The organism is Ilyomonas limi (assembly GCF_005233845.1).
GTDB lineage: Bacteria > Bacteroidota > Bacteroidia > Chitinophagales > Chitinophagaceae > Ilyomonas > Ilyomonas limi.
In genome coordinates this window covers 57672-105520 of record NZ_SZQL01000019.1, presented here as the reverse complement: position 1 = coordinate 105520, position 47849 = coordinate 57672, and the positions used below count along the sequence as shown (strand labels likewise).

46 protein-coding genes (1 of these 46 only partly in view) are annotated in these 47849 nt (G+C 42.0%); 21 read left to right on the top strand and 25 right to left on the bottom strand.

Annotated elements, in window-relative coordinates:
• The first annotated feature begins 479 nt into the window (after window positions 1-479).
• A complete protein-coding gene (locus FC093_RS19545; RefSeq protein ID WP_137263496.1) occupies window positions 480-2768 on the top strand; it encodes a DUF7133 domain-containing protein in 2289 nt (762 codons plus the stop codon).
• A gap of 178 nt (window positions 2769-2946) precedes the next feature.
• On the opposite strand, the gene FC093_RS19540 is transcribed toward FC093_RS19545, so the two are convergent.
• A complete protein-coding gene (locus FC093_RS19540) occupies window positions 2947-3330 on the bottom strand; it encodes a SnoaL-like domain-containing protein (protein ID WP_137263495.1) in 384 nt (127 codons plus the stop codon).
• Window positions 3331-3365: 35 nt separating this feature from the next.
• On the bottom strand, window positions 3366-3839 hold the full coding sequence (locus FC093_RS19535) for an SRPBCC family protein (protein WP_137263494.1): 474 nt from the start codon (window positions 3837-3839) through the stop codon (window positions 3366-3368).
• Between the two features lie 142 nt (window positions 3840-3981).
• Here FC093_RS19535 and FC093_RS19530 point away from each other — a divergent pair, with 142 nt between their 5' ends.
• Together FC093_RS19530 and FC093_RS19525 are read left to right on the top strand one after the other, a co-directional pair.
• Complete coding sequence (locus FC093_RS19530) at window positions 3982-4962, top strand: GlxA family transcriptional regulator (RefSeq protein ID WP_137263493.1); 981 nt, start codon at window positions 3982-3984, stop codon at window positions 4960-4962.
• Window positions 4963-5215: 253 nt separating this feature from the next.
• Window positions 5216-5434 carry a hypothetical protein gene (locus FC093_RS19525; protein ID WP_137263492.1) on the top strand — a complete coding sequence of 73 codons (219 nt, stop codon included), beginning with the start codon at window positions 5216-5218 and terminating at the stop codon, window positions 5432-5434.
• A 656-nt stretch (window positions 5435-6090) separates the two neighbouring features.
• Here FC093_RS19525 and FC093_RS19520 read toward each other — a convergent pair.
• A complete protein-coding gene (locus FC093_RS19520; protein WP_137263491.1) occupies window positions 6091-6429 on the bottom strand; it encodes a hypothetical protein in 339 nt (112 codons plus the stop codon).
• Window positions 6430-6543: 114 nt separating this feature from the next.
• On the bottom strand, window positions 6544-6750 hold the full coding sequence (locus FC093_RS19515) for a hypothetical protein (RefSeq protein ID WP_137263490.1): 207 nt from the start codon (window positions 6748-6750) through the stop codon (window positions 6544-6546).
• 2 nt (window positions 6751-6752) lie between these two features.
• On the opposite strand from FC093_RS19515, the gene FC093_RS19510 reads away from it, so the two are divergent.
• Window positions 6753-7265 (top strand): transposase, encoded by a 513-nt coding sequence (locus FC093_RS19510; RefSeq protein WP_137263489.1) that lies wholly within the window; start codon window positions 6753-6755, stop codon window positions 7263-7265.
• Window positions 7266-7324: 59 nt separating this feature from the next.
• Here FC093_RS19510 and FC093_RS19505 read toward each other — a convergent pair whose 3' ends face one another.
• Both FC093_RS19505 and FC093_RS19500 read right to left on the bottom strand, forming a co-directional pair.
• The gene (locus tag FC093_RS19505; protein ID WP_137263488.1) at window positions 7325-8041 is read right to left on the bottom strand and encodes a hypothetical protein; all 717 of its coding nucleotides are present in this window, start codon (window positions 8039-8041) and stop codon (window positions 7325-7327) included.
• A gap of 73 nt (window positions 8042-8114) precedes the next feature.
• Window positions 8115-8510, bottom strand: a complete 396-nt coding sequence (locus tag FC093_RS19500) for a hypothetical protein (RefSeq protein ID WP_137263487.1) — start codon at window positions 8508-8510, stop codon at window positions 8115-8117.
• 339 nt (window positions 8511-8849) lie between these two features.
• Here FC093_RS19500 and uvrA point away from each other — a divergent pair, with 339 nt between their 5' ends.
• Window positions 8850-11723 (top strand): excinuclease ABC subunit UvrA, encoded by a 2874-nt coding sequence (gene uvrA, locus FC093_RS19495; RefSeq protein ID WP_137263486.1) that lies wholly within the window; start codon window positions 8850-8852, stop codon window positions 11721-11723.
• Between the two features lie 119 nt (window positions 11724-11842).
• Here uvrA and FC093_RS19490 read toward each other — a convergent pair whose 3' ends face one another.
• Both FC093_RS19490 and FC093_RS19485 read right to left on the bottom strand, forming a co-directional pair.
• Window positions 11843-12298, bottom strand: a complete 456-nt coding sequence (locus tag FC093_RS19490) for a GNAT family N-acetyltransferase (RefSeq protein ID WP_137263485.1) — start codon at window positions 12296-12298, stop codon at window positions 11843-11845.
• A gap of 41 nt (window positions 12299-12339) precedes the next feature.
• Entirely contained in the window at window positions 12340-13620 is a 1281-nt protein-coding gene (locus FC093_RS19485) for an alpha-amylase family glycosyl hydrolase (protein ID WP_137263484.1), read from the bottom strand.
• Window positions 13621-13682: 62 nt separating this feature from the next.
• Here FC093_RS19485 and FC093_RS19480 point away from each other — a divergent pair, with 62 nt between their 5' ends.
• Window positions 13683-15062 carry an APC family permease gene (locus tag FC093_RS19480; protein WP_137263483.1) on the top strand — a complete coding sequence of 460 codons (1380 nt, stop codon included), beginning with the start codon at window positions 13683-13685 and terminating at the stop codon, window positions 15060-15062.
• On the opposite strand, the gene FC093_RS19475 is transcribed toward FC093_RS19480, so the two are convergent.
• Window positions 15042-15299 carry a hypothetical protein gene (locus FC093_RS19475; protein WP_137263482.1) on the bottom strand — a complete coding sequence of 86 codons (258 nt, stop codon included), beginning with the start codon at window positions 15297-15299 and terminating at the stop codon, window positions 15042-15044. The genes FC093_RS19480 and FC093_RS19475 overlap by 21 nt on opposite strands.
• Window positions 15300-15767: 468 nt before the next feature.
• Here FC093_RS19475 and FC093_RS19470 point away from each other — a divergent pair, with 468 nt between their 5' ends.
• The gene (locus tag FC093_RS19470; protein WP_137263481.1) at window positions 15768-16499 is read left to right on the top strand and encodes an OmpA family protein; all 732 of its coding nucleotides are present in this window, start codon (window positions 15768-15770) and stop codon (window positions 16497-16499) included.
• Window positions 16500-16668: 169 nt separating this feature from the next.
• On the opposite strand, the gene FC093_RS19465 is transcribed toward FC093_RS19470, so the two are convergent.
• The 4 genes from FC093_RS19465 to FC093_RS19450 form a co-directional block, all read right to left on the bottom strand.
• On the bottom strand, window positions 16669-16968 hold the full coding sequence (locus tag FC093_RS19465) for a rhodanese-like domain-containing protein (protein ID WP_137263480.1): 300 nt from the start codon (window positions 16966-16968) through the stop codon (window positions 16669-16671).
• A gap of 11 nt (window positions 16969-16979) precedes the next feature.
• Entirely contained in the window at window positions 16980-17801 is an 822-nt protein-coding gene (locus tag FC093_RS19460; protein WP_137263479.1) for a PASTA domain-containing protein, read from the bottom strand.
• Between the two features lie 38 nt (window positions 17802-17839).
• Window positions 17840-18829: a D-alanine--D-alanine ligase gene (locus FC093_RS19455; protein WP_137263478.1), complete on the bottom strand. Its 990-nt coding sequence runs from the start codon at window positions 18827-18829 to the stop codon at window positions 17840-17842.
• A gap of 384 nt (window positions 18830-19213) precedes the next feature.
• The gene (locus tag FC093_RS19450; RefSeq protein WP_137263477.1) at window positions 19214-19561 is read right to left on the bottom strand and encodes a 4Fe-4S dicluster domain-containing protein; all 348 of its coding nucleotides are present in this window, start codon (window positions 19559-19561) and stop codon (window positions 19214-19216) included.
• 64 nt (window positions 19562-19625) lie between these two features.
• Here FC093_RS19450 and FC093_RS19445 point away from each other — a divergent pair, with 64 nt between their 5' ends.
• On the top strand, window positions 19626-20642 hold the full coding sequence (locus FC093_RS19445) for an acyl-CoA reductase (protein ID WP_137263476.1): 1017 nt from the start codon (window positions 19626-19628) through the stop codon (window positions 20640-20642).
• A 133-nt stretch (window positions 20643-20775) separates the two neighbouring features.
• On the opposite strand, the gene hemW is transcribed toward FC093_RS19445, so the two are convergent.
• Window positions 20776-21897: a radical SAM family heme chaperone HemW gene (hemW, locus tag FC093_RS19440; RefSeq protein WP_137263475.1), complete on the bottom strand. Its 1122-nt coding sequence runs from the start codon at window positions 21895-21897 to the stop codon at window positions 20776-20778.
• Between the two features lie 36 nt (window positions 21898-21933).
• Here hemW and FC093_RS19435 point away from each other — a divergent pair, with 36 nt between their 5' ends.
• The 8 genes from FC093_RS19435 (at window position 21934) to porN (ending at window position 32999) form a co-directional block, all read left to right on the top strand.
• Window positions 21934-23736: a POTRA domain-containing protein gene (locus tag FC093_RS19435; RefSeq protein ID WP_137263474.1), complete on the top strand. Its 1803-nt coding sequence runs from the start codon at window positions 21934-21936 to the stop codon at window positions 23734-23736.
• Window positions 23737-23901: 165 nt separating this feature from the next.
• Window positions 23902-24795, top strand: a complete 894-nt coding sequence (locus tag FC093_RS19430) for a DUF4271 domain-containing protein (protein WP_137263473.1) — start codon at window positions 23902-23904, stop codon at window positions 24793-24795.
• The gene (locus FC093_RS19425; RefSeq protein WP_240743373.1) at window positions 24792-25643 is read left to right on the top strand and encodes a uroporphyrinogen-III synthase; all 852 of its coding nucleotides are present in this window, start codon (window positions 24792-24794) and stop codon (window positions 25641-25643) included. Before FC093_RS19430 ends, FC093_RS19425 begins: the two co-directional genes overlap by 4 nt.
• Window positions 25644-25752: 109 nt before the next feature.
• Window positions 25753-27780 carry a thioredoxin domain-containing protein gene (locus FC093_RS19420; RefSeq protein ID WP_137263472.1) on the top strand — a complete coding sequence of 676 codons (2028 nt, stop codon included), beginning with the start codon at window positions 25753-25755 and terminating at the stop codon, window positions 27778-27780.
• Window positions 27781-28116: 336 nt separating this feature from the next.
• Window positions 28117-29394 carry a T9SS ring complex lipoprotein PorK/GldK gene (gene porK / locus FC093_RS19415; RefSeq protein ID WP_137263471.1) on the top strand — a complete coding sequence of 426 codons (1278 nt, stop codon included), beginning with the start codon at window positions 28117-28119 and terminating at the stop codon, window positions 29392-29394.
• A gap of 104 nt (window positions 29395-29498) precedes the next feature.
• Complete coding sequence (porL, locus tag FC093_RS19410) at window positions 29499-30269, top strand: type IX secretion system motor protein PorL/GldL (protein ID WP_137263470.1); 771 nt, start codon at window positions 29499-29501, stop codon at window positions 30267-30269.
• A 101-nt stretch (window positions 30270-30370) separates the two neighbouring features.
• A complete protein-coding gene (gene porM, locus FC093_RS19405; RefSeq protein ID WP_240743372.1) occupies window positions 30371-31888 on the top strand; it encodes a type IX secretion system motor protein PorM/GldM in 1518 nt (505 codons plus the stop codon).
• A gap of 10 nt (window positions 31889-31898) precedes the next feature.
• Window positions 31899-32999, top strand: a complete 1101-nt coding sequence (gene porN / locus FC093_RS19400; protein WP_170971159.1) for a type IX secretion system ring subunit PorN/GldN — start codon at window positions 31899-31901, stop codon at window positions 32997-32999.
• A gap of 153 nt (window positions 33000-33152) precedes the next feature.
• On the opposite strand, the gene FC093_RS19395 is transcribed toward porN, so the two are convergent.
• The 8 genes from FC093_RS19395 to tgt form a co-directional block, all read right to left on the bottom strand.
• Window positions 33153-34463, bottom strand: a complete 1311-nt coding sequence (locus FC093_RS19395) for a radical SAM protein (RefSeq protein ID WP_137263468.1) — start codon at window positions 34461-34463, stop codon at window positions 33153-33155.
• 11 nt (window positions 34464-34474) lie between these two features.
• Window positions 34475-35065 (bottom strand): hypothetical protein, encoded by a 591-nt coding sequence (locus tag FC093_RS19390; protein WP_137263467.1) that lies wholly within the window; start codon window positions 35063-35065, stop codon window positions 34475-34477.
• Between the two features lie 179 nt (window positions 35066-35244).
• The gene (locus tag FC093_RS19385) at window positions 35245-36297 is read right to left on the bottom strand and encodes an agmatinase family protein (RefSeq protein ID WP_137263466.1); all 1053 of its coding nucleotides are present in this window, start codon (window positions 36295-36297) and stop codon (window positions 35245-35247) included.
• A 184-nt stretch (window positions 36298-36481) separates the two neighbouring features.
• Window positions 36482-37231, bottom strand: coding sequence for a T9SS type A sorting domain-containing protein (locus FC093_RS19380; RefSeq protein ID WP_170971160.1), 750 nt, complete (start codon window positions 37229-37231; stop codon window positions 36482-36484).
• A gap of 123 nt (window positions 37232-37354) precedes the next feature.
• The gene (locus tag FC093_RS19375) at window positions 37355-38152 is read right to left on the bottom strand and encodes a leucine-rich repeat domain-containing protein (RefSeq protein ID WP_137263464.1); all 798 of its coding nucleotides are present in this window, start codon (window positions 38150-38152) and stop codon (window positions 37355-37357) included.
• 96 nt (window positions 38153-38248) lie between these two features.
• On the bottom strand, window positions 38249-39919 hold the full coding sequence (locus tag FC093_RS19370) for a T9SS type A sorting domain-containing protein (protein ID WP_137263463.1): 1671 nt from the start codon (window positions 39917-39919) through the stop codon (window positions 38249-38251).
• A gap of 544 nt (window positions 39920-40463) precedes the next feature.
• A complete protein-coding gene (locus FC093_RS19365; RefSeq protein WP_137263462.1) occupies window positions 40464-41558 on the bottom strand; it encodes an LptF/LptG family permease in 1095 nt (364 codons plus the stop codon).
• A 201-nt stretch (window positions 41559-41759) separates the two neighbouring features.
• The gene (tgt, locus tag FC093_RS19360) at window positions 41760-42899 is read right to left on the bottom strand and encodes a tRNA guanosine(34) transglycosylase Tgt (protein ID WP_137263461.1); all 1140 of its coding nucleotides are present in this window, start codon (window positions 42897-42899) and stop codon (window positions 41760-41762) included.
• A 111-nt stretch (window positions 42900-43010) separates the two neighbouring features.
• Between tgt and FC093_RS19355 the strand changes: the two genes are divergently transcribed.
• Both FC093_RS19355 and FC093_RS19350 read left to right on the top strand, forming a co-directional pair.
• Window positions 43011-43262 carry a hypothetical protein gene (locus tag FC093_RS19355; protein ID WP_137263460.1) on the top strand — a complete coding sequence of 84 codons (252 nt, stop codon included), beginning with the start codon at window positions 43011-43013 and terminating at the stop codon, window positions 43260-43262.
• On the top strand, window positions 43259-43558 hold the full coding sequence (locus tag FC093_RS19350; protein WP_137263459.1) for a type II toxin-antitoxin system RelE/ParE family toxin: 300 nt from the start codon (window positions 43259-43261) through the stop codon (window positions 43556-43558). Before FC093_RS19355 ends, FC093_RS19350 begins: the two co-directional genes overlap by 4 nt.
• Window positions 43559-43562: 4 nt before the next feature.
• Here FC093_RS19350 and ypfJ read toward each other — a convergent pair whose 3' ends face one another.
• From ypfJ to FC093_RS19335, 3 genes are all read right to left on the bottom strand, one after another.
• Entirely contained in the window at window positions 43563-44423 is an 861-nt protein-coding gene (ypfJ, locus tag FC093_RS19345; protein ID WP_137263458.1) for a KPN_02809 family neutral zinc metallopeptidase, read from the bottom strand.
• Window positions 44424-44527: 104 nt separating this feature from the next.
• Window positions 44528-44815, bottom strand: a complete 288-nt coding sequence (locus FC093_RS19340) for a hypothetical protein (protein ID WP_137263457.1) — start codon at window positions 44813-44815, stop codon at window positions 44528-44530.
• Between the two features lie 181 nt (window positions 44816-44996).
• Window positions 44997-45770, bottom strand: coding sequence for an AMP nucleosidase (locus FC093_RS19335; RefSeq protein ID WP_137263456.1), 774 nt, complete (start codon window positions 45768-45770; stop codon window positions 44997-44999).
• 248 nt (window positions 45771-46018) lie between these two features.
• Here FC093_RS19335 and FC093_RS19330 point away from each other — a divergent pair, with 248 nt between their 5' ends.
• The 3 genes from FC093_RS19330 to FC093_RS19320 all read left to right on the top strand — a co-directional run.
• Window positions 46019-46450, top strand: coding sequence for a type I restriction enzyme HsdR N-terminal domain-containing protein (locus FC093_RS19330; protein ID WP_137263455.1), 432 nt, complete (start codon window positions 46019-46021; stop codon window positions 46448-46450).
• Between the two features lie 70 nt (window positions 46451-46520).
• Window positions 46521-47360 carry a ThuA domain-containing protein gene (locus FC093_RS19325; protein WP_137263454.1) on the top strand — a complete coding sequence of 280 codons (840 nt, stop codon included), beginning with the start codon at window positions 46521-46523 and terminating at the stop codon, window positions 47358-47360.
• A gap of 185 nt (window positions 47361-47545) precedes the next feature.
• Window positions 47546-47849: the 5' portion of a DUF1573 domain-containing protein gene (locus FC093_RS19320; protein ID WP_137263453.1), read on the top strand. 173 nt of this gene lie beyond the right edge of the window; only the first 304 of its 477 coding nucleotides appear in the window; it begins with the start codon at window positions 47546-47548; its stop codon lies off the right edge, out of view.

Below are 47849 nucleotides of genomic sequence, written 5' to 3'. Positions count from 1 at the left end.
GCTACAACCTTTAAAATCAACCGCTTATCATACCGTGAAAGGCGGTTAGGACGAACACTAAATTGTTCAACTTCTTTAGACATATACACCTGATTTTGCGTATAGCCATTTCAGGACAAGACAATATTGAAAAAGTTGCCGTTGTGACATTTACTGAGGTTGGTTTTTCCTTGCAACAGAGTTTATCGAGGTGGTAGCGCCAGTGTAGCTCGAAGCGTAGATGAAAATGACTTTTCAAAATGATCCGCATAAGATTTCGTTAGAAAAACAAGCTAATCCTGTATAATCATACCCTTTTAAATGGGATGCATATCAGGGGAGTATGTTTTTATCTTTTACTTAGCCGTGCAATGGTGCAAACTCCTCTATGAGCAAAGATTAATTTATAAACAATCCAATAGAATATTTACATAAGTGTCTTTTTATGAAGTAGCTTAAGCCCGGATTTATTTACTTACATCAACTAACGATTTTGCAATATGAAAAAAACATTGCTGAAAGGCTTTATGGTGGCTGTACTGCCATTGCTTATTATTTCTTGTAAGAATTCTTCTACTACAGAACAGGAAAATGCAGGGGAGGCAGAGGGCTTCGCCTCTCCACGCAAGGTAATAGACAATCCTTCGCCTGTTCATTTGTCACCGGAGGAAAGCCTGAAAACTTTTCGTCTGCCCAAGGGCTACCATTTGGAAGTAGTAGCCAGTGAACCAATGATAAAAGAACCTGTGGCTATTGCATGGGATGGCAACGCCAAAATGTATGTGGCGCAAATGGAAACTTACATGCAGGATGTAAATGCGACCGGCGAGCAGGATTCCATTAGCCGTATTATGCTGTTGGAAGATACCAATGGCGATGGCAAAATGGATAAAAGCTCGGTATTTATTAATAAATTGAGACTGCCCCGTATGATTTTGTGTGTTGGTAAAGAACTGCTGGTAAATGAGACAAATACTTATACCATCAATGCTTATAAAGATACCAATGGTGATGGAATAGCCGACCAGAAAAGAGTGGTTTATAAAAGTGATGCGGTAGATACTAAAAACCTGGAGCACCAGCGTAGTGGGTTGGATTGGAATATTGATAACTGGATTTACGTAACAGTAGATCCGGTACGTTTCCGCTATAAGAATGGCATGCTGCAGGCCGATTCGTTGGTGAGCGGCTCCAATGGTCAGTGGGGCTTAACCCATGATAATTACGGACGGCTCTTCTTTAGCCGAGGTGGTGCAGAAAATGCAGGCTCGGGTTTTCAGATTAATCCGGCTTACGGGCAACTGGAATTTGCAGATGCCTATGATGATTCCACCTTTGGAGCCGTATGGCCCATTATCAAAACACCTGATGTGCAAGGCGGGGCAAAGAGGCTACGTCCGGATAGTACCCTGAATCACTTTACGGCTGGCAACGGGCAATCTATTTTCCGGGGTGACCGGCTGCCAAAAAGTTTACAGGGAGATTACCTCATTGATGAGCCGGTAGGCCGTATTATCCGGAGAGCTAAAGTGCATGATAAAGATGGAAAAATAACCCTTACAAATGCTTACAATGGAGAAGAATTCATTTCCTCTTCAGATATGAACTTCCGCCCGACCAACACCTACACAGGACCGGATGGTTGCCTGTATATAGTAGATATGAACAGGGGTATTATACAGGAAGGTGAGTGGACGAAAGAAGGCAGTTACCTGCGTCCTCAGATACAACGCCTTGGATTAGATAAAAACAAGGGATACGGGCGTATTTACCGCCTGGTGTATGATGGTATGCAGCCCGGTCCCAAACCACATATGCTGGATGAACCTACCAGTCAGTTAGTTACTTACTTAGAGCATCCCAACGGATGGTGGCGGGATAATGCGCAAAAAGAAATTGTGCTAAGGGGCGATCAGTCGGTAGTGCCCCTATTAAAACAGATTGCATTAGGAGAACAAGGTCCTCTGAAAGAAAAGCCCTCTGCCCTGGGGCAGATACATGCTTTATGGACATTGGATGGCTTAGGTGCCACTGATAAATCTGTTTTATTGAAAGCTATGGATGATGAAGATGCACAGGTACGCAAAGCAGCTATTTGGATCAGCGAGCCTTACCTTAGGAACGGAGATGAAGAGGTTATTAATAAACTGGAAAAGATGGAAGGCGATGATAGCTATGATGTACGTACCCAACTGCTGCTGTCGCTGAATTATGCTAAAGGAGATAAAGCAAAAACGATTGTGAAGAATGTATTAGCAAAGAATCCGGAGGTGGAAATGTTTGCTGCTGTGGAGCGTACCCTGGAAAAAAATGAAGCCGTCAAAACATTTGGAAAGCGGTTAGGCAGCCTGGAAGTAGCTGATAGAAAAAGAGTGATGGACGGGGCAAATATTTTCCGGTCGCTTTGCGCCAGTTGCCATGGTACAGATGGTAAAGGGCTGCCCACCAAGATAGCACCATCGCTCGTTGACAGCGGCAGGCTTGCTTTTATGGGTTCAAAGGATACCATCATCAATATTGTACTGCACGGCTTAACCGGTCCACTGAACGGTCAAAAATATCCGGTAGATATGCCGCCTATGGAATCTAATAATGATGAGTGGGTTGCATCGGTACTCAGCTATGTACGGTACAATTTAGGAGTGCCGGAAAAATATGCCGGTATGATACCACCGCAATATCAATCGCAAATATTGGTACGTCCGGAGGAAGTAAAAACGGTAAGAGCAGCAACTGCGGGAAGAAACAAACCGTGGACAATGGAGGAGTTGAAAAAAGGAGGGAAGTAGTTTTTACCGATGTTTTGCTGGTGCAAGCATCCGCTCACTTACTTTTAAAGAGCATTCAGCAAGGAAGCGGATGCTTTGGAATTGGAGGCGGGTATTTTGGGAGATATACTTTTGTCTTATACTTCGAGGTGCGCTGGCACTAACACCTAGAAGTAAAGGAAAACAATGAAAAGATTACTCAATAAAAGAATTGCTCTGATATAATCTGTCCGTCTTTTACTTCATACAGCATTATTTCATTGGTTTGTATTCTTCCCAAGTCCAGTACGGTAATATCCATTTCCCTTCCTACTGCAAAATGATTGCTGCCTATTATAGGTTCAGTTGTATGTAATCGGTGGACTGCCGTTACCTTTTTTACCCAATCTTCTCCTTTTTTACGAACAGCAGATTTGCCTTCCGTATTTTTTAGATGAGGAGCATTAGCAGGTTCAATACTCTTTACGCCATCTGCAAATAATTCGTCCTGTATGTCAAACCATTTTTCCTGCTGTGCAAGTTCGTTGAAGCGTGCTGCAACTTCTCTGGTTGTAAGTGCGGTTATGTAGGTTATTGTTTCCATAAATATTGGTTGTTATAATTTGAATGATATATAATTTAGTGCTGTAACGATGGCTGGTGTACCGCTTCCTTTACTACATGGGGAGTCCCTTTGCCGGTAGTGATGAGGTTTGATAAACTACGCAAATAATAGCTCCAGCCATTGGAACAGGCACCGAAGCATTCAATTAGGGGAACTAAGCCCAGATGCGTAAAAAGGATCTTTGTTTTATCACCTTCCCTGGAAATTTCAAAAATATTTTTGGTGCCATTCCATTCGGTTTTATTGGTAAGGAAATTTAATTGGCTGTCGGTAACCAGCCAAACAACTTTTTTGTTGCGTATGACCTCTATCAATTTATGCCGGGAATAATGCACGTCGCCAAAGCGAACTTCAAATTCATCATTAAGACCTTGTGAACTGCCTTTAACATCTTCCGACCACCACCCGTACACATCATTAATAGCATTGAATACTTCTTCCGGAGTTTGGTGTACCAGAAATGTAAAAGTGAAATGTTGATCTTGCATGGTTATACTTTTTATTTTTTGATTATTATAAATATCTAAAGCAAACCTATTGTCTAAAAGCGACTTAAGCAGGGCGTAAAATGGACTTTGTAGCGGGTTGATTTGGACAAAGTAAATATTCATCTTTGCCAAAAGCATCACCATGAAACATCTTACCATCATTGTTCCTGACGGAGAGAATAATTTAAGCAGCATTGTAGGTGCTTACAAGATATTTACAAGAGCCAACGAGTACCGGAAGGAAAGTGGCAAAAAAGAAGTATTCGCTATTCAACTGGCAGGTATTTCAAAAGAAGTGGACTTTCATAATGGTTTGTTTACCGTAAAGCCACATACGCATATTTCAGCTATTACCAAAACAGATCTGATTATTATTCCGTCCTTAAACCATAATTATCAGCAAGCGATAAAAAAGAACAGTTTGCTGATTGACTGGATAGCACAACATTATAAAGAAGGCGCTGAAATTGCCAGTATCTGTACCGGCGCATTTCTGCTTGCCGCATCCGGCTTAATGGATGGGAAAACCTGCTCTACCCATTGGGCAGTGGGGGATATTTTCAGAACCCAGTTTCCAAAAGTGCATTTGCAAACGGATAAACTGATTACGGATGAAGGAGGCATTTATACTAATGGTGGTGCGTATTCTTTCCTTAACCTCCTTATTTACCTGGTAGAAAAATATTACGACCGGCAAACAGCCATTTTTTGTTCCAAAGTATTCCAGATTGAAATAGACCGGCAAAGCCAATCCCTTTTTACCATATTTACAGGGCAAAAGCTGCACGGTGATGACGTGGTGCAACAAGCGCAAGCCTATATTGAAAGCAAACTGCACGAGAAAATATCGGTGGAAGAATTATCTACCCGGTTTGCGGTAGGCAGGCGAAACTTTGACCGGCGGTTTATTAAAGCCACCGGCAATACGCCTGTGGAATACGCGCAAAGAGTAAAAATGGAAGCCGCCAAGAAAGCGTTTGAAACGAGCCGCAAAACAGTTAATGAAGTAATGTATGAAGTGGGCTATTCGGATGCGAAAGCGTTCAGGGAAGTATTTAGAAAAATAACCGGCATGTCGCCATTGGAATACAGAGGTAAATATAATAAGGAGGCAGCGGTTTGATACTGAAAGCGCTGGCTTGTATTTTGCCATTATTGGTGTTCGTCCTTCTTCATTCCACTGGCGCAAGCGTCTGCTTGCGCCAGTGGAGGGGTAAGCTTCAGCGCATCTCGAAGAACGGAACTTTTCTTCGGCGTTGCTTCTGATATTGCATCTTCTAAGATATGTCAATCAGCGCGGACGGCACTAACTGGACGGAGATGTAATGGGTAAAAATTTGCATTCAGCTAATTCTGCTTTTCTTTATATTTGAAATATGAGCGATACTATTTATACTATAAAGATAAAAAAGGAATACGCATCGGCTATTATTGAAGATTTAAAACAAGTGGATGCCATTGAAATTGTGGAAAATCCGATTGCTGATTGGCAACAAACAGAAACGCTGAAGCGCCTTGTAGAAATGAAGGGTACTCCTTCTTCTACCTTATCAGAAGAAGCTTTTTTCAAAGCTTTAGACAATGAAAGTAAATAATGCGGTTTGCAATCATTTTTTCCCGCGGAGCATTGAACGATTTAGAGGAGGCTCGTTCCTGGTACAACCTTCAACAAAAAGGTTTAGGAAAAAGGTTAATTGCCGATGTAAAAAAATAATTGCTGCTATCAAACAAAATCCATATTATGCTTCCATAAAGTTTAAAAACATCAGAACTGCTGCCTGCAAAACCTTTCCTTACGCTGTTCATTATGAAATTGATGAGGCAAATAACATCATCCGTGTTATTTCTATATTTCATTTTAGCAGACGACCATACTGGTTAGATAAATAAGATCGTCTGGTGTTTCTGATACTCATGAAGTTGTAGATAAAGAACATTGCGGGAGTACGAAGGTGTAAGGCAGATTTCATTTTCTACCACACCGCAACGTCACATGACTCACGCGCAATGAGCTATGGATGGAGACATTGCGGGAAAAGAAGCAAAATCATTCCGCCATTGCTGGTGTTGTTCACCAGCAATGAATGTTGGCAATGCTATCATCGCGGTTAGCGAAGACACGAACCGCTCACTACCTTCCGTTACCTTCACCGTATTCCATGTTCTTCAGACTGTTAGCGCCAGCGCACCCTTGTTTGCCACACTCCTGTATTGTATGAGTTAATAAGCGGACGCCCGCGGTAGTGCAAGGTTATTCAGACAGCGGATTTTTACGGGTAGGTATTACCATAGATTCGTCGTCGCTCAGAAACACCCAGAAATCGTATAGCTCAAAGATGTCGCCGGGTATTTTAGAACCGTTCTCTGTGTTTCGCTGATAAGAGCCTAATAGTTGCCCGTTATATCGTAGTTCTTGCAGTTTCTCGTTGTGACCCATTCCTTTGAAGGCATCTATGTCCATAGTAGATTCAATTATTTGTTTGCAATAATAGTCCGTTTTTTCCAGCTTAATTCGGCAAATCTGCTGCCAGGCTTTGCGCGGTGCTTTTATTTTGGGCAAAGCGGCTTTCACCCCGGTCCGTGTCTTCACGAACCGCTTACAGCCTCAGGTTACATCCATAATATGGGTGAGAAAGACAAAGGCATCTACTTCCGTTTCGTAATATGTTGCAGATGAATAATAGTAATCAACAGGGGTGTTGCACTACTGCCAGTGTGCAGCCAATGGATTGTTATGGATATACTCCGGTTTTTGCAAGGCAGTACTTCTTCTAGTGAGTTCAAAAGCTAAGGAATCTCTTTGCCAGAATTCATATTGTTTGTTAGTCGCTTTCACTTCCCGCCGTTGTTGGTGTTCTTCACCAACAACTGGCTTTTGGTTGTACTTCAGCGTAAAATGTATTATTTTCATTTATGCTGATTCGCGATCATCCTTACTTTTTTACCGCTACAATACTGGAATGGAAAGCTTTACTCAAGCCGGATAAGTTTAAGGACATCATCATTCGCAGTCTGGAATTTCTGGTGCGGGAAAAACGAGTATTGATATATGGCTTTGTGATTATGAATAATCATATACATCTTATCTGGCAGATGCTGGACGAGCATTTACCTACAGATGTGCAGCATTCTTTTATGAAGTACACCGCACAGATGATGCTCAAAGCGTTAAAAGACAATCACCCTAAGGTGCTCTCTTTGTTTAGGGTAGATGCAAAAGACAGAAAGTACCAGGTATGGGAACGAAATCCACTGAGCGTAGCCTTATACAGTAGAAGTGTATTTATACAAAAGCTGGAATACATTCACTTGAACCCGATGCGGGCAGGCTTGGTAGCTGTACCTGAAGCATACGGGTATTCTTCAGCCGCCTATTATTATACAGGTAAAAGTGAGTGGGAGTTCCTGTCGCATTATAATGGTTGATTTGGCATCACTCGTTGTTGGTGAAGAACACCAACAACGGCGGCAAAACGCAAAAGCTATTAACTGGATATTTTCAAATTGTTATGTGAATACTCCGCAATTTCACAAATAAACTCTATAATTATTTTGCAATAGTCAACAACAAATTGCAAGGAGGTAATCTCAAACTCAACTTTATCTACACTTAAAATTTTGATATGCTGAATTTTATTTTGATTAATAAGTGAAACAATTGAATGAAAGTATTCTCCAATTGGTTTGTTATGAGCAAACGAATTTCTAATATAGTTATAATCAAAGAGTAGCTGATATTTTTTTATAATATCATCAATAAAGATTTTTATTCTCCCCTTTCTTTCTTCTGTATTAATTGTTTCAAAATACTTGTTGTTTAAAGCAGGAATAAAAGTTTTTGAGAAATACAATCTATATAGATCACAGATGTCTGTCCAAACATTCTCAAATGCTGAGTGTACTGCAATAAAATACGCTGATCTTAATGCGGGTAAAAGTGGAAATGCTCTCGTCTCGTGTTCAGGATCTTGATAATACATAAGGCTTTCTTGTTCATTTTCTGGATCCTCAAAGTACTCATTCAAATATTTTCTTGATTCTTCTATCAAACTTCTTTCTGCCTGACAAAATGTTATTTCGTATTGCAGGAACTTATACTCAAGTCCTTCGCCCATATGAAGGTCTCCTACTAATTCTATAATTTTTTGCTCAAATGAATTTTCATCAAAATTGTAAGATCTTCGTTGGTTACCTTTGATCATAAGTATTTTCAGATTTGTACCGTATTTAGGTGTCTCACTAAATGTTCTTAGTAGCTCATAATCTATAACAACATTATTGCAAAACGTAAGTGAGAAAGGGGAAAACGCCTCCTGATGTATAGGTTTGTTGATTTATCACTTTGCCATTAACATAGATTTTAGCAGTCATTACATCAGTACCTATGTAAGGTTCAACGTCACCTACAGCTAATGATAAAGAACGTGCCTGCATTAATCCAGGATCTTTTGACCAAGTATTATTATAAGACCAAGGAAGTTGTTGATAGTTATCAATACTACCGGCTTCTGCTACACCTCCAGTTTGATCTCTATAAACAACTATCACTTTGATATTGGGATTAGTACAAGTAATTTCATATTTAACATTCCAAGAATTGGTAGGGCTATCCTTCTTGCAAGAAAATATGATTACAACAATTATAAGGAATAGGGGGAAGTATTTTCTCATTTAATTTTGAAATTAAAGGTTTTAGTTTGGCTTGTTATTTATGATAGCAATATACATTAAAGCTTATTTATTCACCAACAATAGTTTGATAAATCGGAAGTGCTAATGTATAGTTCTCTTTTACTCCAATTAATATTTCCGCCTCTGTTGGTGTTCTTCACCAACAGATTTATTTCCCATCAGAGCTAAACAAAATAAAAGTAGCACCGTAATCAGTTGTTGGTGAAGAACACCGGCAACGGCAGCTTTCCTTTCAGACATTTCCTTTCCCCATCCCCTCCCCCAAAATTATTTTAACGCCATTTCGCTAAAAGGATTAGTATTTTTGCGCCCTAATTTATGGCAAAGCAACAGCAAGGTTCTAATGGCATTGCACTGGATGGCGAACTCATAGAAGTATCCGGCGCACGCGAGCACAACCTGAAAAACATAGACATCAGCATTCCCAAAAATAAACTCGTGGTATTTACCGGCGTAAGCGGCAGTGGCAAGTCGTCGCTGGCATTTGATACCATTTACAACGAAGGGCAGCGCCGCTACATGGAGAGCTTCAGCGCGTATGCCCGGCAGTTTATCGGCGATATGGAGCGCCCCGATGTGGACAAGATTACCGGCTTAAGCCCGGTGATTTCCATTGAACAAAAGACCACCGGCAAAAACCCGCGCTCTACCGTAGGCACTATTACCGAAGTGTACGATTTTATGCGCCTGCTCTTTGCCCGTATTGGCGAAGCCTACAGCTACAACACCGGCAAAAAAATGGTGAAATTTAGCGAAGAAGAAATTGTAGAGAATATTTATCAGCGTTTTGAAGGCAAAAAAATATCGCTGCTGGCACCACTCGTGCGCGGTCGTAAAGGACACTACCGCGAGCTGTTTGAAGACATCCGCAAGAAAGGCTTTTTGAAAGTGCGGGTAGATGGCGAAGTAAAAGACATCACGCCCAAAATGCAGGTAGACCGCTATAAGATTCACGACATAGAAGTAGTGATAGACCGCCTGGCAGTAACGCCCGACATGAAAGTGCGCCTGAGTCAAAGCGTACAACAAACGCTGCGCACCGGCAAAGACCTGATGTTTGTATTGGTAAATGACGAGGACAAAGTTATTCAATACAGCAAGCAACTGATGTGCGAAGACACGGGCATTTCTTACGAAGAACCTTCGCCCAATGCGTTCTCGTTCAACTCGCCGTATGGCGCTTGTCCTACCTGCAAAGGATTGGGTTCTATTTATACGGTTAGTACCGAAGCAATTTTCCCCGATAAAAATAAAACCATCAAAGATGGCGGTATTGCGCCGCTTGGCGAAGAGCGCGAAGCGTATATGTATCGCACCACTGCACAGATATTAAGGCGCAAAAAAATAGGCGTTGATAAACCCATCAAAGACCTGCCCGAAACGGCTATCAACTTTATCTTATATGGTAATGAGGAAGGCGTTATTGGCGAACTGGATTACTCGCAACCGTTTGATGTGTACTCCGGCGATTTTGAAGGTATTGTGCCGATGCTCAACCGTTGGTTCAACAGCAGTACCAGCACCGATCATATGCGCGAATGGGTAGAGCAGTTTATGGAGTTGAAAATGTGTCCGACTTGTTTAGGTACAAGGCTGAAAAAGGAGAGTGTTTGGTTTAGGGTTGATAACCGGAATATTGCGGAACTGAGCGATTGGAATTTGGATAAATTGGCGCACTGGTTTGCAGGCATTGAAGACCGCTTAAGCAAAAAACAAAACCTTATTGCTAAAGATATTCTGAAAGAAATACGTGAGCGGTTGCAGTTTTTATTAGATGTTGGCCTGACTTATCTTACACTTAACCGTTCTTCCAAAACCTTAAGCGGTGGCGAAGCGCAACGTATTCGCCTGGCAACGCAAATTGGTTCGCAACTGCAAGGCATTACCTACATTTTGGATGAACCTTCCATTGGCTTGCACCAGCGTGATAACCATCGCCTGATTACGGCATTGAAGAACCTGCGTGATATTGGCAACAGCGTATTGGTAGTAGAGCATGATAAAGATATTATGCTGGCTGCCGATCATTTGGTAGATATTGGTCCGCGTGCAGGCAAATATGGTGGCGAAGTAGTTGCTGCCGGCACGCCTAAGGCTGTCTTAAAATCTGGTTCCGACACCTCCAAATATTTAAGTGGCGAAAAGAAGATTGAAGTGCCCAAAGAACACCGCAAAGGCAATGGAAAATTTTTAACCATTAAAGGTGCGAGAGGCAATAATTTAAAAAATGTGGATGTTGAATTTCCGCTGGGAAAATTCATTGTAGTAACCGGCGTAAGTGGCAGTGGAAAATCTACGTTGATCAATGAAACTTTATATCCATTACTTTCCAAACATTGCTACAACAGCAAGATGACAGCGCTGGATTATGATACGATTGAAGGGCTGGAACATATTGATAAAGTCATTGAAATTGACCAGTCACCTATAGGCCGCACGCCCCGCAGCAACCCGGCTACGTATTGCGGTTTTTTTACGGATATCAGAACGTTGTTTGCTGCTGTTCCCGAAGCTAAAATTCGTGGTTACAATGCCGGTCGTTTTTCCTTTAATGTAAAAGGCGGCAGGTGCGATGTATGCGAAGGCGGTGGTATGCGCGTGATAGAAATGAACTTTTTGCCCGATGTATATGTGCATTGTGAAAAATGTAATGGCAAGCGTTATAACCGCGAAACATTAGAGATTCGTTACAAAGGCAAGTCCATTGCCGATGTATTGAATATGACCGTAGATGAAGCCGTAGATTTCTTTCAGGCAGTGCCGTATTTATACAGGAAAACAAAGGTGTTGCAGGATGTGGGTTTAGGATATATTACCCTTGGACAAAGTGCAGTAACCCTCAGCGGCGGCGAAGCGCAACGTGTAAAGCTCGCTACCGAACTCGCTAAAAAAGACACCGGCAAAACGTTTTATATTTTAGATGAACCTACTACCGGTTTGCACTTCCAGGATATTCAGCATCTCTTAGATGTGTTGTATAAACTGGCAGACAGAGGCAATACGGTGCTGGTAATAGAGCATAATTTAGATGTAATAAAAGTAGCCGATTATATCATAGATCTTGGTCCCGAAGGCGGTGACGGCGGCGGTAAAATTTTATTTGAAGGTGCACCCGAACAAATGATAAATAATAAAGAAAGCCATACGGCTAAGTTTTTAAAACAGGAATTGGAAGGTCAGGCGTTAAATTAATTTTTACAGGATAATTAAAGGCAATTATTCTGCTGAAAAAGCCAGTTATGTTTACTATTCTTACATAACTGGCTTTTCTCTTTTAAATCATTATAATGATTATGAATTATGCAAACAGGTTAGCCCTGCGGCATCCGTTGCATGTGTATATGAGGAATGTTATCTTCCAGGTACACCCCGCCGATAGCCTCAAACCCAAACTGCTCATAAAATTTTTTAAGATACAGCTGCGCACCAATTTTGATGGGCACATTGCCAAATAACTGAATGCAATGAGCTATGGATTGGTGCATCAGTTCTTTTCCAATGCTTTTGCCACGGTAAGCACGGGCACTGGCAACACGTCCTATAGAAGCATATTCGTAAGTAATGCCCGGCGCAATAAGGCGGGTATAAGCAGCCAACATATTGCCATCGTAACCGCTTAGGTGAAAGCATTGTTTATCCACCCCATCTGCATCCTGAAAAACGCAGTTTTGCTCTACAACAAATACATCGTTTCTCAGTTGGATAATATCGTATAATTCTGCTGGTGTAAGGTCATCAAAAAAGCGGCAGCGCCATTCAATGTTCATCAGTATAAAAAATAGTTTTGATTGAATATGTAAGCAATAATTTATTCTCCCGTTCTTTCATACACAAAATACTGCCAGGGCTGCATTTCAAACTCAACCGTACTATCAAATTGAAAAGAAAGCTCCGAAAAAACGTTGCGGAAAGTACCTTTCAACCTTTCGTGGTGAATGCTGAATTTTATTCTTCCGGCATTAGAAAAGTTAAATAATAACAGCGCCAGCTTATCATTATTGCAACATATATACGCCACTACTTTGTCTTCCGCACCGGTAGTGAGCCGTATTAATTCTGCACCACAATCAAACACGGGGCAGCGCTTTCTAAAGTATAATAAAGTTTTATAGAAATGGTGCAATGCAGGTTGCTGTTCTGTCCAGGCAATTTCATCTTTATCAAAAAATAATAGCCGTTTGTGGTTAGGCAATTCCTGCCCGCTGTAGATCAATGGAATGCCCTGCCAGGTAGCGGCAAACACTGCAAACGTTTTTGCCGTAATGCCATATTTCTCATACTCGGTACCATTCCAGCTATTCTCGTCATGGTTGGTAGTAAACAATAGTTTTTGTGCATGAATGGTGCATTGGCTGGCATATTTTACCAATACATTCATCATTTTTTCAGGCGTCATTTGGTGCTGCACCAACTCTGTGCTTACTGCCATCCATTCCCACGCATACGATGCATCAAATACCTGCAAATAATCGGCTTCATCACTTTCTGCCAGCCAGTACAGCGGCTTGATAGCATCGCATTGCGTACGCGCTTCCTTCCAAAAATCCAATGGTACCAGGTGCGCCATATCGCAGCGAAAGCCATCAATATCGCACGTAACTACCCAATGCTGCAAAGCGGCGATCATTGCCTGGCGCATGTCTTTATTGGTATAGTCCAAATCAATCACATCTACCCAACCGTGGGCCTCGGTAAAGTTGCCGTTAGCATCCTTCTTATACCATTCCGGATACTGTTTTGCCCAGGCGCTATCCGGGCTTGTATGATTGGCTACCCAGTCTATAATCACCTTCATACCCATTGCATGAGCTTGCTGTACCAATGCTTTAAAATCGTCCATCGTACCAAACTCCCGGTTAACAGCGGTATAGTCGGCTACGGCATAATAACTGCCCAGAGAGCCTTGTCTTTTTTCGAGACCAATAGGCGTAATGGGCATAAACCACAATATCTCCACACCCATATCTTTTAACCGGGGTAAATGTTGTGCAAAAGCATTGAACGTGCCCTCTTTGGTGTATTGCCTCGTGTTTACTTCATAAATATTACTATCCTCTGCCCAGTCCACAGTTTTAAATAAAAGGCTCATTATGTATTTTTTGTTTGGTAAAGCAAAGAAACACTATTATTGTGCCTAATCGCTAACAAACTATGCCCGAACAACACTTGCAAAAAAGAATAAGTCTGCTGCAGGCAACCGCCATTAATATGACCGATATGGTAGGCATTGGTCCTTTCATTGTGTTAAGTGCGGTGGCTGTGGTAATGGATGGCGGCTGGTTTTTATATGCATGGATAGCCGGCGCGTTGCTGTCTTTTACCGATGCCTGTATCTGGAGCGAACTGGGCGCCGCCTATCCCTTAGCTGGCGGCAGTTACAACTTTTTAAAAGTAGGCTTTGGTCCAAAATGGGGCAAACTGATGAGTTTTTTGTTCGTATGGCAAACGATGATACAGGCCCCGTTGGTCATTACTTCGGCTTCGCTGGGCTTTGCCAAATACTTTGCTTTTATTGTGCCGCTCAATGTGGTAGAAAGTAAAATGGTAAGCGGCGGATTGGTGGTGTTGATAATGATTTTATTGTACAGAAAAATAGAAACGATTGGCAAAATAAGCGTGTTGCTTTGGATAGGTGTGTTGCTCACCATTGCCATTGTAATTGGTGCTGGTGTAATGTATGGCAATTTTTTACAGCCTATTGAGCGTATAAATGAAGGCGCCGATTTCAGCTTTGCTGCGTTGGCTGCTTTGGGCACTGCCAGCGTAAGCTCGGTGTATAGTTATTTGGGATATTATAACGTGTGTCATTTAGGCGGCGAGATTATTAATCCGCAAAAAAATATACCACGCAGCATGTTTATTTCTATTGCGGGTATTGCTGTTTTGTATCTGCTAATGAATATCAGTGTGGCATCGGTGCTGCCGATGGAAGCGATTAAAAAAAGCGACTTTGTAGTGAGCGAATTTATTCATGTGCTGGCGGGTGCGGGTGCTGCTACTGTAGTAACCGTGCTGATATTGTGGGTGGCGTTTGCTTCTGTGTTTTCGGCTACGCTGGGCTACAGCCGCATACCGTATGCCGCTGCGCAGGATGGTGCGTTTTTCCGCATATTTGCAAAGCTGCATCCTACCAAAAACTTTCCGTATGTGTCTTTGCTGTCGTTGGGTTGTATTGCTTTTATTTTTAGTATGCTGTTCGATAGCGTGGCAAGTGTGGTAAAAGCTATTTTAGCCATGCGGATACTGGTGCAGTTTATTGGTCAGGCAATTGGATTGTTGTTGTTGCATAAGAAAGGCAGGCAGCATTTCCCCTGGCGCATGCCGCTGTTTCCCATTCCTGTTGTGTTGGCTATATTGATATGGGTGGGTATTTTTTACTCCACCGGCGAATTGATGTTGTATGGTTTAGGGGTAATAGCAGCCGGTATTATTGTTTATTTTATAAAAGCTTATCTTACTAAAGATTGGCCGTTCTATGATACACAAAAGAAAGAAGCGCAAATAGAACAGTTACTCAGCGATAATCCATAAATACACCACTACAAACAGCAGTACTATTTCCATTATCCATATCCAAAGTAGCTTCCATTTAAGGCTTTTCTTTATAATATAGTCTGCTATCAGGGAGCCACCAATAATGGGCAGCGCAATAAAAGCGATATTGCTTTTTACTTCGGTTGCATCATTGCCCAGCATATACTTTATCAGTATAACGATAAAGACAATTGCGGTAATGAATAGTGGTGTAATGTGTTTTAAATACTTCATATGCATTTTAAAAACCTGATAAAAGTAAGGCTATCCGCCATTTTGTAAAGACCATTAATGCCAACAGGAACTAATAATTTCTTGTAACCAATGGCGGTTTTATGCGGAACCTACCGGCAGGCAGGTGAATGGTAATAAATCAAATTGAAATTTCAATAAACGTATCAAGTCGTTAGCTTGTAGTAAGTAATCAGCAAACCAGCAGATTCTGTACAAAGCCGCCGCTGATTTGCTTTTAATAATATTTTCTTACCGGCGGCATTTACGGAATAACGCATTGGCATTATACACCTTGTTTTAAAAGCTATTGAAGCCATTTTACTTCAATTGCGCTGCATCTTTTACCACAAAGTACAACTTTACTATTTGCGCAGATTTCGTTATAAACTAATTGGTTTATAAAAGCATAAATATAACTGTTGTGTACAATGGCATAATAATTGGCTAAACGGCAATAAAAGCTTTTATATGAAAAGAATACAATCTTATTTTTTAGTAGTAGCCACTGCTGTATTGATGCTTAATACATCGTGCAGCAATATGAATAAAAGCCAGAAAGGCGCTGTAATAGGTGCCGGCGGTGGCGCAGTCGTAGGTGGGGCTATAGGCAAAGCCACCGGCAATACGGCTTTGGGTGCCATTATTGGTGCGGCAGTAGGTGGTACTGCCGGTGCAGTAATTGGTAAAAAGATGGATAAACAGGCTGAAGAAATTAAGAAAACAGTGCCATCGGCTAAGGTGGAAAGAGTGGGAGAAGGCATCACTGTTGAATTTAGTAACAATGTGATGTTTGCTTTTAATAGTTATGCATTAACACCCACTGCAGACAGCACATTGGAACAACTGATTACTATTTTAAACAAATATCCAAATACCAATATTGAGGTACAGGGGCATACCGATAGCACCGGTACACATGAGTACAATCAAACATTATCGGAAAGCCGTGCACATGCTGCAGCCCAATACCTGAGAGATCATGGCATTGCAGATTCGCGGATTACAGAAAAAGGCTATGGCGAAACTGCACCAAAGTATCCTAATGCTACTGCAGAAGGCCGTGCACAAAACCGCAGGGTGGAGTTTGTGATAAGTGCTAATGAACAAATGAAAAACGAAGCGCAGCAGGAATCAAATCAAAATGACGGAACTCAGCAGCAATTAAGACGCGGCAAGAAAAACCGGAATCAAAATCAATAGCAGGTTTTATTTCAATACAATGCTGTTGAAGACAGGAGATGCCGGAACTATACAGCATCTCCTGTCTTTAGCGATATGAACAGGAATAAAGAAAATACATTTATTATAGGCTACAGCTTAAATCTTAGGGTTATTTTGTTTCTTAAATTCAGCTATTATTGTCTTATAATTATTTCTTCTGCCAGTCGAGCATGCCGCCCACTAAGTTCTTTACATTTTTATAACCCAACATTTCCAGCATATTGGCAGCAATACCACTACGGTTGCCACTGCGGCAGTAGATAATAATTTCGTCGTTTTTCCAATCTTCAATATCATCCAGTTGCATGCTTTGCAGCTTGCCAATAGGCACATGCCTGCCGCCAATATTAAAGTCGGCACGTTCATAATCTTCGCGTACATCCAGCAGGTTGGGCTGCTCGCCTGCGTCCATGCGTTTTCTCAGTTCGTCGGTAGTAATTGTTTGCATAAGTAAAATTTTTATGGTGTAGGAGGGGGTGGTGGCGCTTGCACAGCAACAGTATCAGTTACCGGCTGTTGCACACTAAGATATACATCAATGGCTTGCCCTGGATGTATTTTATTTTGCTCACCGCCCGGTGATTCCACTGTCGGGTTTTGATGATATACATACGCGTTGTTTCGGTCCTGCACATCGGCATCCGCCACTATGGCGCCAACGCTTAAATTAAGACTGCGAAGATAACTGCGTGCATCAGTAAGTGTCATTCCTGTGAGGTCGGGTACATCCATTATGGCATTGCCAATGCCATCGCCCAGCACAAGGTTGATGGCACTGCCCATATGTACTTTAGTGCCGGGTAGCAATATCTGATTTTTGAAACGCTGCTCCAGTACAGAATTGCGGGCAATATCAGGACGGTAAGTGGTGTCGCCCAATTTCAGCCCCACACTTCTCAAATACATCTCTGCACTCTGAAAAGAAAAGCCACGCAAATCGGGCATGTCTATGAGTGGTGCTACAGCGCGGTTGATAGTTAAATAAACAGTGCGGTTTTTCTTTACAGTCGCATCGGCTTCGGGCGACTGCCTTACAACAGATGCTTTTGCAACAGTATCTATATATACCGAATCCTGCACTTCTACGCCAAAGCCCTGCGACTCGAGCAGTTGGGTGGCATCGTTTATATTTTTGCCGGTTACTACCGGCACTTTTATATTTTCATCATGATGGGTTATCCAATCGAGCGAATTGAAAAACAAAACAACGATGAGTATAATTAAAACAATTGCCACCAACAGATTGACAAGGAAACCCTGCTTTGTAAGAAATTTAAACACTATATAAAGTAATTAAGGTGTATAATATAAACGAAACATTATGCCGTTGCGCATGTTTCTTCAATTAAAGCTGTGTAAAATTCTTTTAAAGTCCAGCCCATTGCTCTTACCTGCTGCGGCACTATGCTGGCATCACTTTGCCCCGGCACGGTATTTACCTCCAGCATATACGGCTCGCCGGCAGCTTCGTTGTATATGAAATCTATACGGATAACCCCGCGGCAGTTGAGTGCTGCATATATTTTTTTAGCGGCAGCCCTTACTTTTTCAGCAACCGCTTCGTCCACTTGTGCCGGCGTTATCTCTTCGCTTTTGCCCAGGTACTTGGCTTCATAATCAAAGAAATAGTTGTGCGATTTTACTTCGGTCATAGGTAAGGTAATAATCTTCCCCTTAGCTTTAAATACGCCAATTGTAAACTCGCGGCCTTCAATAAACTCTTCTACCAGCACCTGATCGTCTTCTTTAAAAGCTTTTTCTATAGCAACGCCCAGTTCTTCCGAAAAGGAAGCTACTTTACTCATGCCAATGCTGGAACCACCATTGTTGGGCTTTACAAAAACAGGGAATTGTAAATTTTGAACCACTTCATCGGCATTGGTAAAATTATTTTTATGAAATAATACGGAGCGGGCTACCTTAATACCTGCAAAAGCAGCAACGGCAACAGTAAATCTTTTATTAAAGGTTAATGCAGATGTAGCTGCATCGCAAGTAGTATAAGGCAAATGCAGCATGTCAAAATAGCCTTGCAGTTTACCGTCTTCGCCCGGTGTGCCGTGGATGCACAATGCAATGGCATCAAAGTTTATTTTCCTGCCGCCGTCTATCACCGAGAAGTCGCTGCGGTCAACAGCACTTTTCGCCCCTTCCTCATTTTCATATACCCAGCCGTTAGGGTTGATGTCTATTTTATATACATCAAATTTCTCTTTATCCAGGTTGTTATATACTGTTTTGGCGCTCAGGTAGCTGATGGTGGCCTCGCCACTATAGCCACCGGTTACCAATGCTATTTTCTTTTTCATGCAGGTAAAAAATATAAAGCGCAAAGAAAGAGAAATGTTTTGAAATGAAAGTAGTGCATTGGGGTGAATATAGAAGTCTAAGAGACTGGTCATTCCGTAATTGCCGCCAACATGAATTTAAACTTTGCGGTGGTTTTGGGCTAAATCTGTGCTTGCCTGTATTTGAAAGTAATTGTAAGCATTCGCTACAGTAAGCATATACTTCGATTCATTTACTATTTACAGATCCCGCATAAAGCCGCCGCTTAGTTTGATTGTAACAAAGTGCCTTTACCGGCGGCAATGGCGGAGTGACGGCAGTGATAAGCTCATTTTAATAAACGATAAGCAATAAAAAAGTGAAGCATGATAAACGCTTCACTTTTACAAAACAACTTATAACTATTACAGGTGTAGTTTATCTTTTTTCTCTAATAATTCCTCAATTGTTTCGCGGTACATCTCATCGGGTACACAACAGTCAACCGGGCAAACCGCCGCGCATTGTGGCTCTTCGTGAAAGCCCTGGCACTCGGTGCATTTATTAGGTGTTATGTAATAGGTATCTACACTTATTGGTGCAAAACGCTCGTTGGCATCTACTACCTGTCCATCCATGAGCGTAAACGAACCTTTTACGCTGGTGCCATCGGTAATAGCCCACTCGGTACCGCCTTCATATATCGCATTGTTGGGGCATTCCGGCTCACAGGCACCACAATTGATACATTCATCCGTTATTTTTATAGCCATAATATGTCTTAATTTATTTGGAGGTTTGAAACTACTTTTGCAGGTTCAAAAATACTGCGGAAAAATGAATGTAGAGCAACGAATTGATTTACTGGTGCGGCTGGGCAAATATATGCAGAGCGATGCACCGGCCTGGCAGCAGGCCAAACACATGGCTTATCTACACAACAAATGGTTCATCCCCGAATTTATCGATACAGCAGTTGATAATATTGTAAAGGCATTTTTGCAAAAAGATATATTGGAAGATTTAGTGCAACAATATGATGTAAAAGACATGGCAACCCACATAAAAACAGTAGGCATTGTAATGGCTGGCAATCTGCCGCTTGTGGGCTTTCACGACTTTATTTGTGTGTTTATCAGCGGTAACAAATTAATGATGAAACTATCTTCCAAAGATGAAGTGTTGTTGCGGCATGTAGCAGATCAACTGATTGAATGGAACAGCGAGGTAGCATCGGTTATCACTTTTGCAGAAATGCTAAAAAACTGTGACGCATACATTGCAACCGGCAGCAACAATACCAGCCGGTATTTTGATTATTATTTTGCCAGATACCCACATATTATACGTAAAAACAGAACGTCTGTTGCCGTGCTGGATGGAACGGAAACAGAGGAAGAAATTGCATTATTAGCCAATGATATACAACTCTATTTTGGGTTGGGCTGCCGCAATGTAACCAAGCTGTTTGTACCAGAAGGCTACAATTTTGTGCCATTGCTCGAAGCGCTGAAAGCGTACGAATATTTAATGGATTATAATAAGTACAAAAACAACTTCGATTATCAACTGGCGCTCCTGATTATGGGCAATAAGTATTACATGAATAATGATTCCATTATACTTACCGAAAATGCCAATTTGTTTGCGCCGGTAGCACAGTTAAATTACAGCTATTACAACTCCAAAGAAGAAACAATAGATGTGCTGAAAAATAATACTGATGTGCAGTGCATTGTAGGACACGGTTGTACACCTTTTGGACAGGCACAGCAGCCCTGCATTACCTCGTATGCCGATGGCGTGGATACGATGGCGTTTCTGATGGAGTTGAATGCAGATGCTGAACTGTAAGTTGTTTTTATTGGTAATTATTTCGGTGCTGTTGTATTTGTAAAGTCTCTTCAAGGCTTTGTGCTACAATACCAGCAAACTATTCATTAATTATCATAAATAGTAACACAATAAAGTACTCACAATGTAAAACTTACCTAAACAACCCTGCCGCAATACCATCTGCCAGCAATTTGCCGCTCCTGGTAAGCTGAAGGTGGTTATTTACAAACACCACGTTGCCCTGCATAATGTATCGCTTTGCTCCTTTAATAAGTGCCATACTATCTACCTCGCTCCATTGTGCAGAAACATGGTTGAGCGAAATGCCCTGGCGCGTGCGCAAAGAAGTCATAATGTATTCGTTAAGCTGCTGCATCGGCGTGAGGTGTTCAATTTCAAAAGGCACTGTGCTGCGGCTGATGCTTTGCATGTACAATGCATTGTTGGCTACGTTCCACTGACGGCTGGTGCCGTTGAAAGAATGTGCCGAAGGCCCCAAGCCCAGATATGGCTTCCCTTGCCAGTAGCTGCTGTTGTGCCGGCTTTCGCAGCCCGGCTTTGCAAAGTTCGAAATTTCGTAATGCTCGTAGCCTGCATCTTTTAGCCAGCGCACGAGCAACTCAAAATGCTGGCTTTGCTTTTCTTCATCTACATCAGGCATCTTTTTGTTTTCAATCATCTTATGCAAAGCGGTATTAGGCTCTACCGTAAGTGCATAACAGGAGAGATGCGGAATGTTTAAATCAATTGCCTGCTGTACATTGCGGCGCCATTGCTCGTTGGTGAGCGTGGGCGTGCCATAGATAAGATCAATGGTGATGTTGCTAAAGCCGGCACGTTGCGCCAACACAATGCTTTGTAATGCCTGGTATGCATTGTGTGCGCGGTTCATCCAGCTTAGGTCGGCATCGTTAAAGGATTGTATGCCAATGCTGAGCCGGTTGATGCCTAACATTTTCCAGGAGTGCAGCCGTTCTACATTAATGTCGTCCGGATTTGCCTCAAGTGTTATTTCTGCATCATTGGTAATGGTGAAATTGTCGCGTAGTTTCTGTAACAACATTTGCAGGCTGGTTACGGAAAGCAGGCTAGGCGTGCCGCCGCCAAAATAGATAGTAGCCACCGGCTCGTCAAGATAACGCCTTCTTAGCGCTGCTTCTGTACCAATTGCCTGTGCCATCTCGTTGATGTACCTTGTGCTGGCAGAAAAATGAAAATTACAGTAGTGACAGGCCTTCTTGCAAAAAGGAATGTGTAAATAGATGCCTGCCATAACCTGATAATTTCCCCTTATAAATTGTAAAAGTGAATGATAAAAGTAAGTGAATACATGCGCGAAATAGTGTATGTACTCCTGTGCTTTCTTGTGTGTGTACAAACGAAAGGACAAAGGTTGCAAAAAAATTATATATTATCGGTACAACCGGTAGATACAACCCCGGCTTTTATACAAAATTTAAGGCTGCAGGAGCAGTTTGCCACGGCCACCGGCTGCCTGCAATATGCGCAACAGTTGCCGTCTATGCTGGCGGCCATAGGCTATATAGCAGCATCGGCAGATACAATACAGCAAGATTCCAGTGGCGTTACGGTAAAGCTGTTTGTGGGTGAAAAATATACCTGGGGTAGCCTATATGCAGATGATAAAACGTGGAATGTGCTTGGCACTTTAGGCTACCGGCAATCTTCTTTTAATAACAAACCTTTTGACCCCGGTAAAGTAAGTGCCGTTTACGATCAACTATTGGATTATTATCAAAACAATGGTTACCCTTTCGCCAGCATACACTTAGCCAGCGTACTATTGCAAAGCGGATTGGTGAGTGCAAAGTTGCAGGTAGACAGCGGCGAATTGTATCATATAGACAGCATTAGCATTCATGGTAAAGCCAGGTTAACGCAGGATTTCATTCATCGCTACCTGGATATTGCACCACACGAAATATATAATGAAAAAAAGCTGCAGCAAATAGATCAACGCCTGGCTGAATTGACTTACCTGCAGCAATCGCAGCCCTGGAATGTAATGATGCTCGGCAGCGGCGCAATTTTAAATTTATACCTGGAGCCCAAGCAAAGCAACCAAATAGATGTAATTGTTGGCTTTTTACCTGCCAATGAACAAGTTGGCGGCAAACTCCTGCTCACAGGGCAGGCAACCATCAATCTTAAAAATGCATTCAGCACCGGCGAAACCATTGGTGTGGACTGGCAGCAATTACAGTCTAAATCGCCACGGTTAAATCTGCTTTTCAAACGTCCGTACCTTTTCCATTCGCCCTTTGGTATCAATTTCAATTTTGAATTGTATAAAAGAGATTCTTCTTTTCTCAATATCCATGCTTTATTCGGATTGGATTATAATTTTTCCGCGAGGCAAACAGGTACTTTGTTTTTACAAACTAATTCCAGCCGCTTATTAAGTGTGGATACCAACGCTGTTATTGCTACCAAAACATTGCCCGACGCCAGTGATATAAATGCAGTGAATATAGGTTTGCAATATGCTTTGAACAATACCAATTATACCCTTAATCCGCGCAGCGGCAACGAAGTGTGGCTGAGAATGAGCGCAGGAAATAAAACTATCACTAAAAACAATGCTATCATCAGCATTAAAGATCCCAACTTCAATTACAATAATTTATATGATACCGTACAACTCAAAAGCTACCAGTTGCGTGTGCAGGCTTCAGCAGCACATTATTTTGCACTTGGCAGGCAAGCTGCCTTGAAAACAGCTCTTAACGGCGGGTGGTATCAAAGTCCGTCATACTACGTAAACGAATTGTTTCAAATAGGCGGCTACCAACTGTTGCGCGGCTTTAACGAGGAAAGTATTTATGCTGATAGATATGCTGTGGGTACGCTGGAATACCGATATCTCATTGGCCAAAACTCCTATTTCTTTGTCTTTAGCGATGGCGGCTGGGCGCACTACCAAAGCTTTGCCACTGCTTTTGCGCATACCTATATTGGTGCGGGCCTTGGGCTTGCTTTTGAAACCAAAACTGGTATTTTCAATATCAGTTACGCGATAGGTAAGCAGGATGATACCAAACTGGATTTCCGGCAATCCAAAATACATTTAGGGTTTGTGAGTTTATTTTAGGAGAATGGTACTCACAGATAACGACTTATTCTATCCTTTACTTATCCTTTCTGCCATTAGCCTGATTGCATTTGAAAAATAATAATTCTTCTACTTTTCACCTGTGCTTATCTGTGTTATCTGTGAGAACCAATACCTGTTCGCATTACCTTTGCAAACATTCTTATGCTTAATAAAACGCTGCTCCTTTTACTGCTTTTTTTTACCATAAAAACGTACGCGCAAACCGATACTTTGCGCAGTCAGCCTGTAAGTGATTCTGTAGCCAGGGGCGATACTGCTTTGGTGGCAAAGCCCGCCACGTATGCCCTTAGCTGGCAGCAGGATACACTGTACACCAAGTTGTACCGGAATTTGTATGCAGGCAATAAAAAAGGTGCTGTATTTATGATAAACAGCGTGCGTCAGCCCGGCGATAAGGATGAATTGTTTTATATGCTGGCAGGTTTATTCCTTGTGGTAGCCATTACCCGCACCGGTTTTCCTAAATATTTTCAAAATATATTCCGGTTGTTTTTTCAGTCCAATTACCGGCAAAAGCAGTCTAAAGAAAGTTTGCTGCAGGATAATCTTCCCTCGCTGCTGCTCAATATTGCTTTTCTCCTGTCGGGCGGTTTGCTCATTGCTCTACTGGCCAATGGTTCGCCCCAGGTAGCGCACATACCTCTGTGGTTGTTGTGGCTCTATACCTTTGGTACTTTGGCAGTTATCTATATTGGTAAGCATTTATTTATCCTTTTTTGCGGGTGGGCTTTCAATGTGCCGCAGTTTGCATTCAATTACAACTTTATTGTTTTTTTAGTTAATAAAGTAACGGGTATTTGCCTCCTGCCATTACTTGCGATTATGGCTTTTTCGAACGGGCAAACACGCGATACCGCTGTTACGGTAGCCCTCTCACTGGTGCTGCTTATGCTCTTGTACCGCTATGTTGTGGCACTTGGTACGGTAGTAAAAAACTTGAAAATTAATGCAGTTCACTTTTTTATTTATCTTTGCGCAGTAGAGATACTTCCTTTGTTGGTTATTTATAAATTATTATTTATAATAATAAAGTGAGTAATTTAAAAAACCCAATTTTTCCTGAGACGAATAGCATGCTAAAAAACGGGGTAAAAAGTAACAGCGCTGCCAAAAAAAACAGCAAAAAGATTTTAATAACCCAGCCCAGGCCAGAAAGCGATAAGTCCCCTTATTTCGATCTGGAAAAAAAATACAATGTCGAGCTGTTTTTTCATCCATTTATACGGCTCGATGGTATTCCTGCACGCGAATTCAGAAAGCAAAAGATAGATATAACTGCATTTACGGCTATTATTTTTACCAGCCGTAATGCTATTGATCATTTCTTTCGCATGTGCGATGAAATGAAAGTTGCGGTAAACCAGGATAATAAATACTTCTGCATTACCGAGGCGGTGGCTTTGTACCTGCAAAAATTTATTTTGTATCGCAAACGCAAGGTTTTTTACGGAGCAGACGGCACCAACAAGAGCCTGTTTGATGTAATTAATAAGCACAAGGAAAACGAGAAGTTTTTATATGTGTGCAGCGAAAACCAGCAGGATAATGATATAGTGAACCTGCTGAAGAAAAATAATTGCGAATACCAGCTTGCCTTTATGTACCGCACTATCAGCAACGATATAAAGCCGGTAATGGAGCAGCATTCGTACGATGTTATTTGCTTTTTTACACCCAGCGGCATTCGCAGTCTTTTTGATACGTACCCCGATTACCAGCCAAACGGAACTTTAATTGGTGCATTTGGCAGCAATACCTTAAAAATAGTGGAAGAAGTAGGTATGCAAGCCGAAATAAAAGCGCCTGCGCCACAAACGCCCAGCATGATAGCTGCACTGGATAAATACCTGGCGCAAACAGCTATTGCTACTAAAAAAAAATAAGCCGGTCTTTTCTTAAATAAAAGCATTGTGGCCATCTGCCATAGCCTTCTTATGCAAAAAATGTTTTGTTTTTTTGCACTACTTTCTCTTATTTTTATGCCATAACCTAATGAAAACAATACACACCAATCGCCTCATCCACGAGGCAAGTCCTTACCTGCTGCAACATGCGCACAACCCTGTGGATTGGTATCCCTGGGGCGAAGAGGCATTGCAGAAAGCCAAAGCTGAAGACAAACCGATACTGGTGAGTATTGGCTATGCTGCCTGCCACTGGTGCCACGTAATGGAACGCGAAAGTTTTGAAAACGAAGCAACTGCCGCGCTGATGAACCAATATTTCATCAATATAAAAATAGATAGGGAAGAGCGCCCCGACCTTGACCATGTGTATATGGATGCGGTGCAGGCAATCAGCGGGGGCGGCGGTTGGCCGTTGAATGTATTTCTTACGCCTGATTGCAGGCCTTTTTATGGTGGTACTTATTATCCGCCTGTGCGGGCTTTCAACCGGATGAGCTGGACTGAATTGCTGCACGCCATCCACGATATGTTTACCCAAAAGCGCAACGAAGTAGAGGCACAGGCAGAAAATTTGGTTAATCATCTGGCAACCTCTAACCTGTTGGAGTTGCAGGAAGATAAAGATGAAGTATTTAATGAAGATAACCTCTTAGCTGCGGCAGATGCAATTTTAAAACACGCTGATACCGAATGGGGTGGCTTTGGCAAAGCCCCTAAATTTCCGCAAACGTTTATTATACAGTATTTACTCAGGCACTATTATTTTACCGGCAGCGAGCCGGCAATCAGGCAAGCTTTGCTCAGCCTGGATAAAATGATTTTTGGTGGCATTAACGACCAGTTGGGCGGCGGTTTTGCCCGCTACAGCACCGATGCGCAATGGCTGGCGCCGCATTTCGAAAAAATGCTTTACGATAACGCGTTGCTTGTAAGCACCATTAGCGAAGCGTACCAACTTACGCAACAGCCGCATTATGCTGAAGCTATACGCAATACGCTGGCATTTGTACGGCGAGAGCTCACCACGCCCGGTGGTGCTTTTTTCAGTGCGCTGGATGCCGACAGCGAAGGCGTGGAAGGAAAATTTTATACCTGGAGTAAAGCCGAAGTAGATGCGATATTGGGTGATGACAGCGACTTATTCTGCAAGATATATGACGTGAGTGAAAAGGGTAATTGGGATAGCACCAATATTTTGTGGCAGCCCCGCTACGAAATGCCTTTGAGTGAGGAAGAAAAGAGTACACTTGCACGCTGCCGTGAACAATTGTTTGCTATCCGGGAAAAGCGTATTCGTCCATTATTGGATGATAAAATATTATTGGGCTGGAATGCTTTGATGATAACGGCTTGCTGCAAAGTGTATAGTGCTTTGGGCGATGTACTTTTTTTACAAATGGCAACCGCTGCTATCCAATTTTTGGAAACAAAATTGCAACAAGGTGACGAATGGCTGCATAGCTGGAAAGAAGGCAAAACAGCACATGCGGCTTTCCTCGATGATTATGCATATTTAATACAGGCATATATTCATTTGCAGGAAGTAACAGGAAGCCAATATTATTTATTAAAAGCCAAAGCATTGACAACTTATGTGCAGCAGCATTTTTGGGACAATGAAGCCGGTTTTTTCTTTTTTACACCTAATCACCAAAGCGATGTAGTGGTAAGAAAGAAAGATGTGTACGATGGAGCGATGCCATCGGGCAATTCGGTAATGGCCGGCAACCTGCATTACTTGTCTATCGTATTTGATGAGCCGGAATGGCTGACGCAAAGCCTCCGTATGGTACAAAGCATGGCAACAGCTATGGTGCGTTATCCCACTTCGTTTGGTGTATGGGCGGCGGCAATGCAGAACATGGTGTATGGTATAAATGAAATAGTGATAACCGGCGCAGCAGCATCGGGCGAGTTGCCGGAATTATTACAGCATTTTATACCGAATAAAATTGTGCAATTGGCAACTGAACCACCATCGGACAACGTATTTAGCTTATTGCGGGGTAAGGAAATAAAATCTGAAGCAGCTATTTATGTATGTAAAAACAATACCTGTTTAGCGCCGGTAATAACAGTGCCAGCCGCATTAGACCTGATTGGTGAATTGTAGGCAGTAAATAAGTGTAAATAAGTTGTGATTAAAGATTTTATTTTTTGCAATAAAGCAAAGATAAACACGTTTTTCTAACTTATAAAGTTTGCATGCCAGAGGAGAAGTTTGGGGTTTGATCTGGCATAGTGTATATATTTTGGATAATTTCTGTGCAGTAAAGATGTTACGTTGAAACAGATATCCCTTACTGTTTTAAGCGGAAATTATAGGCTTATTAAAAAATATTAATGCAATAATTCAATCTGGCGCTGCGTTAAATTGTATTATTGCAGTCATTCTCAAACAACTGATTAATATATCATCAACTGTTGTAAGGTTTCAAAACCATTATAAATGAAAAACCGATTTTTCGCCTATTTTACCTTAGCTCTTGCTGTTGCGGCTGCTTTTGGTTGCAACAAAGGAAAATCTAAAAGTGCTGTGCCGGATAATGGCCAGTTGGTGGGCGTAGCGCCCAGTTCCCGCATCAGTATGGACAAGCCTAAGGGAATGGTATATATCCCTTCCGGAACCTTCCACATGGGACCAAGCGACGAAGACATCAATTTCAATTATACTTCCCGCAACAAGCAGGTATCTATCAATGGCTTTTGGATGGATGCTACGGAAATAACCAACAATGAATACCGTCAGTTTGTGTACTGGACGCGTGATTCGCTGGCTGCCGTAGAACTGGGGTATATAAAAACCAGCGCCGATGGCGATACTGCTGTGGACTGGAAAAAAGCTGCAGGCATCAAGTACGATAAAGCCAATATGGAAAAATTGTCTGCCCTGGTGCTGGCGCCGGACAATCGCATATATGGCAGAATGGAGCTGGACCCTGATAAGATGGTGTACAACGTGCAGGGCTACGATTATAAAGAAGCTGCCAAACGCGAGAATGCCAGCCGTCCTCGTAAAGACTTTATTTTCCGCTATAATCAAAAAGTTTTCCCCGATACGCTGGTGTGGATGAGAGATTTTTCTTACTCGTACAACGAGCCAATGGCTCAACGTTATTTCTCGCATCCTGCTTTTGGAAATTACCCGGTAGTAGGTGTTAGCTGGAAACAGGCAGTAGCCTTCTGTGCCTGGAGAACGCATTACCTGAATGCCTATAATGAGAAAAAGAAGTATGCGCAGGAGAGCGATTTCCGCCTGCCTACCGAAGCAGAATGGGAGTATGCAGCCCGTGGCGGCCGTACTCAGTCTATGTTTCCCTGGGGTAACTATTATTTAAGAAATAAAAAAGGTTGCCTGTTGGCAAACTTTAAACCTGGCCGCGGTAACTATCCCGAAGATGGCGGCTTTTACACCGTACGTGCCGATGCGTACTGGCCAAATGACTTTGGGCTGTACAACATGGCAGGCAATGTGGCAGAATGGACAGGCTCTTATTTTTATGAAGGTTCTTACAATTTTCAGCACGACATGAACCCCGATGTACGCTACAATGCTAAAGACACTGATCCTCCGCGAATGAAGCGTAAGGTGGTACGCGGCGGTAGCTGGAAAGATGTAGGCTACTTTTTGCAAACAAGCACACGCACTTACGAATATCAGGATTCTGCAAAATCTTACATTGGTTTCCGCTGCGTGATAGATTTACCTGCACAGTTAAGAAAATAAAATTGTCATTAAAATCTTTTTATTCCATAAAAAACATACGGCATCAGCCGTTTATTCTAATCAATCAAACAATATCAAAATAAAAATAAAAAAACAAACAAGAAATGGCAGCTGCAATTCCTCCAAAAGTTAGTAGAATCGTTGATATATTCGTATCCATTGCCGCGGCAGTCGTAATCGTGGGCGCCCTGTTTAAAATTGAACACTGGGAAGGTGCCGATGAAATGCTGATTGTAGGGTTAGGCACCGAAGCGGTAGTGTTTACCGTATATGGTATTTTGTATGTTATGTATCCTGCAATAGATGACCACCAGGTATCGCTGGCTGGTGCAGAAAAAATACCTGCCGGCAATCCGGCGCTGAAAAGTATGGAAAAAATGTTGCAGGAAGCAGATATTACACCTGCCAACCTTTCTAAGCTGAGCGCAGGTTTTCAAAAATTGGGTACTACCGTAGATAAGATAGGTGAGATTGGCGATGTGGTAAAAGCTACCGGCGACTATACTTCTAAAACAAAAGAAGCTACTGCCGCGTTAAGCACTGTAAAAGATGCTTACAACACTTTTGCCAACTCCATGAATGCCTTTGCCGGTGCAGCCGAAACAACCAAAGGATTTCACGGACAAGTGCAGGTGCTTACCAAAAACCTGTCTTCACTCAATACTATTTATGAGTTGGAGCTGCAGGAAAGTAATAACCATCTGAAAGCGTTGAACTCCTTTTACGGACGTCTTAACGAAGCTTCTCAGGCAATGCAAACCAGCGCCGAAGATGCAAAACGTGCACAAACGCAGATTGCTACATTGGCAAATAACCTTACCAAGCTTAATCAGGTGTACGGTGGTATGCTTACAGCTATGCAGTTGAAAGCGTAAATAAAGTAATTATATAATAAAGCAGGTTTTTAAAATGAAGCCTGTTTTTAAATATAACTTTAAAAACAATATCAGTTTAAAAAGAAAATTTATAATAACTAATGGCACTACCCAAAGAGCCACGGCAGAAAATGATTAACCTGATGTATTTGGTGCTTACAGCCCTGCTGGCACTAAATGTATCATCGGAAATATTGAATGCTTTTAGGACAGTGAATGATAGCCTGAACAATGCTACCAACACTATTGAAGATAAGAATAAAACCCTATTTAGATCATTAGCTGATTTACAGAAGGACTCTAGAACGGCTGAAAGAGCGGCTATTTGGGCCCCGAAAGCAGCTAAGGCAAAACAGCTTTCTGATGAAATGAATACATACATCATCAATCTTCAGAATAAACTGAAGCAGGAAGCGGATTTAGACCCCGCAACCGGCGAATTTGATGAAGGCAGCCTTGAAGCTGCTACCCGATTAATGGACGAGAAAGGCGAAGGAAAAAAGCTGCTTGATAAATTAACCGATTTTAAAAAATCATTGCTAGGTATTGACCCTGCCATCGCCAAAGAATTTGGTAATTCGCTGCCCATTGATTTGTCTATGCCCAAAGTACGGGATAAAACTAACAATACCTGGAGTGCAGCTTACTTTAGAATGACACCTACTATTGCAGCGGTTACCATTCTCAGTAAGTTTCAGAACGATGTAAAAAACAGTGAATCGCAGGTAGTTGAATATTGTCATAAACAGATTGGACAGGTGCAGGTAGTATATGACCAGTTTCAGGCTTTTGCCGGTCAAAGTTCACAATACTTAATGCCGGGGCAGGAGTTAGAAATTACAGCCGGCGTAGGTGCTTTTAGCGCTGCCGCAAAGCCTACTGTTGTTATTGACGGTGCTAATGTGCCGCTTAATGCCAATGGTGCTGCTGTGTATAAAACTACCGTAGGTGGACCAGGTTCTTATACTAAAAAAGTGCACATTACATTTACCAAGCCGGATGGTACACAAGGCAGTAAAGATGTGGATGTAAGCTATACGGTTGGTTCGCCTACAGGCGCCAGCGTAAGTGCCGATGCAGTGAAAGTATTGTATATTGGTTTAGAAAATCCTATTTCGGTAAGCGGTGGTAATGTGGGTGACGAAAGAGTAAGCTTTAACATCAATAATGGCTCTTTCACCAAAGACCGTCCGGGACATTATATTGTACGTCCGGGCAAGCCAGGCACGGCAGATATTACCCTTACGATAGACGGTAAACCACAGGTATTTCCTTTTCGTGTAAAAACGGTTCCCGATCCGATAGCTATGGTGGGTGCGAGCAAAGGTGGTCGTGTAAGAGTAAACGATTTTAAGGCACAGGCTGGGGTACGTGCGGAATTGGAAAACTTTGTATTCGAAGGTGTGCAGTTTAATGTTACTGGTTATACTATAGTTTGCCAGGGCTCCGGCTTCTCCGAAGGTTTGCAATACCGTCAGGTAAGCGGCAATTCATTCAACCCGGTAAGAGATATGATCGAGAAATGCCGTCCGGGAAGTGCGGTTACTATAGATGAAATCAGGGTATCAGGTCCGGGTGGCAGCCGTACATTGCCTCCTATTCAATTCAATTTGTATTAAAAACTGGATTATGCAGGTAAAATATTTTAAAAGTTTTGCTGTGTTGGTACTGGCTATTGTATTGGTAAATACCGGTATGGCACAACGCAAAAAGCAGGTACGCAGTGCTTATGGTAATACGCCAAGTGCCTACGGCAATACAGGCAACAACAAAGCGGCGGATACTACCATAAAGAATAACAACCAGGCGGGCTATGGTAATGCCAATACCGGCAACCAATCAACGTATGGCAATACAGCACCGGCTGATAATGGTATAGATACTACTTTGCCAATTAATGTTATTCCATCTACCAGCGGCGGATTATTAGATACCTTGCGTCCATCATTGCGCGAAGATGCAGCGGTAGATAGAGACCTGATACTGGAACGTACACCGCTCGAATACCAAAATATACGTGAAGATGATGCTATCTTCCGTGTGCGTGTATGGCGTGAGATTGATACCCGTGAAAAGATAAATATGCCTTTCCGTTACGCAGCTGTAGAAGACAATGGTAGCCAGCGTTTTATCAGTATTTTATTGAGAGCCATTCAGGATGGCAGTGTTACTGCTTTCAGCGCCGATGACGACCGCTTTACTACACCTATCACGCCTGATCAGGCCATATCAGCTTTTGGTGGTGGTTTTGATACCTCACGGGTGTATGACATGCAGGGCAACATTACCGGCTACCAGGTAAGGGCAAAAGCAGTTGACCCCGATTCTATTTACAAATTCCGCCTGAAAGAAGAATGGATTTTCGACAAAGCTACCAGCCGTATGTACGTGCGCATTTTAGGTATTGCGCCAGTTATTCCGGTTACGTTATCCAATGGTATGAAGCTTGAAAACAGCGACCATCCGGTATGGTGGATATATTATCCTGATCTTCGCTCTACGCTCACTAAATATCAGGCGTATAATCCAAAAAATATGGGTGCACGTATGACCTGGGATGAGTTGTTTGAAAACCGTATGTTCAGCAGTTATATCACAAAATCTACACTGGACAATCCATTTGATCAGTCTATCCGCGAGTATATTAAAGATCCATTATTTAGATTGTATCAGGGAGAGAATGTAAAAGATAAAATATTTGATTACGAGCAGTCGCTTTGGTCTTATTAAGGTGGAACCTAATCTTCTAAGATTAGCAAAATATAAAAAGCCCCGGATGATAAGGATTCGGGGCTTTTTATATTACTATAACTGATCATCGGGCTTCACATATTAAGCCTGATAGAGTTTACACATCCTTTGCGCCTTCGCGGTTAAATTATATTACACCGCCATTACCTTTGCAAAATCCCTATTATAATTACCTTTTATTCTTTCCATTGGCGGGTTATAGTAGCCAAACTTTACCTGCGGAAATTCTTCCTGAATTAGTTCCATCAGTTGCTTAACCCCCAACATTTCCCCTGTTTCTATTTCCCCAATCAAACCTAAATACCAGTCGGGATCAATATTAAAATTGCGCCATTGAATCATATTCAAATCTGTTTCTTTAATCAACTTGCGCAAAGCCTCATATTCTTGCACACTATCGGTCATTCCCGGGAAAACAAAATAGTTGATGCTTGTCCAGCCACCAAAACTGCGCACCACTTTCAGACTTTCCACAATATCCTCAAACTGGTAGTTGTTGGGACGGTAATATTTGGTGTAAATAGATTTACGAGCCGAATTAGTACTTACACGAATACTGTTCAATCCTGCCTCACATAAGGCTTTCACTGCATCGGGCTTAGAGCCATTCGTATTGATATTAATGCTGCCTTTATCGGTATGCTTGCGGATTTCAATAATGGCCTCGCGGATGGTATGCCACATCAGCAGTGGCTCGCCTTCACAGCCTTGCCCAAAACTTACAATAGGGTAAGGTGCATGTAGCAGGTGCGGTACGGTAAATTCGGTAATTTCTTCGGGTGTAGGTTTAAACTGCAAACGATCTTGTGTAGAAACAATACTTTCTTCTTCGGGCTGAAAAGAAATACAACCAATACAATTGGCATTGCATGCCGGCGAAGAAGGCACCGGACATTCCCACCTGCCCAAGGCAAAATTGCGTGCAGCGGGGCAGTGGTAAGTGTTGCAGCAGTTGTTCATTAAGTGCTGTACCAGCCGGTTGTGTGGGTAAGCCTGCAGCAAGTGCTGTGCACCATTTCCAATTTTAGTATCATTATATCCTGCACATTCCTGGCGAATATCCTGCTCTATGCGGACAGCCGGTACGTAGAATTGATTGTTGTACCAGCCCGCAGCGGTATAGCAAAACAGCGGAAGGGTAGGCGCATTTGGTTCGCTCTCGTAAGCTGCCAAAAATAACCCCGTGTGTGCCGGCGGAATAAATGCCGCTACTGCCCAGCCTTTGGTGCACAGGCGCATATCGCCGGTACGCACATCTATGCCAATGGCTTTTCGACCTGGCAATTCATACAGGTTACCACCTTCAGGCAGTTCAATCCAGTCTTCTTCCGGTACCGGGAAAGCATCCCAACCAGCACGGCCAACGGCATAAAGGGTTTTATCTTCAAAGATGTTGCCTTTGCCATCGGAATATAATAAATAGGGAGAATGTGTAAGGGACATGATAGTATTTGCTATACAGATGCGGGTGCGGCAGCTTCGCTCAACTTTCTGTTGCAAAAAGCATTAAGCTCTTTTTCCAGCGCTGCATTTACATCTGCTTCTGTTTCTTTTTGATAAATTTTATTATTCTTAAAATCAATAGTAATAATGTTGTCTTTCAACAGCATATTATCAATTTCATTCCATGTAAATGCCTTTGCAGGCAGGCTATTAAATACAATGCCGTTATCGTCAATACCTATTTCTGCCGGAAACTTTACCTGCCGTTCTATGAGTGCGGCAATTGCATATAAGGCACCTATCCAATAGTTGTTCAATGGCTCAATAAACCAGCCAACCGCCGCTACTGCCAGTCCCAGCCGATAATAAGGCACGCGCTTAAGCTTTGGGGCAAATGCCAAAGAATAAATACACCATAACAGTATAATGCCGCTAAAAATGGCATACAGGATGGCAGCATTATGATACACCCGCGATGGCCAATGCACCCACGCTGTATAAATAAATACAGCTACAGCCAGCATTAACATTAATAAACTGATGGCATTAGCACTTTTATAATCGGGCTGCTTAACCGTAATAACATAATTATACCTGCTCATGCCTCATTTTTATATAAAGAAGCTGTTTAAAAATTAAATAAGCTGGTGACCACGTAAGCCCAAAAGAAGGAGTTGCACGAAGGTATGCTTTGTTCTCCTTAGTGTTATTCTATGTGCGCTGTGTCTCCGCTTCCAGCAATCATTTGTAAACAACTTATTCAACTATTTGCTGCTATAGCTTACTCGTTCTTATTACCATTACTTTTTACCAGCAGGTTGCATAGCCGCCAAAGCAGCCGCGCACCAACAACCGAATCAATGCAACCTTCGCCATTGCCTATTTCCACCAGGTCGAAACCAATCACCTGCTTTCCTTTTTCAGCCATTTTATTAAACAAATACAGCACTTGCTCCATTTCGAAGCCGCCGGGAACGGGCGTACCCGTACTGGGACATAGCTTGGGATCAAGACCATCCACATCAAAAGAAATATATACTTTATCAGGCAAATGGCTAATAATTTCATCGGCTATCGCTTTCCAGTGTTCGCCACCAAACTGGCGCTCTTTAATTTGCTGATCGAGGTAAACAACAACACGATCGCTCTCCTGTGCGCGGATCCATTCTTCTTCACACAGGTCGCGAATGCCCACCTGTATAATACATTTTACGTCCGGCACTTCTTCCAGCACATTATACATGATGGAGGCATGCGAATAAGTGAAAGCTTCGTATGCTTTGCGCAGGTCGCAATGCGCATCTATATGCAAAATGCCAAATTCACCCCTTTTTTCAGCCAGCGCTTTTATGTAGCCGAGCGGTGTACTATGGTCGCCACCCAATAGACCTACCAATTTACCGGCATCCAGCAATTCTTTTGTTTGTTCATACACCCAGTTATTGAGGTATTCGCCACCCTCATTTATTTCTCTCAGGCTTTTGCTGATGAATTTATTTTGCTCTACATCATTGCCCTTGGTCATATAGTCGATGTACAGCTCTGCTTCTTTGCGTAGGTAATCACTCTTCAGCAATACTTTACGGTTCAGTTCACGCATAAAAAATCCCTCTTTCCAGCCATTCGGAAAATACAGGTCAAAAAGGTCTACCTGCAGGGAGGCTTTCATTACCTGCTCCGAACTGCGCGAAGTGCCATCGCCCGAACTTACCGTTACTTCCCACGGCACAGGCAATATCACCACTTTCGCTTCTTCTTCGGTAAAAGGAAGCCCAAAAATGTTGTTATTGGGATTAGCCGGCCCGTTGGGGTCAAAATGTTCTAAATCTGCCATAGGTTTACGCTCATTAAAAATGCTGCAAGATAAATAAGCAATAGTATATCCAATAAAGCGCCGGACTTAAGGAATGGTGAAATATTATTTTATTAGCTAAGGAGTATGGAGTGTTACACATTAAAAAACTCCTTTACGAAGGAGTTTTTTAATGTGTAGAAAATAAGTAGTTGTGTAGAATGATTTAGCGTACCACTACTATCTTTTGTGTTTCGCCGGAAGCTTTGTTTTGCAGATAGTAAATACCCGGTGCAAGCGAGCTTACGTTGATTACATCGCTGTTATTAACACTTTTGGTGAGTAATACTTTACCATTGCTGTTAGTTATAGCAATCATAGCAGTGCCTTTTACCTGCACCTGCACCACGTCCTTAGCAGGATTGGGATATACCTGCATGTGCTGAATAAGCTTTGTGGGTTGTACTGTTTTTGTAATTAAATTGTTTTGCTTTCCTGGAGATAAGGTAAAATCAATCGTATCGGAGTAGAGAGTGAGTTTGGTAGCAATAGCGTTGGTAACTTTTACATGATATTTGCCGCTTTGCGTGGGCATAAAAGTAGAGTCGCCTTTGTTAATTGTACTGTCTGTTGCTCCAACTTTAAACCAGTGGTAAGTGTTATTGCTTAGTGTACCACCGGCGGATACAGATAAAGTATTGCCATTTTGATGTAAAGGAATGATAGCTTGTGGTGCATAATTAACATTGACAAATGTTTGTGCTACATACTCCATTCCGTCGAAGGTAAAAAGGTTGTATTGGATATTCCCATTTTTAAAACTACGACTCTTCCTTAAAAAATTAATGTTACTGCTTTGTGACAGTTGATTGTAGCTTAGGTCTATTGAGAAAAGGCTGTGAAGCTTACGAAAAGATATAGGAACATTACCAGTTAACTGGTTATTAGATAAATACAACCCCTGAAGTGTTGACATATTGCCCATGGAAGCAGGAATAGTACAATTGAGCTGGTTATTTTCTAGATATAGAAACTTAAGATTAGCAAGTTTGCCAATGGAAGAAGGAATACTATTTAGTTGATTGTCTGATAAATATACCTAATCCAGTTTTACAAGATTACCAATAGAAGAGGGTATAGGGCCGCTTAGTTGGTTACCCCCTAAAACTAAAAACCAAAGCTTTACAAGTTTTCCGATGGAAGCAGGAATAGAACCACTCAATTGGTTTTCAGATAAATCTAACTGTTCAAGGTTTACAAGATTGCCAATAGCGGAAGGAATGGAGCTACTTAGCTGGTTAATTGATAAATCCAACTCAGGAAGTCTTACAAGATTGCCAATGGAGGAGGGGATAGCACCACTTAGCTGATTATTAGATAAACCTAATATCTTAAGCTGTACAAGATTACCTATAGATGAAGGAATGGAACCGCTTAGCTGATTAAATTCTAATCTTAAATTATTAAGCTTTACAAGATTACCAATAGAAGAGGGAATAGCACCACTTAGCTTGTTGAAAGATAAAGCTAACCATGTAAGATTTACAAGATTGCCAATGGAAGCGGGTATAGTGCCTGTTAATTGATTAACGTCTAAGTGGCATTCTACAAGCATTACAAGATTGCCGACGGAGGATGGTATAGTACCATTTAAGTGAATACCGCCAAGATTCAAGTACGTCACTCTTGTGTCTTCTACTGTTACTCCGTACCAGGTACTCACAGGATTAGTAGTTAACCAGTTAGTATTCCAGGACCATTTAGGTCCATTAGTACTGTTGTATAAATCAACCAGCGCTAAGGAATCATTTACATTCACCTGTGCTTTAGAGGGAGTAGTAAAGAGGTTTGCTGCAATGGCAAACACAATGCTGAGGAGAATAGATTTCGTTTTCATGATAATTGTTTCATACAGTGAAGAAAAAAACAAGCAAAAAGGAATGAGTATAAACAGTTGCCTCCTCCAAGCGGCAACTGTTTGTATCAAAGAAGATTAATGTACCACTACAATCTTTTGCGTTTCACCGGAAGCTTTGTTCTGCAGATAATAGATGCCGGGTGCAAGTGAGCTTACATTTATCGCATCGCTGTTGTTAATGGTTTTAGTAAGCAATACTTTACCAGCCGCATTAGCAATAGCAATCATAGCATTGCCTTTTATCTGCACGTGCACCACCTCTTTTGCAGGGTTGGGATATACCTGCATGTGCTGGATAACCGTTCCAGACTGTACACCTTTTGCAATTAAGGTATTGTTTGACTTCAATGGAGATAAGGTAAAGTCAATCGTATCGGAGTGGAGGATGAGTTTGGTGGCTACTTTGTTTTTTACCGTTACATAGTACTTGCCGCTTTGTTGAGGAGTAAATGTTGAATCTGCTTTAATTATCGTGCTGTCTGTTGTGCCTGCCAGGTGCCAGTTGTACGTGTTGTTGCTGAGCGTGCCACCGGCATATACAGACAATGTATTGCCATTTTGATGTAAAGGAAGGATAGCTTGTGGCGTATAAGTAACCCGGGGAAATCTGTTTGCTATAAATTCCATTCCGTTAAAGGTAAAAAGGTTGTTACTGATACTGCCCTCTGTTCTACTTATATCTATAGAAAAATGGACATTCCGGTCTTGAGATAGTTGGTTATAACTAAGGTCAAGATTATATAGGTTAAGTCTGCGTAAGGAAGCAGGGATAGCGCCACTGAGCTGGTTATTATGTAAATCTAAGTTCCCAAGATTTACAAGATTACCAATCTCAGCAGGAATAGCACCACTTAGCTGGTTGTTATGTAAATCTAAGTTCACAAGATATACATCAAGATTGCCAATCTCAGCAGGAATGGCACCACTTAGCTGATTATTATTTAATATTAATTGGTTAAGATATTTAAGCCTGCCCATCTCAGCGGGAATAACACCGCTTAGCTGATTATTATATAACATTAAATAATGAAGATTTGTACAGTTACCAATAGAAGTCGGAATAGCACCGCTTAGCTGGTTATTATATAAGTATAAATACCAAACATTTACAAGATTGCCAATAGAAGCAGGGATAGTGCCACTTAACTGATTATCATTTAATACTAACTCATGAAGATTTACAAGATTACCGATGGAGGAAGGAATAGTGCCACTTAACTGATTGTAGTCTATATCCAAACTGGTAAGATTTACAAGATTACCAATAGAAGCAGGAATGCTACCGCTTAACTGATTTTCTGGTATGTATAAAACCTCAAGCTTTGTACAATTACCAATCTCGGCAGGGATTGCACCGCTTAACTGATTGCCCTCCAACCATAAGTTCGTAAGCTGTGTAAGATTACCAATCTCAGCAGGAATAGCACCATGTAGCTCGCAATATTCTATATATAAACCATCAAGCTGTGTAAGATTACCAATAGAAGCAGGAATAATGCCGTTTAGGTTATTATAAGATAAGTATAAAACTGTAACCCTGTTATCTACTACCTGTACATCAGCCCAGGTACTTACCGGCGCAGTAGTTAACCAGTTGGTATTACTGCGCCAATTCGGTCCATCGGTACTGTTGTACAAGTCCACGAGGGCTAAAGAGTCGTTTACATTTACTTGAGCTTTGGCAGTGGTAAAAAGGTTGGCTGTAATAAAGAATACAAGACAAAAGAGCATAGAATTGCGTTTCATAAAACAAAAGGTTTTTATGGTGAAGAAAAGGTGTATGAAATAACGGAAGCATATAGGTATGTTATACTATTGCAGTCTTGGGTATCAGGTATTATATTCTATTATTATACTCAAAAGCTATTGCCCTAGCTGGCATAAACGCTGCTAACTAATAAGCTGCACATATTGTATGAAGGGATAAACAGAGACGGAAACGCACATGAGCCGGGCGGGTAAATAAAAGAAAACAGTACAGTTTAAGTCAACACACTTTCTCACAAGCGCTATTATAACCAGGCAAAGCAATGTGGAAATACTTCAATCTGCAACGGTTGTAGCATCAAAGATACTGCCATGCTCACAACAGGCTCAAACAATTTTTTAAAGCATCCACTTCGCCATGCTACTTTTATTTTATACAAAAGTGTTTAAATTAAGGAAAGCTTTTAGCACACAACCATATAAACATGCTTAGGATAAAAAGTAACTTTCAGATAATACGACAATACATGTATTTGTAAGATGAATTACCGTCCTTGTTCTGCTATTGCAACAGACCTGCTGCTTACTTTGGAGCTTTTCTATAAATGTACATCGCTACAAAAACAAACACCAGATTAGGTATCCATGCGGCTATATAAGGTGGCAAATTGCCTTTGGTAGAAAAAATGGTAGAAAAACGGTCCATCAAAATGAAAGCAGCGGCTGTAACAAAGCCAAATGCCAGGTGTACGCCACTGCCGCCACGCACCTTGCGCCCTGCTACCATAGCGCCAATGAGCGTAAGAATAATAACTGCTACCGGCGTAGCCACACGGCGGTAATATTCAATTTTCAGGTCGTTGATGCCTTCGGCACCACGGTGTTCCTGCTGCACAATGTATTTGCCCAGTTCGGGGCTGGTGAGCACATCTTTTGTATGCTCATCATTGTTCAGGTCTATCGGGCGAAAGTTAAAACTCATTTCTTTTCGCGGCTGCGTGCTGATGTGTTCTTTCAGTCCATTGATGGTGCGTTCAAACACGGTTTCCAACCGCCATTTTTTGGTAGCGGTATCCCACTGCATACTGCCTGCACGCAGGTTGTACACCAATGTATTGTTTTTGATGGTATGCATAAAAAAGGGACCACCGCGCTTCGTAACCGTATCGTAGTTAATCAATCCTGCATACGTAAAAGAGTCAACGCGGAAATACCTGTTTACCTGCCGGTTGGCAAACATGGCATCGGCAGGCGAGTCATTATCAAAATAAGATACCTGAAATGCCAGTCTTTTTACTTCGGCCTGTGGTATAATGTAGGCATTGGATACTAATAACAAACCTGCCAGCAATACTCCCCCGATAAAGTAGGGCAGCATAATGCGCCGGTAAGAAACGCCGCTGGCCAAAATGGCAATAATCTCGCTGCGACCTGCCAGCTTAGAGGTAAAAAAAATAACCGCTATAAACACAAACAGCGGAAACAACAAAGCAATTATATGCGGAATAAACGGGATGTAATACTGATTTACAATCTGCATAAAAGTTAAGCCCGATTTTACAAAATCATCTGTCTTTTCACTTACATCTACTACTACCGCAATAACTGTAAATAAAAAAATGGAAAAGAAAAAAGTAACCAGGAAACTTTTAATAATATACCAGTCGAGCTTCTTCATGTTGTTGTTTAAAGTTCACGAGTTCTATAGTTCAAAAGTTCACGGGTTTTCTATTTAGTGTGTCCAAGCTTCAACAAGTTCTTGCTATATCGCTCATCAGTTTGTTAGTTGTACAATTTGCTATAATTCATGAACCGTTGAACCTGTAAACTCGTGAACTCAAAAATAATTATAAACCTGTTGCACAGATGTGAAAGATAATTACAGCCGTTGTTTTAATACCGGAATCATCTCTTTTTTCCAGCTCATAAAATCGCCTGCTGTAATGTGGTGGCGTGCCTCGCCCACGAGCCACAGATAAAAAGACAGATTGTGAATGCTGGCTATTTGCAAGCCAAGAATTTCTTTCGCTACAAAAAGGTGCCTTAAATACGCTTTGCTGTAAAACCGGCTTGTTTCGCAAGGCAGGTTTTCATCAATACACGAAAAGTCAGTTGCCCATTTTTTATTAGTAATATTAATAACGCCATTGGTGGTAAACAACATGCCATTTCTGCCGTTGCGCGTAGGCATTACGCAATCAAACATATCCACACCCAAACTGATGCACTCCAATATATTCCAGGGCGTACCTACACCCATGAGATAGCGTGGTTTGTTATAAGGCAGATTTTCGGTGCAAAGCGCAGTAAACTCATACATCATATCTTCCGGTTCGCCCACGCTTAAGCCGCCAATGGCATTGCCGGTTGCTTCTTTAGCTGCAACATATTCGCACGAAACAGTGCGCAAATCCTTGTATGTGCCGCCTTGCACTATAGGAAATAAATTTTGCGTATAACCATATAAATCTGGTGTTTCTTTCAGGCGCGCAAAGCAGCGGTCGAGCCAGCGATGCGTCAATTCCATACTTTTTTTGGCATAACTGTACTCGCTGGGATAAGGCGGACATTCATCAAAAGCCATGATAATATCGGCACCAATGCTGCGCTGTATATCCATTACTTTTTCGGGGGTAAACAGGTGGCGGCTGCCGTCAATATGCGATTGAAAGAGGGCACCCTCTTCGGTTAGTTTGCGGTTGGCTGCCAGCGAAAATACCTGGTAGCCGCCGCTATCGGTAAGTACCGGCTTATCCCACCCGTTAAACTGATGGATGCCGCCGGCAGCTTCCAGTATTTCGGTGCCGGGACGGAGGTACAAATGGTAGGTATTACCCAGGATAATCTGTGCTTTTACCTCGTTTTTCAACTGCTGCTGTGTAACTGCTTTTACACTACCTACCGTACCTACAGGCATAAAAATGGGTGTTTGTATCACACCATGATCGGTGGTAATAGTGCCAGCTCTCGCCTTAGAGAAGGCATCGGTTGCCTCTAACTGAAACTGTAAAAAAGCCATAGCGGCAAAGATGAAGTAAGATTGAATAGAGAAGACGGAATATTTATAAAAGAAAATATTAAGAAATGATTTTATAAAAGTAGAAAAGTAAATTTGTGTAAATGGCGGTTTATGACAATAGAAATAATCAGAGAAAGATTACATAATTATCTGAAAGTAGCTGACGATAAAAAGATTGCAGCTATTTACACTTTATTAGAGGATGACATTTTAGAACAAATAGCCTGGTGGGGTGATAATGCATTTGTTGAGGAATTGAATAAAGAATATACCGGGTGGGAGAGTGGTGATACAAAAGGTTATACGATAGAGGAAACAGAACAGATAATTACGGAGTTGAAAAGCAAGCGACAATCATCATGAGTTACACAATTGTATTCTTATCACGCGCTCAATACGAGTTATTAGAAGCATGGGAATGGTACGAGGATAAACAGACGGGGTTGGGAGACAGATTTAAAGATAAAGTAATGAAGTGTATTCATAACATTGCGCAACATCCGGAACGTTATCCTATTCGTAAAAGGGCATTTCGGGACGTGCGCATAGAAGTATTCCCGTACTTAATTATTTATAGAATTGATGCGAATAGAAATATTATTGTAATTTCTTCTATTTTTCACACCAGCCGAAATCCTAAGAAAAAATATAAAGAATAATTCTCTACAAATTCGCCGCATTAAATGTATCACCCTGGTTAATGTCGCCGGTTTCAAAACCTTTTTTAAACCAGCGTACGCGCTGTGCCGATGTGCCATGTGTAAAAGCATCGGGTACTACATAACCCTGTGTTTGTTTTTGCAGCCGGTCGTCGCCAATGGCACTGGCTGCGTTTAAAGCTTCTTCTATATCGCCCTCCTGTATTACTTTGCGTGTAGGATCGGTAGCTGCTTGTTGTTGTGCTTCGTAATGTGCCCAAACGCCTGCCAGAAAATCAGCCTGCAGCTCCAGCCGCACAGATAATTCATTTTGTTCTTTTTCGCTTATCCTGCCACGCTGTGCATCCACCTGATCGGTAATGCCCAGCAGGTGCTGCACATGATGGCCTACTTCGTGCGCAATAACGTACGCATCGGCAAAATCGCCACCTTCTGCACCAAAACGGTTTTGCAATTCATCAAAGAAAGAAACATCCAAATATACCTTCGAATCGCCGGGGCAATAAAACGGGCCGGTCGCCTGGCTGGCATAGCCACAGGCACTTTGTGTAGAGCCGCTAAACAATACAAGATGCGGGTCAGCATACGTGCGCCCCATATTCTCAAATAATTGGCTCCAGATGTCTTCGGTATCTGCCAGGATGGTTCTTACAAAATGGGTGGTTTCGTCGTTTGCCGGTGCTGATTGTTGCGTCGGGGACTGTGCGGAATTATTATTCAGTACCTGATTGGGATTGCCGCCCAGTAAATACACAATGAAAGCAATAACCATAGTGCCCAATCCACCGCCAACAGCCATTCCGCGACCACTAAAGCCTCTGCGGTCTTCTACGTTACTGCTTTCTCTTCTGCCTTGCCAAAGCATAATATTATTGTTGTTTTTGGAAAAATGAAAAGTTTAATAGTAATGCAAACTGGTGTCCATACACATCTTTAGCTGCTAATGCGCTGTATCTTAAATCTTGCTCTTTAATCTTCCGGCTCAAAGTTTTCCTTATCACTGTCTATATATTCTTCCATCTGGTGCGGGAACTTAACAGAATCATTGATCAATGAAGCCTGAGGGTCATTATTGCTTGCATTGTCATAAAAAATAGTGCTTTCTTTCTGCTGCTCCCTGTCGTGTAAAATCGAGCTGTCTTCCTGCCCTTCGCGCACCGGGTTATCGTTATTAGTTATTTTATTATCAGCATCATAGCTGTTTTCATCTGTGCGGTTTACGATATTATTTTTATTATTAGGATCTGGTGTAGGCATAACATATTTGTTTAATTAAAAAAGAAGTGAAAAAACCATACCAAGACAGAAGACGTTTAAAAGTAGCCATTAAGCTATCCGCAAAAACGTATAAAATAAACAGTTAGTTCTTCGGGACACATGTAGCTGCAATACGCCCGTTTTTACAAATGAGCGAGCCGGATGCAGGCTACTGTCTCTTTTATTCAAACTTCAGGTGCCGCACTGTAAGCCGGTTGTTAATAAGCTGCTTTAGCGAATCAATGCCAATTTTTATATGCCTTTCTACATAGGCTGTAGTAATCAGCCTGTCACTTTCTTCGGTTTTTACACCTTCGGGTACCATCGGCTGGTCGCTTACGAGCAACAGCGCGCCGGTAGGTATTTTATTGTAAAAGCCAACGGTAAAAATAGTAGCCGTTTCCATGTCAATAGCATACGCGCGAATGGTGCGTAGATAGTTTTTAAACTTATCATCATGCTCCCAAATACGGCGGTTGGTGGTATATACTGTGCCAGTCCAGTAATCCACTTCGTATTCGCGGATGGTGGTGGAGATAGCTTTTTGCAGGGCAAAAGCAGGCAGCGCAGGTACCTCGGGCGGGAAATAATCATTGCTCGTTCCATCGCCGCGTATGGCAGCAATGGGCAATATAAGGTCGCCCAGTTTATTACGTTTTTTCAATCCGCCGCATTTGCCCAAAAACAGCACTGCTTTGGGACTGATTGCCGACAGCAAATCCATAATGGTTGCTGCACCGGCACTGCCCATTCCAAAATTGATGATGGTAATGCCGTTGGCGGTGGCGCATTGGTAAGGGCGGTCTCTGCCTACAACTTCCACGCCGTGCCATTGCGCAAATAATTGAATGTAATTGCTGAAATTAGTGAGTAAAATGTACTCCCCAAATTGATCCAATGATAGCCCCGTATAGCGCGGTAGCCAGTTGTGAACTATTTCTTCTTTCGTTTTCATCGGTTATCTTTTTGCCACAAAGGCGCGAAGATTTATTTAAAAAAATACTTTACGTCTTTATGGTATTCCTCTTATCTATCATCAAAAAACCTCTTTCATCCGGCATTTGGGTATATGCCAGGCATACAGGATTGCCTACGCATGTACGTATATTAATAAGACTTTGTGCATTTAAGTCTCTCTGGCATCTGTTGCCATAGGGATAAATTCTGCAAACATACTGCATTGCAAAGGTTAGTTTTGCCCTCATGCAGGCACTCGCTTTTCCATCGTACCATTACAACATGCAACTGCAGGAAGGCAAGGAATATATTTTTGATACGGTGCGTAAAAAATGGGTGCGCCTTACGCCGGAGGAATGGGTGCGGCAAAATGTAGTGCAATATTTACTGCAGGTAAAAAAATACCCGGCAGCTTTGCTGGCTGTAGAGAAAGAAATACATATTGGTGAACTACGGAAGCGCTGCGATATTGTAGTATATAAAGATGCGCAGCCCTGGATGATAATTGAATGTAAAGAAATGAATGTACCGCTGAGTGAGGGTGTGCTGATGCAATTGGTGCGGTATAATACAGCCTTTTGCTGTACTTATTTAATTATCACCAATGGCAGTTACACATGGGGCTGGGAGGTTGAGAATGGAGCTGTGAAAGAACTGAATGAGATGCCGGAATGGTAGAAAGCGGGCTTTAATTGCGGTATAATCCTTAACATATAATGCTGTTGATAAAATACTTTTATCTATTCTTATGATGAGGCAGTACAATATTGTTGTATCCATACTCTTCGTTGCTTGCTGCGTTGTATCGTTGACCGTTGCTGCACAAAAGAAGCAGACCGTGAAGTTTAGGGTTATTGCTTTTTATACTGCCAAAGAAGATCCGGCACACATCAGTTTTGTACACGAAGCCAACCGCTGGTTTCCGGCGATGGCTGCTAAGTATCATTTTACTTACGACTCTACTAACAATTGGAACAATTTGAATGATTCTTTTTTGCAACATTACCAGGTGGTTATTTTTTTAGATACACGCCCCGACTCTTTACCACAAAGAACAGCTTTTGAAAAATATATGAATAATGGAGGTGCCTGGATGGGCTTTCATTTTTCAGCCTTTGCACTCACCCCTTCTGCCTACCCGCAAAACTGGGATTGGTATCACAATGTGTTTTTAGGTAGCGGCGAGTACAAAGGCAACACCTGGCGGCCAACTTCGGCTGTATTGCAGGTTGAAGATGGGAAACATCCGGCAACAAAGCATTTGACTACAACCTTTATTGCTGCGCCCAATGAGTGGTATAGCTGGCAAAACGATTTGTGTACTAATGCCGATATAAAAATTCTGGCGTCTGTGGATAGCTCCAGCTTTCCGCTGGGCACTGGTCCAAAACCAAACGAGATATGGCACAGCGGTTATTATCCCGTGGTATGGACGAATACAAAATACCGGATGCTATACCTGAATATGGGACATAACGATATGGATTATGAACACCATACCAATCAACAACTTTCTTCTACCTTTAGCAGTGCTGCGCAAAATAAGCTGATCATGGACGGCTTGTTGTGGCTTGGCAGCAGAAAGTAATTTATCTGCAACATAGAATATTGTCAACAAGTAATGATGCTCTTTTTCTTCACTTATTATTAAACCTTTTACCTTATTGCGTTGTCGTAAGAACTTTAAAAATTTGTTAGTAAACCCCATTTCTTATATAGCAATGATTTCAATGATGGTAATTTGAAATATATTGCACTACAAAATCGCGAATTATGAAAAAATTGTTTGTTGCTGTATGCGCGCTTGGTCTTGTTTCGCTTGCTCATGCGCAAACAGCACCGGCTACGCCCAACAATGCTGCTACACAGCAACAGGATTTCTCCAAAGTAATAGAGGTAACTGATGTAGATCACGACTTTGGAAAAATACCGTATGGTAAGCCCGTAGAGTACGAAGTAACGCTGAAAAACATCAGCAGCGATAGTGTGAAACTGCTGAACGTGCAGGCTGGCTGCGGCTGTACTACGCCTAAGTGGGAAGCTGGCCCGTACGCACCCGGCGAATCGTTTAAAATCA

Coding starts and splice junctions, on each gene's coding strand:
- FC093_RS19490 (WP_137263485.1), bottom strand. CDS start 12,298: ATGAACATTGAATGGCGCTGCCGCTTTTTTGATGACCTTACACCAGCA.
- FC093_RS19340 (WP_137263457.1), bottom strand. CDS start 44,815: ATGCCTACACCAGATCCTAATAATAAAAATAATATCGTAAACCGCACA.
- FC093_RS19470 (WP_137263481.1), top strand. CDS start 15,768: ATGAAAAGAATACAATCTTATTTTTTAGTAGTAGCCACTGCTGTATTG.
- FC093_RS19545 (WP_137263496.1), top strand. CDS start 480: ATGAAAAAAACATTGCTGAAAGGCTTTATGGTGGCTGTACTGCCATTG.
- FC093_RS19510 (WP_137263489.1), top strand. CDS start 6,753: ATGCTGATTCGCGATCATCCTTACTTTTTTACCGCTACAATACTGGAA.
- hemW (WP_137263475.1), bottom strand. CDS start 21,897: ATGGCAGGCATCTATTTACACATTCCTTTTTGCAAGAAGGCCTGTCAC.
- FC093_RS19500 (WP_137263487.1), bottom strand. CDS start 8,510: ATGAGAAAATACTTCCCCCTATTCCTTATAATTGTTGTAATCATATTT.
- FC093_RS19435 (WP_137263474.1), top strand. CDS start 21,934: ATGATAAAAGTAAGTGAATACATGCGCGAAATAGTGTATGTACTCCTG.
- FC093_RS19505 (WP_137263488.1), bottom strand. CDS start 8,041: ATGATCAAAGGTAACCAACGAAGATCTTACAATTTTGATGAAAATTCA.
- FC093_RS19325 (WP_137263454.1), top strand. CDS start 46,521: ATGATGAGGCAGTACAATATTGTTGTATCCATACTCTTCGTTGCTTGC.
- FC093_RS19390 (WP_137263467.1), bottom strand. CDS start 35,065: ATGAGCAGGTATAATTATGTTATTACGGTTAAGCAGCCCGATTATAAA.
- porL (WP_137263470.1), top strand. CDS start 29,499: ATGGCAGCTGCAATTCCTCCAAAAGTTAGTAGAATCGTTGATATATTC.
- FC093_RS19370 (WP_137263463.1), bottom strand. CDS start 39,919: ATGAAACGCAATTCTATGCTCTTTTGTCTTGTATTCTTTATTACAGCC.
- FC093_RS19430 (WP_137263473.1), top strand. CDS start 23,902: ATGCTTAATAAAACGCTGCTCCTTTTACTGCTTTTTTTTACCATAAAA.
- porK (WP_137263471.1), top strand. CDS start 28,117: ATGAAAAACCGATTTTTCGCCTATTTTACCTTAGCTCTTGCTGTTGCG.
- FC093_RS19535 (WP_137263494.1), bottom strand. CDS start 3,839: ATGCAAGATCAACATTTCACTTTTACATTTCTGGTACACCAAACTCCG.
- FC093_RS19480 (WP_137263483.1), top strand. CDS start 13,683: ATGCCCGAACAACACTTGCAAAAAAGAATAAGTCTGCTGCAGGCAACC.
- ypfJ (WP_137263458.1), bottom strand. CDS start 44,423: ATGCTTTGGCAAGGCAGAAGAGAAAGCAGTAACGTAGAAGACCGCAGA.
- FC093_RS19385 (WP_137263466.1), bottom strand. CDS start 36,297: ATGGCAGATTTAGAACATTTTGACCCCAACGGGCCGGCTAATCCCAAT.
- FC093_RS19455 (WP_137263478.1), bottom strand. CDS start 18,829: ATGAAAAAGAAAATAGCATTGGTAACCGGTGGCTATAGTGGCGAGGCC.
- uvrA (WP_137263486.1), top strand. CDS start 8,850: ATGGCAAAGCAACAGCAAGGTTCTAATGGCATTGCACTGGATGGCGAA.
- FC093_RS19475 (WP_137263482.1), bottom strand. CDS start 15,299: ATGAAGTATTTAAAACACATTACACCACTATTCATTACCGCAATTGTC.
- FC093_RS19540 (WP_137263495.1), bottom strand. CDS start 3,330: ATGGAAACAATAACCTACATAACCGCACTTACAACCAGAGAAGTTGCA.
- FC093_RS19365 (WP_137263462.1), bottom strand. CDS start 41,558: ATGAAGAAGCTCGACTGGTATATTATTAAAAGTTTCCTGGTTACTTTT.
- porM (WP_240743372.1), top strand. CDS start 30,371: ATGGCACTACCCAAAGAGCCACGGCAGAAAATGATTAACCTGATGTAT.
- FC093_RS19515 (WP_137263490.1), bottom strand. CDS start 6,750: ATGAAAATAATACATTTTACGCTGAAGTACAACCAAAAGCCAGTTGTT.
- FC093_RS19485 (WP_137263484.1), bottom strand. CDS start 13,620: ATGAGCCTTTTATTTAAAACTGTGGACTGGGCAGAGGATAGTAATATT.
- FC093_RS19530 (WP_137263493.1), top strand. CDS start 3,982: ATGAAACATCTTACCATCATTGTTCCTGACGGAGAGAATAATTTAAGC.
- FC093_RS19380 (WP_170971160.1), bottom strand. CDS start 37,231: ATGTCAACACTTCAGGGGTTGTATTTATCTAATAACCAGTTAACTGGT.
- FC093_RS19350 (WP_137263459.1), top strand. CDS start 43,259: ATGAGTTACACAATTGTATTCTTATCACGCGCTCAATACGAGTTATTA.
- porN (WP_170971159.1), top strand. CDS start 31,899: ATGCAGGTAAAATATTTTAAAAGTTTTGCTGTGTTGGTACTGGCTATT.
- FC093_RS19445 (WP_137263476.1), top strand. CDS start 19,626: ATGAATGTAGAGCAACGAATTGATTTACTGGTGCGGCTGGGCAAATAT.
- FC093_RS19375 (WP_137263464.1), bottom strand. CDS start 38,152: ATGAAAACGAAATCTATTCTCCTCAGCATTGTGTTTGCCATTGCAGCA.
- FC093_RS19450 (WP_137263477.1), bottom strand. CDS start 19,561: ATGGCTATAAAAATAACGGATGAATGTATCAATTGTGGTGCCTGTGAG.
- tgt (WP_137263461.1), bottom strand. CDS start 42,899: ATGGCTTTTTTACAGTTTCAGTTAGAGGCAACCGATGCCTTCTCTAAG.
- FC093_RS19525 (WP_137263492.1), top strand. CDS start 5,216: ATGAGCGATACTATTTATACTATAAAGATAAAAAAGGAATACGCATCG.
- FC093_RS19465 (WP_137263480.1), bottom strand. CDS start 16,968: ATGCAAACAATTACTACCGACGAACTGAGAAAACGCATGGACGCAGGC.
- FC093_RS19395 (WP_137263468.1), bottom strand. CDS start 34,463: ATGTCCCTTACACATTCTCCCTATTTATTATATTCCGATGGCAAAGGC.
- FC093_RS19335 (WP_137263456.1), bottom strand. CDS start 45,770: ATGAAAACGAAAGAAGAAATAGTTCACAACTGGCTACCGCGCTATACG.
- FC093_RS19420 (WP_137263472.1), top strand. CDS start 25,753: ATGAAAACAATACACACCAATCGCCTCATCCACGAGGCAAGTCCTTAC.
- FC093_RS19355 (WP_137263460.1), top strand. CDS start 43,011: ATGACAATAGAAATAATCAGAGAAAGATTACATAATTATCTGAAAGTA.
- FC093_RS19330 (WP_137263455.1), top strand. CDS start 46,019: ATGCAGGCACTCGCTTTTCCATCGTACCATTACAACATGCAACTGCAG.